Consider the following 49,104-nt stretch of genomic DNA (forward strand, 5'->3'; position numbering starts at 1 on the left):
CCAGGATCAAACTCTTCATTGATTTCTATAGTCTTGGTCCCGTTAATCACGTTCGTATTGACTCCAAGAATTGCTCTTGGTCCGTCACTAAGCACATCTCCGATTCCTTCAATCTTCCCGGGAACCTCTCGGGTTCCCGTCCCTCCCGGCCGTTCCCGGCGTTCCGCCGTTCCCGTTCGAGGGTGAGGCCAATTATAGAATTTTCAGCCGGAATGTCAAGGGTTTTTCTAAAAAAATTTCAATTTTTTTTGATTTTTTTTTAAAAACCCGCCTAAATCCGGAGAGCGCACCATTTTATCAACATATTATAAACATACTGTTTTCTGACGACAGGAAAAACCCATCGGCACGCACCGTTTTTCAGAAATTGAAATGTCTATAAATCGCCAAAAAACTAGCGACTTTCGCGCAAGCGGAATGCAACGCAGGCGATATCTACAATACGGGGCAGGCTCATCTCGCGGCTCATGCCCTGTGGCAGGTTGCGGAAGCCTACATTGCGGATTTTTTCGTACAGGTTCCGGATAGTGTCAGAAATCGACACGTCCGATTCTCCGTCGGTATTGCTCGCGGCATTCTGCAAGAGGTTCAGGAGCACAAAGCCGGCACCGAACCGCTGCTGCCTATCGACAAGCGTATTGAGGCGCGACGTGTCGGAGACCAGGAAACCGATTTGCAACAAAGTATCGCCCGCAAGCTTCACTTTCACCTGGCGTTCCACGGCAGAAACCGGGCGCACCGACTTCTGCAGGGGCTGCATGTAGGCAGCGAAGGCGCGGGGCTCCGGCAGGGCGAACGGAGCAAGGTTCGCAACGGCACGGCTAGCCGCAGCATCGCTTGGGCTAGGCTTAGCGCACTCCGCCTTGTAATTCGCCATGATAATTATGTTGTCTGCAATATCGAGATAGTCACCGCAGGCTCCTGCCACAAGGATAAAGCTATAGCCCGCGGCCGCAAGTTCACGGATGCGGTCGGTCAACGGGATAAGCGGCTCGCGGTCGTCGCCCAGAAGCTTGCGCACGCGCACGTCGCGGATAAGGAAGTTCACCGCCGACGAATCCTCGTCTATCAGGAATACGCGCGAGCCCGCCTCCATCGCCTCTAGCAGGTTCGCCGCCTCGCTTGTAGAGCCAGATGCAGACAACGTAACAAAGCTCTTTGTGCTCACGCCGCCCGGCAAGTCGCGCACGAACGTTGAGAGGTCCGTCCCGCGAACGCTGCGGCCGTCTTCGACGCCCACACGGAGGGCGGATTCGTCCACGACAACGCCCTCCCGTCCGTCTCCCGGGACATGCGGATACACCGCACGGGTCAACGCCTGCAGTAGCGTAGACTTCCCGTGGAAAGCCCCGCCCGTAATCACGGTAATCCCGCGCGGGATTCCCATACCGCGGATTTCACGTCCGCTCACGCTCAGCGTAACGGCCATCTCCTCGGGCGCAGTAAACGGTACCGCACCTTCGAGCGGCATCTCGCTCAGGCCCGAAGCCCTCGGCAGCACAGCGCCGTCGGGAACAAACGCGGCCAATCCGCGCGCATCCAGTTCCGCAAGAATCGCCTTGCGTTCGGCAAGTACGCGATAATGTTCCTGCAGCGCGGAATCGTCGTCCCCGCTATGACAAAGTCCAGCCGAAACCAGGTCGGGCAGGACCATCGTCAAGATTTCCGCAGCGTCTTCCGCCTGAATCTTGCGGCCTTCGCCCGGGAGCCTCACCTGCAGGCACGCGCGCAGCTCGCCGTTATCGACCCACAGGGAATTCCGCACCAGCATCTCGGGTCCAGCCATGTCGAATACGACCGCCGCATTCTTTTCGGGATAGCGTTCCTGCACCAGCCGCGAAAGACGGCGGAACAGGAAATCGCTCAGGGCGAGCCTGCGTTCAAAATCGACACCCCATTCCGGGGCATAGCCCAGCACCGAAAGATTCGCCTTGACAACCACCCTGGAAGGCGGGGCAAACGGGTCTCCCTGTATATGGATAAAATCCAGAACAAAGTCACCGAAATCCCAGGGCTTGTCTGCAAGGGACTTGTAAAGGCCGTAGTTCCTGCCATTCAGGGAGCGAATTTTCTGGTAAAGGGCTTTCATGTTGAGAAATATAGGTATAAGAACTTAAGGCATCAGTTACTCGTTACTAGTTATTAGTTCTAAGTAATGCATCTAGAAACATTTTAAGCATTGTACATCTAGGTTATTTACATTTCCTACCGCGAAAAAAAATTCCGTTTTCACTTTTCTAGTAACTAGTAACTCTGAACTTTCTACTCTTTTTTCTACTAATTCCCCACTAAGTACACAAACTTTTTCATAAAATTATTTTAAATTCCGGAAAAACATTATATTTTATGTACAAACAAAAGGAGTAATCCATGAAGAAACTCTATATCTTTGCCCTTATGGTGGCATTTCTCTTTACTTCCGCCGTCGCCGACGACGATCCGCCTCCCCGTGGCAAGGCCGCTACCGTGAACATCATCACCGAACCGCCTAACAGCGAAGTGTACCTGGGCGGCGAACTGCTCGGCAAGAGCCCCATCGAACATATGCAGGTCAAGTCCGGTCGTCAGACCCTCGTGGTCATCGACCAGGGTTACGAACTCGTGAACCAGCGCGTCAACATCTGGCCGGGCCAGGACAAGCGCAACAACTTCGACTTCGGCACCAAGATCCCGAAGGGCCACATCAAGGTTTCCACCAAGCCGGGCAAGTGCCTCATCTTCGTCGACGGTGAAAACTCCGACAAGACCGACGGCGCCCCGCTCACCATCCACAACCTGGATGCAGGCGACCACGTGGTGCGTGCCGAATGCTCTAACCGCAAGTCTGCCGAAGCTCTCGTGACCGTCAAGGGCGAAGAAACCGTCGAACTCGAGCTCGACGCCACCTCCGGCAAGAAGAAAAAGTAATCCAGGCCCGTCTTGGAATAAAAGAACAGGAGCTCCCGTCGGGGGGCTCTGTTTTTTTATATTTATCCACGTAAAACTCAACCAGGAGATAAATATGTCTAAGATTTGGACTATCTGCCTTTGTGCCTCTCTCGCCTTCCTCGTCGGCTGCTCCAGCGGCGGCAAGAAGGTTTCCCGCATCGACTCCAACTCCGTGACCGACCTGTCCGGCGCATGGAACGACACCGATTCCCGTCTCGTGGCAGACGAAATGATTACCGACTGCCTCAACCGCCCGTGGTACCAGACCATGATCCAGCAGAAGAACGGCCAGGTCCCGACCGTCGTGATTGGCCAGGTCCGTAACAAGAGTCACGAGCACATCAACGTCGAGACCTTCATCAAGGACATCGAACGCGCCCTCATCAACAGCGGCAAGGCCGACTTCGTCGCCAACGCCGAAGAACGCACCGAACTCCGCAACGAGCTCGCCAGCCAGGCCGGCAACGCCACCGAAGAAACCCGCAAAGACGCGGGCCAGGAAATCGGCGCCGACCTCATGCTCACCGGCACGCTCAACTCCATCGTGGACCAGGAAGGTGGCGAACAGGTCATCTACTACCAGGTCGACATGGAACTCACCGACATCCAGAGCCACAAGAAGGTCTGGATTGGCGACAAGAAAATCAAGAAGTACGTCTCCCAGTCCAGCGTGAAAATGTAATGCACCTGCACTGCAATGTGTAGTGTGAAATGTGTAATGTGTAGCGTGGGCAAAGGGGAAGGCCTTCCCCTCGCCCCGGACCCATTCCGGGGCTACCCCTTCTCCTAGGGGCTCCGCCCCTAACACCCCACCTCCGCAATCTAGGACAACGCTATGAAACGGATATTCCTGTTGCTTGCCGCATTCCTGTTGGCGTCCTGCGCGAACAAGTCCATGACGCGGTACGAAGAACTGGCCCCGACTCTCGAGAAGAAGGGCTTCGAGGCGACTATCGCCCAAGTAAAGAAAAAGCAGAAGGACCTGTACGGTTCCAACAGCGAATTCCTGTACTACTACGACCTGGGCGTACTGCACCACTACAACCGCAACTTCGACGAGAGCATCAAGAATTTCGAGAAGGCCGAAAAAATCAACGACGACCTCTATACGAAATCCGTAACGAACGAGGCAGCGGCCATCCTCACGAACGACAACATTCGCCCCTACCGGGCGAGGCCCTTCGAAATCTTGACCATGTACGAGTTCCAGATTTTGAACTACCTGGCCAAAATGGACCTCGACGGGGCACTTGTCGAGGTAAAACGCTCCCAGATAGCGATGAACAGGCTCTACCAGAAGGATGCAGACAAAGTAAACGACAACGGGTTCCTGCGTTACCTTTCCGCCCTGGTGTACGACCTGGAAGGCGAACAGGACGATGCGGCTATCGCCTACTACAAAACCGTCAAGGCCTATGACGAAAGCAAGATGGGACTACCGAACGAAGTGTTCGAGTTCGTCACCGAGAGCCTGCGGCGCATGGACCGCGAAGACGACATCCGCGCCCTCAAGAAGAAGGAACTCGCGAGCACGCCCAAGGCGACGGCCGTCCAGGAAATGGGCCAGGAAATCATCGTCATCGGCTACGCCGGCCACAGCCCCATCCTGGGCGAGATGTACCTCTCCGGCACGTTCGTGAGCGGCGGCGTGATGAACCTCTACTACAAGGACGGCGAAACCGGGCAGCGCAATTCCTTTACGCTAGTGGCCCCGCCGGTCGCAGGCGCAGGCAGCGGCACGTTCCATATCGGGTTCGCGCTCCCCGAGGTACGCAAGCACCCGAGCCGCGTGAACCGCTTCGAGGTCTCGCTGGACGGCAAGACGCGTATAAAGCCCGAGAAGGTGATGGACGTCGACGGCGAACTCCGCCAGAACATGGAAGACGAGAAGACCTCCACCATCACGCGCACCGCGGTGAGAGTCACGCTCCGCACCATCGCGGCCCAAAAAGCCAAATCCGCCACCAACACAGGCAACGGCCTCTTCGACCTCGTCAAGAACATCGGCATGGACGTCGCGCAGGGCCAGCTCGAGCAGGCGGACCTCCGCGTCGGGCTCTTTCTGCCGAATTCCTTCTACATGACCCGCCTCCCCGTAGAACCGGGCAGCCACAGCGTGAGCGTCGCCGCCCAGGGCAGCCACGGCGAGACCGTCGGGGTTTACAATTTCGACAAAATCCCGGTCAAGAAGGGCCAGAAGGTGCTGCTCATCGTGCCGGCCATCAAGTAACGGCCCGCGACAGCCATAAGTGCCTAATCCGCAAATATTTATAAACAACGGCCACTTTTGGCCGTTTTTTCTGTTAAAATGCCCTTTTTGAAAAAAATGGGTGTCCTTTTCCGCTTTTTTTATGTAATTTCAAATCACGAGTTTAAACAGGAGCATCCTATGAATTGTAAAATCATTCTTGCCGCAGCGGCCATGCTTGCCACGCAGTCTTTTGCCATTATCGGCATCGGTGCACATTATAACCCCGGCTTCGGCACAACCATGAAAGCCGGCGAAAAAGCCCCTGTTTCTGACGGAATCAACTTTAGCCACGAAGGTTCCGATGGAATGATGCAGGGCTTCGGTTTCAAACTGTGGGTAGATATCCTCCCGATCATCGACATCGAAGGTACCTTCAACATCCGCTTCGGCTCGTACGACGCAAGCCTCTATGTCACGAATCCCGTCGACCAGACCGAATCCGTAATCCCCCTCGAAATTGAACTGGGCGGAACCCCGTTCGGCAAGGCAAACCCGAAGTTTGTCACCATGAACGGCGATATCTCCATCACCTACCCCATCACGACCATTCCTATCATCCGCCCCTATATCGGCGGCGGTCTCACCGTTTTCGCGAACAGCTTCGTCCTGAACCAGCCGTTCGTAGCCAGCCTCATCGACGACCCGACCATCGCCAGCATGATCCAGCAGGTAGCCGCATCCGGCCTCGACCCGAACGCAGTGCAGCAGCAGGCCGAAGAACTCAGCCAGCTGGGTGAAACCCTCAAGCAGCGCGTGCAGGACAAGGCCCTGAACGAAGGCGTCAAGACCAGCATCGGCGGACACGCCCTTATCGGCGTACGCGCCAAGCTTCCGGTTATCCCGATAGCCGCCTACTTCAACACCAAGTTCTACTTCGGTGGCGACTATCCCGAAGAAATCGATCCGGGCATCATAGCGCTGGAACTCGGTCTCGGCCTCGCGATTTAATAAAGTTTCAAAGGAACAGGAATAAAATGTCTCAAAATTCTAGCAGCACCAGCATTCTCATTATCGAAGACGAAATTGCAATTGCCGAAGGCCTCGTGGACCTCTGTGAACTGAACGGCTACTCCGTAAAGCACGTAGCCGACGGCGAGAGCGGCCTCACCGAAGCCCTGTCCGGCCAGTACGGTCTCGTCCTCCTCGACCTGATGCTTCCCGGTATGGACGGTTTCACTGTTTGCGACAAGATTCGCGAAAAGGACAGGAGCCTCCCCATCATCATCCTCTCGGCCAAGAACGCCGACGAAGACATCATCAACGGCCTCAAGTTCGGTGCCGACGACTACATCCCGAAGCCCTTCTCCGTGCCCATGCTCCTCGCACGAATCGAGGCAGTGCTCCGCCGTAGCCGCCAGTCTCTCGAGAACGAAGGCAAGCTCGCCGCAGGCAACCTCCGCGTGAACTTCCGCGAATACACCGGAACCCGCGGCAAGGAAGAACTCGCGTTCACCCGCAAGGAAATCGAAATCCTCGAATACCTGTGGAACAACCGCGACCACGCCGTACCGCGCGCCGAACTGCTCCGCAAGGTCTGGGGATACGAGAATGCCGAATCCGTCGATACCCGTACGGTCGACATCCATATCACCAAGCTCCGCAAGAAAATCGAGGACGACCCGGCACATCCGAAGCTCCTCGTGACCTTCCGTGGAGAAGGGTACCAGATGCGTTCGGCTCCTGAATGCGCAAAATCCACGTAATATTCGCGGCGATATTCTTCGTCATCACGTTACCCCTGGTAGTGCTCCTCTACCAGGCGTATTCGCAGTTGGAAATCGGTACGAACTCGCTGTACCAGGGCCACGCGATGTTCGTCGCGAACACGCTGAACCAGCAGATCGCCAAGGACCTCGCCATCGAGGACAAGCGGTCTTACTCGGAATACGGGTTCATCAGGACCGTCCAGGTGATTGGCGGCGAAGAAAACACGCTTTCCGAACTGGTGGACTACCCGATTACCAGCCAGTACGAAGGACTCGTCGGGCACTTCCAGCTCGCCCCGGACAACTCCCTGCGCACGCCGTTCTTGCCCGAAGGGCGTTTCGGCGAAATCCTCCTGGAACAGATTTCCCCGGCAGAACGCACCAAGCGCGAAGAAGTCCGATTCCGCATCAACAACATCCTCAACGAACTCGGAGTCCGTAACGAAGGCATCGGCGCTATCGCCCAGCCCAGGGACTCCGTCGAGACCGTAATCGACCGCCTGTACAAGCACGACCTGAAGCTCACCGGCAAAAAGAAGAAAGGCTCCCGCAGCGAACGCACCAACCGTTTCGAACAAACTTCCGAAAAGGAAGCTTTCGCCTTCAACGCGGAATCCGCAAACTTCGACACCCTGGACGTCTTGCCGGAATACGCCCGTACGCAGGAAGTCGAAATCGAGCCCTTCCAGGCCGTATTCAACAAGAACTACATCGTGTTCCACCGCAACGTGCGCCGCGGCAGCGAACTCTTTGTACAGGGATTCGTCGTAGACCTGCGCACCTACCTGAGCAGCCTCGTAAAGAACGAGACCCAGTTCTACCCGCTAGAGAAGGATCTCGTGCTCGCCTTCTCGACCGAAAACATCGACCTGCTCCGTTTCGGCACCTCCAACGCCACCACGCAGATTCTCTCTGTCCCGCTGCTCCCGCCGCTCAACAACATTTCGCTCTCCATGTACATGAAAAAGAGCGAGAACTTCAACAGCAGCGGAATCCTGCTGTTCCTCGGCTTTGTCGTCTTGTTCGTGCTGGCGGCGGGCCTTATCGCCGTCTACAGGCTTACGCAGAGCGAAGTGTCTCTCGCCAAGAAGCGCCAGGATTTCATTTCGGCAGTGAGTCACGAACTCAAGACGCCGCTTACCGCCATCAAGGTGAGCGCGGAACTCCTGCAGCAGTACGACAGCAAGATGAGCGAAGACAAGCGCCTGCAGAAATACAGCCAGATCGCCCGCGAATCGGACCGCCTCACGCGACTTATCCAGAACGTGCTGAACCTCTCCAAGCTCGACGGCAACCGCTGGGTGGCAAACATCAAGAAAGACCGACCCAAGGCCGTGCTCGACGATTTCGTCACCATGTACACGAAGAACATCGAGGACCACGGATTCGAACTCACCGTATCTTGCGACACCGAGGTCGACAGCGTGCAGCTCATGATGGACCGCGACGCCGTAATGCAGATTCTGACGAACCTCGTGGACAACTCGCTCAAGTTCTCCGTCAAGGCGGACTACAAGATGATCGTCATCGAGCTCCGCATGGCCGTGGACCACGTGTACCTCGCCGTTCGCGACTACGGCCCGGGCATCCCGCAATCCGAAATGAAAAAGGTGTTCCAAGAATTCTACCGTGTCGAAAACGAAATGACCCGCACCACCCAGGGAACGGGTATCGGACTTTCGATGGTCAAGAAACTCTGCGCCCTTTCGAACATGAGGATCGAAATCGAGAACGCGAACCCCGGACTGCGAACCAAAATCCATTTCCCGCCGTTGTCCATCTAGCGGGTTTTATGTATCTTATAAAACGCAGAAAAGACAAAGAAATCCGCCCCATCAATCAGGATTTTAAACTATGACGCAAGAAGACATCCTAAAGAACCCGGAAAAGTACGACCTTTCTATCGAAACCGTCGGTAAGGGCACTCTCAAGTCCCCGATGAAGGGAATCCAGTTCGTATCCGAAGAAGACCGTATCGGCCTCACGACCGACGTCAAGCGCATTCGCGAATTCTTTGACAAGGGTGTCACGGCCCCGTCGCTCGAAGCGGCCGGTCCGCGCGAAACCATATTCCACGACCCGGCATGGACCCGTGCGGGCATCGTGACCTGCGGCGGGCTCTGCCCCGGCCTCAACAACGTCATCAAGGGCCTTGTACAGGTGCTGTGGTTCGATTACGGCGTCCGCAATATCTTCGGCATCCCTTACGGCTATCGCGGCCTGAATCCGCAATACGGATACCCGCCCATCACGCTCAACCCCGACGTGGTCGATTCCATCCAGGAAGACGGCGGCACCATCCTCGGCAGCTCCCGCGGCATACAGGAGCCTTCCGTGATGGTCGATACCCTGATGCGCCTCAACATCAACGTGCTGTTCTGCATCGGCGGTGACGGCACGCTCCGCGGCGCCCACGCCATCGCCGAAGAAGTCAAGAAGCGCCGCCAGCCCATATCGATTATCGGCATCCCGAAAACCATCGACAACGACCTGAACCTCATCGACAAGACATTCGGTTTCGAGACGGCCGTGCTTAGCGCCACCGACGTGATTACCAGCGCCCACAACGAGGCGAACGGAGCTTTCAACGGGCTCGGCCTCGTGAAGCTCATGGGCCGCGACTCCGGCTTTATCGCCGCCTACGCAGCCCTTGCCACCACCGTCGTGAATTTCTGCCTCGTGCCCGAAGTCCCCTTCACGCTCGAAGGACTTTTCAAGGCTCTCGAAAGCCGCTACGCCAGCGGCAAGACCCACGCCGTCATCGCCGTCGCCGAAGGCGCCGGGCAAGAGCTGTTCAAGGACCAGAAAGAACGCCGTGACGCGAGCGGGAACATCCTGAAGAACGACATCGGCGAATTCCTCACCGAAAAGATCAAGGAACATTTTGACAAGGTCGGCAAGGAAATCAACATCAAGTACTTCGACCCGAGCTACATGGTGAGGAGCATCCCCGCCAAGGGAACCGACGCCATTTTCTGCTTCCAGCTCGCCGAAAGCGCCGTGCACGCCGGCATGGCAGGCAAGACAGACATGGTCGTCGGCAGCATGAACGGGGAATTCACGCACGTGCCTATCGAATATGCCGTGAACGAAAGAAAGAAAATCAACCCCAACGGGACGCTGTGGCACGCCGTGCTCGGCGCCACACGCCAGCAGGACTACTTCTCCGGGAAGGGGAAAGGTTCCAAGTAGGTCTGAATGGTAAAAACCCTGTGCGTACTGCTTTTCGGCGTAACGATGGCCCTGGCTAACAGCGACCTCGCGTTTGCCGATTCCTGCTATGCGGCCAGGGCGGAACGTTCCAGCGGCGACAAGGCCGACCCGAAAAACGCGGCGCTCATGAAGGACGCCTACCGCCGTGCCATGCAAGACCAGTCCGTGCTGGAGAAGGCGATGGAAGGTTACGTCAAGAGCTACTACTACTCCTTCCGTTTCGTACCCTTCGACAAGAAAAAGCGCAAGCTGCACCTGGATTCCTTGAAGACGATTACCGAGAGCGCCTACGGCAAGTTCCCCGGAAACAAGGAAATCGCCCACATATACGCCACGACGCTTTCAATGTGGGGCGCCGAGAAGAACCCGCTTACCGCCGTCAAGGAAGGCGTGGCGAACCGGGTCCGCGACATCGCCACGGCGAGCAACGACTACCAGGTGCTGGGGCGCGCCCACCAGCTGCTGCCCTACATCCCGATTATCCTTTCGTGGCCCGACAAGGCGCTTGCCGACAAGTACCTGACCATGGCGCTCGAGAAAGACCCGAAGGACCTCTACAACTACTTTTTCTTGGCAGAACTGCGCTTTGACCAGAAGCGCTACGCCGATGCGCTGAACCTGATTGACCGCGGCCTTTCGCGCGGAATACGAACAAGCTATTTCCTCGAGGACAAGCGTGGCCGCTGGCAACTCAAGGAACTCCAGAAGAAAATCAACGCCAAACTCGACAAGAAAAAATAAGGGGAACCCATGCTAAAGAAAATCGTTTCCATCTGCGCCATCGTGGCGTCCGCGTCATTTGCAATATGGGATTACTTCCCTATCCTGCCTTCCGGTTCTGGCCAGGTTTCCGCCGAACTGCAATACAGCGACCAGGATCCCGTGACCGCCATGGGGGCGGTAGCCGGCGTACGCTACTCCCTCACCAACTGGTTCGAGCTATACACAAAGCTCAACTACAGGTTCTTCACGCACTTTGACGGCGAAGACATGGAAATGGACGGCATCGGGAACATCCCGGTCGGGCTCCGCTTCCAGCTGACTCCGGGATTCGGCATCTTTGCCGACGTATCCATCCCCGTGGGTGACGATTCCTATTCCAGCGACTACCTCAGCTACGCCTTCGGCCTGCAGCATACGAGCCTGATCGGCATCGTGGCATGGGGTTCCGTATTCGGCGCCGAACTGAATACCGACAACTCCCTCGTCCTCTTCCTGCTGGGGAACGAGCTCGACATCTTGCTGGGGCAGTTCATTCCCTATGTGGGATTCAACCTCTACATGGGCGAAGATTTCGGCCCGCAGGGCGAAGGCTCCAACGGATTCGAAGTCTATCCCGGCATAAAGTTCGGCGTGACCCCGAGCCTGAGCCTCGACTTCTCCGTGCATTTCTTCGGCGGCGACCTGTTCACCGTGTCGGGTGACGACGACCTCGACGACCCCATGGCATTCCGCTTCGCCGTATTCTACACGTTCTAGCCCATACCGGCAATCCGCATTTTTCGACAAAGAAAAAGTCCATCGGCAATGCTGATGGACTTTTAAATTTCCTTTGATGTTCGGGGGATTCCCCGGTTCCGGCTTAACCCGCCTGGACGGCAGTCAGGGCAATCGTGTACACGATGTCTTCGACGAGGGCGCCGCGGCTAAGGTCGTTCACCGGCTTGGCGAGACCCTGGAGCATCGGGCCGATAGAAATCGTGCCCTGGGCGCTGCGCTGCACGGCCTTGTAGCCGATGTTACCGGCGGAGAGGCTCGGGAACACGAACACGGTAGCCTTGCCGGCGACGGTGCTGCCGGGAGCCTTGAGGGAACCGACGCTGGGCACGGTCGCCGCGTCGTACTGCAGCGGGCCATCCACGAGCATTTCGGGGCGGGCCTCCTTCACAATCCTTGTCGCTTCGCGCACGAGGTCCGCATCCGGGCCCTTGCCGCTGTTCATGGTGCTGTAGCTGAGCATCGCCACGCGGCTCGGCAGACCGAAGGCCTTGGCCGTGTCGTCGCACTGCATCGCGATTCCGGCGAGTTCTTCGGCGGTCGGGTTCAGGTTGATGGCGCAGTCACCGTAGATAAGCGTCTGACCGGGCATGCACATGAAGAACACGGAACTCACGGACTTCACGCCCGGAGCGCACTTGATAATCTGCAGGGCCGGACGCAGCGTGTCGGCAGTGGAATGGATGGCGCCAGAGACGAGGCCGTCCACTTCGCCCATCTTGAGCATCATGGTGCCGAGCATCACGTTGTCGGCGAGAGCCGCACGCGCCTGCTCTTCGGTCATGCCCTTCGACTTGCGGAGTTCCACGAGAGTCGGCACGTACTTTTCGGCGAGTTCCGCGCTCGGTTCAATGATTTCGATATCGGCGGGGAGTTGAACGCCCTGTTCCTTCGCGACGGCGAAAATTTCGTCCTTCTTGCCGATAAGCACGGGAACGGCAATCTTCCTGTCAATCACGAGCTTCGCGGCCTGCACGGTACGCGGTTCGCTACCTTCGGGGAGCACTATCCTCTTCTTGGACTTGGAAGCCTTGAGCAGGAGGCCTGCACGGAACATGGCCTGGCTGGTCTTGCGTTCGGCGGGCTCGGCGGCCAAATCCTTCGCCAGGCACTTGGGGCACTGGAGCAGGCGGCACGGGCAGAACAGTTCGGCATCGTCTCCGTCGCAATAGACCTTCGCATCGAGCGCGGTGGCAAGCGACTCGTTGAACTTCTGGGCGACAACGTCGCTCATTCCCTGGGCGCCTTCCACGACAACGGCATCGACGGAATTGAAATCGTGCAGCAAGAAGTCGGCGGCAATCGTCTCCATAAGCACGGCGGTATTGCCCGACTTAATTTGTTCGGCAGCGGCGGCGCCGTTTACGTTCAGTTCGTACGTGGCGCTGGTGAGGCCGGCGGCGGCGATGGCGTCCACGACATCCTTGACTGTCGCATGCATGTTCTTGGAAGCAACCAGATAAACACGGTTCATGAGAAATCTCCATTTTTGTTGTTTTTACGAAATAAAATTAGGTTTTTTGCCTTTTCAATAAAATCCGCAGCCCTGTAAACTTTTGTTTTACATTAAGAAAGTTTTACCTCGTCTGTTAAGAAAAAAATACGCTTCGTATTAAAAAAAATTATCTTTAAGTCAGTTTAGGATAACAGGATACGTTAGGGAACTGGAGATTCGGATGAGGTTGAAAAGCCTATTCCGGGGCTTGGCATTATGCTTAGCTCCGTTTGTTGTTTGCTCTTTTGCTGCCGACTACGTGGCAGTGGCGCACGTCATTTATGACGGCAATAGCCTCTATTACGCAGACAACGAATCAAATTTCAAGTACCAGTCCGTCGAAAAGGACGAAGAAGGTATCTTCAACATCTATTTCAAGCAGGAACGCCTCGAAGGTTCCGACAGGCAGGGCCGCGAAGACGTGCGCCAGTTGCGCTTCGGCCTAAGCTGTAGCGGAAGCACCTGCCGCAAGAACCTGAACGAAGGCCACGAGCCGTATCTTTCCGAACTTTTCCCCGACTACAAGAACGGAGTCGACAGCCAGGCCGTCGACGAAGTCTGGATCATCATCAACGAAGACAGCACCCTGACGATTTCCAAGACAAAGCCCGAAGTCATCCCCACCCCCGAAAAGAAGGTTATCCGTTTCTTTGCGCCCTGGACCAACACGAACGCCATCATGTACCTTAACGGTGCCGACGAGAACTTCATGTCGACCGTGCCCAATTACTGCGGCTGGTACGAAGCCAAGGTGACTCCGCCCAAGAACGACCCGTTCACGGTATTCTTCAAGCAGACCATAGGCGGTACGTTTGTCGGCAACGAAGGGCCGACCAAGGATTCCATCTCCATCGAAAACGAAATCGACCTCGATTCCGTGGTAAAGATTTCGGATACCGTATGGGTTTACGCCTACCAGTTCGGCGCTCCCGACATCACCACGAAGTTCCCGGAAGTCCTCGGCGACTGCCCCATCAAGAACCTGCCCGTCATGATGTTCGACTGGTACGACGGCTCCGTCAACTCCGACGGCACCGAAGACGGCCTGTACGACCGCAAGAAGGGTGCCGGCCGCAACGGATTCGACAAGCGCGGCGTCCCCATGTTCGGCGAGGGCACCAACCTGGACTTCGGCCAGGGCGGCTGCGAAGGCGATCCGATGACCGGCATGGTCGAGAAGGAACTCGGCGCGAACGGCGTTCCCGTACGCAAGTCCTCGGACTTCCCGAGCAACTGCAAGAACTCCGAACATATCGACAGCTGGTTCCTGCCGCAGGTTATCGCGACCGACGATGCCGGCAACGAGTACACGAACGTCACCTGCCGCGAAATCAGCCTCTCGCTCACCGACGACGGCTTCTGGTACGCGCAGGTAGACGACGAAAGCCCCGAAGGCGGCCTTTTCTTGCTCGACGACTTCCGCTACCTCGACAGTGCGAAAACCGTCGAGAACGTCCATTACGACTCCATCGTGGGCCTCGAGGTGAACGGCAAGCGCGAATACCACAACTACAGTTTCGCCATGAAAATCCAGGCGACCTTCCAGTACGTGAAGGGCCAGTACTTCGAATTCAACGGCGACGATGACGTGTGGGTGTTCATCGACAACAAGCTCGTCGTGGACATCGGCGGCCAGCACAAGAAGGTCAAGAAATCCGTCGACCTCGACAAGCTCGGCCTCAAAGAAGATTCCACGTACAACTTCCACATCTTCTATGCCGAACGCAAGCGCGAAGCCTCGAACTTCATGATGCGCACCTCCATCGACTTGCATGTGGAATCGAGCATGTTCCTCACCGACGTTTCGGACAACCCGGATGTCATCCAGAAAGAGGTCTGGCAGAAAATCCGCGAACGCGTGCTCGCCTGCGACTTCTCGTCGGAACCCGAGAAGGAATCCACGGAACGCGGGCCATCGAACTTCGTACTGTTCGGCAGGAGTCTCGATTCGAAGGGCATTCCGCTCAACATCCTGGATTCGCTCTACTACAGCGGAATCACCGTCGGCAACGACTACACGATGCTCACCATAAAGCCGAAGGATATCGCCAAGGCACAGGCGCTCCCGCCGGGCACCTACTTTGTCCGCGTCTCGCTCAAGTCCAACCCGGCCGACTACAAGGACGTCTACTTCACTGTCGAACCTTACGAAATGCCGAACATCGCCTTCGCCGAAATCATCGACTCGAGCTACTGCGTCCTGGATATCGAATCCGAAGAAGGCGACTCCCTTTGCTATAGCCAGTACTGGAACCCGTTCGGCACCGATTCCAGCAGGAACGTCTCCAGCGATACGCTCCCGCTCAGCCTGATTCCTGGCGAAAAGATGTGGGCAGGCAGGCTCTACCCGGTGAACGTCATGTACGCCGAGGACTGGGCCGTAATGTACAGCGGCATCAGCGTCAAGATTTCGATGTCCGACACGCTGCTCATCGCATGTGATTCCATGGGCAACGAAATCAAGGAAGTCGTACTGGATTCCGGCCGCGCGATATTCTACGTGAAGGGCCTCGGCGAAGTCGTCAACGCGACCATGACCCTTACCACCTCGGCTTCCAAGAACCACAGTATCGACTGGCTCAAGATCAACATGAAGGAACCGCCCGTACCGCAGGTAGAAAGCGCCTTCATCTACGACCGCAACGGCGACGGACGCGCCGACAGCGTATGGATACACTTCAACAAGCCGCTCGGCGGCCAGAGCGTCCTTGACTCCATCCACTTCACCTTCGGCACCACCGACAGCGCCTACCACGACACGTCCGCCAACGTGCACAGGATCAGCTACAAGGACGGCGAAGACTTCGCGACCATCACTTCTGCAGGCAACAGCTTCGGCACGGCCATCTTTACCGGCGGGAACGGCGAGCCCTATTCCGGCAAGCTGAACATCTTCTACACCTATACCGACGAAGAAGACGGCAAGGAAGCGATATTCCCCGTAGACGGGCGCCTTACAGACAAAGTCGGCCCGGTCATCACCGCCGCCGAAATCGAGATTTCTTCGGAAGGCAATACCGAACTCAAGCTCACGTTCAGCGAAGGCATTGTCGATGACGGCAAGAACGTGAACCTGTTCATGTTCCGCAGCCGCAACGCCGACGGACAGTATTCCAACCTCATCGCTCCCGCTCACATGTCCACTTCGCCCGCACACCAGTGGACGCTCGTGTTCATCAAGGGCAACATCAACGATGTCGTGCCGACCGTGGGCGACTCCGTAAGGTTCGCGCCGCCGTCCCTGGGAGGCCTCGCGCTCGACCTGGTAGAAGTTTCCCCGCACGAGCTCAACCCGTGGGTACGCATTACCGGCGAACAGAGCGTGCGCATCACGAGCCCGGCGCTCGTGAACCTCGACAAGAATTCCCCGGCATTCGACAGCGCCCGCGTCATCATGCGTAGCGATTCCGCCACGATACCGAAACTCGTCGTAAGCGACGTCGCGCTCAGCGCCAAGCAGGTGGCCGCCATCTACGGCACGCAGGGGCATTACCTGGGCGACCTCGACATGGGCGAACTCGTGAAGAACGAAATTGCCGAAATCGTGAAGGCGGTGCAGTCCACGGCATCTTACAAGGACAAGAACGCCGAAGAGTCCGGCGACACCAAGACGTACACCATCGAAGAAATCCTTACGCTGGTCAGCACGGGCAAGATGACCATCGACGACGCACAGGAAAAATTCGACCTGAGCGACATTATCGTGGACGCCTACGAACACGGCCTGCTGACCGTAGAAAACCTCCACTACTACGCAAGCGGCACCGAAGCCGACGTCGAGATGATCGCGCAGACGGTCGCCGCCAACGCCGAACTGCTCTACGAGGCGACATACTACACGAGCCTCGGGCATTTCGTGAACAGGCAGAGCGGCTCGATCAAGTGTAACGACGAAATCTTCCAGCAGGGCGACGCCAAGAGCTGCCTCGACAGCGACGGCAGGTTCTTCCTCGCCTGGAACATGCGCGCCACCAGCGGGCGCCTCGCGGCCACGGGCGTCTACATCGCCCGCATAGAAATCAAGGTGACCGTGAACGACAAGAAAATCAGCCACCAGACGCGCGATTTCCTCTGGGGCGTGCGCCGCGGAAAGCTGAACATCGCAGATTTGGGCCTTTAAGGGACTTTAAGATACGGCAAAACGTCAATTTGCCGTATTTTTTTTACACATATTTTTGCATTTCTAAAAAATTTACAAAGCTTTTTTGTAAATAAAAATTCTATTTTTACACAAATTTCAAAATATTGTAAACTTTTCTAAACACTTGGTATAAATGATAAGTAAATTTTGGTTGACTTTTGCCTTATAAAAAGTGATATTTAACACAGATAAACCTGTTTTGGATAAACATTTAAGGAGCGATGGGAATGTGGTATAAATCGCTAACAAGGGGACTGGTTCTGTGCCTGGTCCTCATAATGTCGACGCAAGCGCAAATCGGCCCCGGCGGTGGCGGAGGACGTTCGTCATCCTCGTCGGAAAAAATCAACGGGACGGGCAACACCGTCATCCGCTTTATGCCCAGCTGGACAAACACGAATGCCATCCTTATCCAGGACGGCAAGGAAACCCTCATGACCGCAGTCAAGAACTACTGCGGATGGTTCCAGGCCAAGGCGACCGCGCCGGCATCCGGTTTCAAGGTCCGCTTCAAGCAGACCATAGGCTACATATACGTGGGCAACGAGGGCGAAGAAACCGTTCCTACCGGTGCGCTCCCCACGACCGAAGAGATTACGCTCGATACGGTTGCCGCGAAGACGGACACCATCTGGATTGTCGGAAACCCGGGCCAAATGGCCCCCGAAGTATACGCCGCCTATCCGCAGCGCCTGGGCGAATGCCCGATCCGCACCATCTCCGTGATGATGTTCGACTGGTATCACGGCAAGAACGGCGACGGAGCCGTCACCACGACAACGAACCGCAGGGACTCTAGCGTTACGACAAAGTACGGCAACGGCGCCAAGGACCAGGATCCGGAATTCATGACTTCACCCTGGCTGCCGGCATACATGGTCAGTAACGACTTCGGCAGTGGCGGCTGCGGTGGCAGCAACGCCCAGGACAAGAACAGGAGAGGCTACATGCGCGGCATGGTGGAAGACCTGCTCGGCCCGCAGGGCGTTCCCGTACGCAAGCAAGCCGACTTCCCCGAAAACTGCAAGCTTACCGATTGGCTTGACGCCTGGTTCCTGCCGCAATACGTAGGCCAGGATGCCGCCGGCAACAAGTACACGAACGCGGCCTGCCGCGACGTGCAGCTCGACATGACCGACGACGGCTTCTGGCTCGGCCAGAAAGACGGCAACAGCCCCGAAGGCGGTTTCTTCCTGCTCGACGACTTCGAATTCCTCGATCCGGCAAAGAGCGTAAAGAACCCCATGTTCGACCAGCAGAAAGGCGGTGGCGACAACAAGAACCACAACTTCGGATTCACCATGAAGTTCCAGGCGAAGTTCGTCTACGTGAAGGGACAGTACTTCGAATTCTTCGGCGACGACGACGTGTGGGTGTTCATCAACAACAGGCTCGTCGTGGATATCGGTGGCCAGCACGGCCAGGTGGCGGGCTCCGTCGATCTCGACACCCTCGGCCTTACCGAAGGCACGGAATACCCGTTCCACATCTTCTACGTGGAACGCCACATCAGTTCTTCGAACTTCATGATGCGCACGTCCATGGACCTGCATACCGACGCGAGCATCTTCCTTACCGGCACCTACGAAAAGGGCGTGCAGGATTACGACATCTGGGAAATCGTCAAGAGGGACGCGCTCTCCTGCGACTTCTCGAACAACGACCTCGCCAAGACCGATACGGTCGCCGGCCCCTCCAACTTCCTCCTTCTCGGCGGAAACCTCGGAGAAAGCGGCGAGCCGCTTGGACCGGGAACCTGGTACGAAGGCATCACCATCAACGCCAATGGCACTCACCTTACCATTGACTCTACAAAAATCGCAGAGAACTACGCTCTCGGTCCCGGCCACTACACTTTGAGAGTGACCCTGAAAGACAAGCCGAGTCAGTCCTACGACGTGCACTTCACCGTGCCGCAGTACAACGTCCCGACCATCGTCTTCGTCGATTCCGAAAAGAAGAAGACCCTCGGCAAGGAAGTCAGCGGCGATACGCTGCAGCTCGGCCGCTGGGCATACGAGATGTACAAGGTGACGGTCAAGTTCGACGAAGACTGGGCCGAGGTCACCACCTATAACAAGATGCTGAACCTTTCTACCAACAACCAGCTGGTCGGCATCTTCGACGCAGACGGCAACCCCATCAGCAAGGTGGCCCTCGATTCCAACACCAAGAGCGCGACGTTCTACGTGATGGCAAACGGCCCCGTGACAGACGCCTTGCTGCAAGTCAAGGGAGCCGCATCGTCTACGGCACTCTGGACCAAGCTCGTATTCGACGAACCGCCTATCCCGCACGTGCAGCTCGCTACGCTCTACGACCGTAACGGTGACGGACGCGGCGACAGCCTCTTCATCACATGGGACAAGGCATTCGACTCGCAGAACATCCTCACATCGCTCCAGGTGAACTTCGGTGAAGAACATCCGGAACAGACCGTGAAGCCCTTCAACGGCAAGACGCTGTCCCTCACCTCTGGCAGCTGCAAGCAAGACAAGCCCTGCGGATTCGGAAGCCTCGTGTTTACCGGCAGCAACTCCGGCGTATTTACCGGATACATGACGACGCACATCACCTACAAGGAAGGCGGAAAGGACTACCACTTCACTATCCGCAACGAACCGGTGAGCGACGGCGTGAATCCGATCATCAAGTCCGCAGTCAAGAAGATTTCCGACGGTACGAACCATATCCTCACCATCACCTTCAGCGAAGCCATCACGGACTCCGTCAAGAAGTACTACATGGATATGTTCCAGTACACCTGCATCCGTTCCGAAGTGAAGGCCGATCCCATCAAGCCGAATTCCCAGACTGCCGAGGCAGCCAACATGATGAGCATCATCTTTGTCGGTTCCTCCATAAGCCAGGTGATTCCTTCCGTGGGCGACCTCATCCGCTTCACTCCGGGTTCCGGCGCTACCGCACAGGACCTCTCGCTGAACAGGCCGCACGAAAACAACCCGTGGGTAAGCATCACGGGTGAACAGGAAATGACCATTTCGAGTGCCGGCCTCGTAAGCCTCGACCCGGACAATCCCATCGTACGTAGCGACTCCTCGACGGTTCCCAAGCTCGTGACCGAAGAGAACAAGGGCGTCGAACAGGTGGCTGCCGATTTCGGCGTGCAGGGACACCTTGTCAGCTTCGATGTCGGTACGCTTATCAGCGACCAGACGAAGGAAGAAGTCGCCACGCTCGACAACTTCATCAACACGCTCATGAACAGCGGAACCTTCGACACGACCATTACCAAGATGAGCGTGGCCGAAGCGACCCAGAAGCTTATCGACGATATCGTGAACGATAGGCTCGGCGGTTCCTACGGCATCAGCGAAGCAGTTCTCGACGCCATCAAGGCCGGCGAAATTACCGCGGCGACGCTCACCAGCAGCCCGCTCCTCACTACCGAAGACAAGCAGGCATTCAACGAACTGGTGAACGCAAGCATCGCGAACAGCGCCGACACGGTCATCACTTCGAGCCTTGCCAAGTACGCGACAGCGGAGGCCGTCTTCGACGCCATCAAGAACGGCACCATACCGGTAGAAAAGCTGAAAGATGCCGGCGTGAGCGACCGCGTCATCAACGCCATCAAGGAAAACAAGCTTACGGCATCGAACATCGACGCCTACCGCAATGGCGACGAGACGCTTATCGAACCCTCGCAGGTCCACCTGAGCTACAAGACGCATTACTACTCGCACCTCGGCCACTTCGTGGGCGGACAGTCCGGCATGATCGGCTGTGAAGACCCCGTCTACAAGGAAGACGACCCCGATGCGAACTGCATTACCAACAGCGGAAAGATATTCCTCGCCTGGAACATGCGCAGCAACAAGGGCGGCCTCGTGGCTACCGGCGTGTACATCGCCCGTCTCGAGTTCAAGATTACCATCGACGACGAGGTCATCAAGCACACGACCCGCGACTTCCTCTGGGGCGTACGCCGCGGAAGATCGAACGGCATAACGCTCGACCCGACCAAGTAGAGTTTCTCTCTCTAAACATTATTCCAAAAAAAACGTCCCGGATTGCCGGGACGTTTTTCAATTTGCTGTAACAGGGAACGGCAGCGGGACTACACGTTGTTGTAGAGGTCCGTAATGTCTTCCTTGTTCTTGTCGTACATCCAGAACTGGTTCTCGTGGGCGTATTCGTCCTCGACAATGTTGATTTTCATATTGTGCTTCGCTTCGAGATAGCGGTAGATATTCAAATCGTTCTTGCAGAGTTCGTCCACGAGCGGAGTGCTTACAACCAAAGTAACTTCACGCATGCGGCCCTTGGTACTGGCGCGGGCCATCCAACGGTCAATCATGCCGAGCGTGGATTCCAGCGTGGCGATACGGCCACCGCCACGGCATATCGGGCAGAGTTCCGTCTTTTCGGTCATCAGGTTCACGCGGACGCGCTTGCGGGTCACTTCCATCACGCCGAACTGGCCTATCTGCGCCGGGCTGATAGGCGCCTTGTCGCGGCGAATCGCCTTGCGGAATTCCTGGAACACGGCCTCGCGGTCGGCATCCGAATTCATGACAAGGAACTTGATGATGATAAGGCCGCCCACATCGCGCAGGCGCAACTGCTTCGCGATTTCGCGACAGGCGTACAGGTTCGTCTCGAGTACGAACTTGCCCATGTCCTTGCCGCGGTTCTTGCCCATGTTCACGTCGATAGACACGAGAGCTTCGGTCTGCTCGATTACCAGGTTGCCGCCGTTGTAGAGCGGGATACGGCGCTGCAGGGAGCGGGCGTAGTCGTTTTCGATCTTGAAATGCTCGAACAGGCTTTCGTTCTTGTTCCAGAGCTTCACCTTGTTCAGCTTGTCCGGAGAAAGCACCTTCAGGTAATCGCGGAGGGCGAGATATTCCTCGCGGTTGTCGATGTACACGAAGTCGGTATTTTCGCCGAAGTATTCGCGCACGGTCTGTTCGATGGAATCGGATTCCTCGTAGATGCAGGTCTCGGCAGGCTGGTTCGCGAAGTTGAACTTCGTCTGTTCCCACTTGCTTTCGAGTTCGCGCATCTGCTTCTGGATTTCGAATTCGGATTCGATAAGGCCGTTGGTACGCACGATGTAGCCCACGTCGCGGGCCTTGAGGCGGCGCACCACCTTCTTGAACTCGCGGCGCTTGGCCGGGTCGCGTTCGCGCTTCGAGACGCCGATGAAGTTTGTCCCGGGCATGCACACCAGGAATCGTCCGGCAAAGCTCAGGTGGGTCGTAAGGCGGGCACCCTTGGTGCTTATCGGTTCCTTCACCACCTGCACCATGATTTCCTGGCCTTCCCTGAGGATATTGTCGATAGAGATTTCCTTGGACGGGCCGCCTTCGTCATCGTCGTCGCCGTATTCGCGGCGCAGCAGCTCGTTGCGGTCCATGGCATCGTCCTGGTGCAGGAACCCGGCCTTCTCCATGCCGATATCGATAAAGGCGGCCTTGAGCGCGGGCAGCACCTTCTGCACCACGCCCTTGTAAATGTTGCCGAGCACGCGCGTCGAAGACACGCTCTCTACGACCAGTTCCGCCAGTTCGCCGTCTTCCATGATGGCGATACGCTTTTCGTACGGGGTCTTGCTGATGAGGATTTCGCGCTTCACCTTGTTGCGGCCGCGTTCGTTGCGGCGTTTCGGCGGGCGCGAAGGCATGTCGGCCTTGTCCATCTCGGCAAAGTTGTAGAGGTCGGTAATGTCTTCCTTCTCGGAATTGAACATCCAGAACTGGTTCACCTGCGCATGGTCGTCTTCGATGAGTTCGACCTTCATGCTGTGCTTGAACTCCAGGTAGTGGAGCATGCGGGCGCGGTCTCGCACCAGGACTTCTACCAGAGGAGCGCTCACCACGAGAGTCACGTTCTTCAGGTTGCCCTTGGCATGGGCGCGGGCCATCCAGCGGTCGATCATGCCGAGCGCGGATTCCAGCGTGGCGATGCGTCCGCCGCCGTAGCATACTGGACAGAAATGCGTCTTGCCGGCCATTTCGCGGATGCGGTGGCGGGTCACTTCCATCAGGCCGAACTGGCTGATGGGCGACGGGATGACATCCGCCTTGTCGCGGCGGGCCACCTTGCAGAATTCCTGGTACACGGTCTCGCGGTCGGCATCGGTTTCCATGTCGATAAAGTCGATAATGACAATGCCGTCCACGTCACGCAGGCGCAGCTGCTTCGCGATTTCGCGGCAGGCGTCGACATTCGTTTCGAGGATGATCTTGCCCTGGTCCTTGCCGTGCACCTTCGGACCCGTATTCACGTCGATGGACATGAGGGCCTCGGTCTGCTCGATTACCAGGTTGCCCCCGCGCGGGAGCGGGACCTGTCGCTGCAGGGAACGGGCGTAGTCGTTCTCTATCTTGAAGTATTCAAAAAGGCTTTCGTTGCTGCTCCAGAGCTTGACCTTGTCCAGCATGTCCGGAGCGACCTCCCTCAGGTGGTCGCGCAACGTGAAATACTCGTCGCGGTTGTCTATGTAGACATAGTCCGTGTTCTCGTTGAAATATTCCCCGACGGCGCGTTGCGTGGAATCGGATTCCTCGTAGATGCAGGTTCCGACAGTCCCGTCCTCGAAATTGTCCTTGGTCCTCGCCCACTTTTCTTCCAGGCAGCGCATCTGCTGCTGCAAGTCGGCTTCGGAGGCGTTCATGCCCTCGGTGCGGACGATATAGCCTACGTCGCGGGCCTTGAGGCGGTTGATGAGCCTCTTCAGCTCGCTGCGTTTCGCCTGGTCGCGTTCGCGCTTCGAAACGCCGATAAAGTTGGTCCCGGGCATGCAGACAAGAAGGCTGCCCGCAAACAGCAGGCGCATCGTCAGCACGGCGCCCTTGTTGCCGGCAGGTTCCTTTGTCACCTGCACCATGATTTCGTCGCCTTCGCGCAAGACCTTCTCGATGGCGGCATTGTCGAACGCCTTGTCATCGTCATCGTTGAAGTTGCGGTTCAACGATGTCTTGCGGTCCACCACGTCGTCCTGGTACAGCACGCCGTCCACCCCGAGCCCGATATCGACATAGGCGAGCTTCGAACCCGGAACGACCTTCTTTACAACACCCTTATATATATTGCCAAGAATCTGGTCAGTAGACATCCCTTCGACGACGAGCTCGGCGAGTTCACCATCCTCCATGATGGCGAAACGCTTCTCGTAGGGAGTCTTGCTGATCAAAATCCCGCGTTTACACTTGTTCGTCATTAAGAACCTTAAAAGTAAAGCAAAACTCGATCATTAAATAGCTCCAAAAGGGCCCTCCACGAACATGGAACGCCCCCTTCAAAGCGGTATAAATATAATAAGATTGTAAGAACGGCAAAAAGAAACCGACCAAAATAGGGGGATATTCCCCCGGCAGGGCTTAGGACAAATGCGTCGGCGGGGCGCCCACATTGCTGCGGATAGCCGCCTTCTTGCGTTCCACTATGGAATCGGCAATGGCACGCGCCTTTTCGGTAAGCCACAGCCACGACTGGGATCCCTGTACGTAATCGGCCTCCCCGAACATTTGCACCCGCCTGTCGCTGCGGAGCGAATCGACCTGGCGAAAGGCCTTCACGTCGCCCTTCGGGTAGACGGCAAAGGTGCTGCCGCCGTTATAGTTGAGAATGCTGAACGCCGGGACATCGCTCGGGCCGTCGGCCACGTAGACCATGTTCTCGAACGGGACGCGGCGGCTTTCACGCGCAATGGAAGAATTCACGTCGATGGTATCGGGATACTTGTTGCTGCCCTTGTTGATCTCGAAAAGGTAGCGCGTTTTCGACGTGTTGTCGAGAGCACAGGCGACCTGGGCAATCTCGTTCCCGTGCACCGCAGGCTCTGTGTACGCAGAATCCAAAAATCCCGGCGGCAGTACGTCTTCGATAAACTCGCAACCGAATATGCCGTCTACATAGGGAGCAATCGCGCTGCCGCGAATCGTCTCGGCGAATCCAGTACTAACAACGTAATGTTCCAGGCGGATGTCGAAGGCCTTGTACTTGGGATCTTCTTCGACAAGCTTCTTCACCTCGCCAAAGAATTGCGGAAGCCCCGGATAGAATTCCAGCTCCTTCCCGAACTCGCGCAGCATCGCGTTGTTCAGGCCCTTGAAAATCCCGGCCTTCACGTAGGTCAGGATATGGTTCAGGTAGACCGTGTCTGCGTTCACGGAAATTCCCTGCGCCCTGTACTGCGGTACAAGCGCATTGACTTCTCTCCAGAATTTCTTGCCGTCTATACCGTAGCGGCGGAACAGGGGATCTTGCATGTAAGAGCTGATAAGCGTCTTGTCGCAATCCCACACCATCGCGATGACATTCTGTTCAAACGGAGCCTGTTTCATAGTAAACCTCCCTCCAATCATCAACCACATCCCAAGCGCCTGTTTAGAACCGGATGGATCCCCCTCGTTTCTCTCGGGGGATGACCTCTAAGCTCCAAGTTCTAACCCCACACAATCACTTCGTAATAAAGTAGTCTTCGGGATTCACGGGGACTCCGTCTACGCGAATCTCGTAATGCAGCGCCACGCTCGATTCGCGGCCGCTCTCGCCGATAACCGCTATCGGCTGGCCGCGGCGCACCTTGTCGCCCACCTTCACCAGCGGTTTGCCCAGGTGCGCGTAGAACGTACGTATCTTGGGCATGTGCTCCACCTTCATCGAAAGACCGAACCCGCGATGCGAACGGATTTCGCTCACGGTGCCGCCTCCGGTAGCCACCACCGTATCGCCCACTTCTGCCACGTAGTCGATTCCGCGGTGCGGCAAGTCCTGTTCGGTGAACGGGTCGTATATCATCTCGAAGCGGTTCTTTATCGCGTGCCCGTTCTTGAACGGATGGATTACGGGGACTTTCGCGGCGAGCGCCGAATCCTGCAAAAGACGGTGTTCCAGCCTGCGGAAAGTGGCCTCGACCTCGTTCAGGCTCTTGCGGGCCTTGCCGTCGGGCGCACCCTCGACACCGGATTCACCGAGCACGAACCCGAGACCGCCCTTGTAGAGCGTGCTGTCGCGCAGGACCCTGGTTTCTTCGGCCTTCAAGATGGACTCGTCCACAGACTCGCGGATTTCCTTGATTTCCTTCTTGATAGTCTTGTTCTGGCGGAACACGGCGAGCACGTTTCCGTTCGACAGGTTGTCGAGAATGTGGTCGGGCGAAAACATGATAAAGCCCGCGGCCGCGAAGATGACGCATGCGATGGAGACGACGAACGTCGCCATGGAGACCCTGTAGCTCTTGCTTCCCGAGGTCTTGTCCGGGAACACATGTATCTCTACCTTCCTCACGTGGATTCCTTGCCCGCTATCTTCGATTCCAGTTCGGCAATTTTCCTCTTGGTCTCCTCGATTTCGCCCAGCAGGGCCACCACAAGAGGATCATCCTTCATGGCGTTCAGCAGGTCGCCCTGCACGGCAAGGTAGACTTTCTGGCCCAACGCCTGGAATTTTGTCTTGAGGCGGTTTTCCTCCGTCACGAGCTCCACTCGCGAAAGAGCGCCCGAGGCAATCCCCGTAGCTTTATTTTTTAGCTTATTTAGCGTCGTTTCTTTCATAAAAGACCTCGTTCGCCCTAAAAAATAGTAGTTTTAATGCGTAAAAACAATGGAGACCCAAAATGAGCCGAAGTGAACGCAGGCGCGCCAAACAGAACGCCAAAAATTTTGTGCCGAAAAAGACCAATTCCATGAACAAGTGGATCATCGTGGCCTTGGCGGTCATCGCAGTTGTATTCTTCGTAGGAACGACTTTAATCCAAAGAGGTGCATAACGTATGAAGTTCCAGATTGAAAAGAACATGTTCCTCGACGTATTGCAGTCCGCAATCAACGCCGTCCCCAACAAGTCGACCATTCAGATTCTCAACAACTTCGCCCTTCGCCTGGAAGGCAACTTCCTCGAAGTGAGCGCGACCGACTTGGACCTCGGTATCAGGGTCAAGGTCGAAGTCCAGGGCGAACGTGACGGCTCGGTTGTCATCAACGCCCGCAAGCTGCTCGACCTCGTGAAAAGCCTCGTCGACCCGAGCATCACGATGGTGAGCGTCGACGTGCAGGACTACCTCGCCAAGATCCAGTGGAGCGAACACGGCAAGGCCTCCATCACCGGCTTTGACGCCAGCGACTTCCCGCCGCTCCCCGAAGTGGACGACGGCGAATCCCTCTCCTTCTCTACGACCGAGCTCGCATTCCTCGCCGAAAAGACGATGTTCGCCTGCTCCACGGACTCCATCCGCCTCAGCCTGAACGGCGTGTTCCTCGAGGCGAAGGACGGCATTATTTCCATGATCGCCACCGACGGCCACCGTCTCGGCCGTGCCACCCTCGAACGCGAAGGCGCCACGCTCACGAACGGAGCCATCATCCCGAAGAAGGCGCTGCAGTACATTTTGCACATGGCCAAGAGCGACTCCACCATCGAAGTCCGCACCTCCGCCACGCATATCCTCTTCAGCACCGGCGACACGCAGGTCATCTCCAAGCTGTTCGAAGGCCCGTATCCCAACTACCGCGCCGTTATCCCACAGTCGTTCGAACGCACCGTGCAGCTCAACACTGTCGAGTTCCAGAACAAGATGCGCAGCGTGATTTCTATGGCGAACGCACGTACGCACAAGGTCCGCCTGCAGATCGACGGCAACACCATGGAACTCAGCGCCAGCGACCCGGATGTCGGCGGTGATTCCCGCGAAGCGCTCGCAGTGACGCACAACGGCGAAGGTTCCTTCAGCATCGGTTTCGACGGACGCTACATCACCGAAATCTTCGGCATGTGCAAGAGCGAAGAAACTATCATGAAGATGAACAACCCCATCGGCGCCTGCATCATCGAACCCGTGGGCGACGACATGGGCTTCAGCTTCTTGCTGATGCCGACGCACCTCACCGACGACTAGCCCCGGGAGTACAGTCCAATTAAACAAACGGCTTCGCGAAAGCGGAGCCTTTTTCTAAATTGTCTTACATGTTGAAGCAAATCATCGCACCCAGCGTCTTGAACGCGAATTTCCTCGAACTCGGAAACGGCCTCAAGGCCATAGAAAAAGGCGGCGCCGGCCTGGTCCACCTCGACATCATGGACGGGCACTTCGTACCGAACATCAGTTTCGGCCCGGGCATTTCCGCTTGCGTCAAGAAGGGCACGAGTCTCCCGCTGGACTGCCACCTGATGATTTCGAATCCCGAAAACTATGTCGCCGACTTCGCGAAGGCCGGGGCGTCCATCATCAGCGTCCACGCCGAAACCACGAACCACCTGGACCGCCTGCTGCACCAGATCGGCGAACTCGGTGTCAAGCCCGCAGTCGCCATCAACCCGGCGACACCGCTCGAAAGCATCAAGCACGTGCTGGGCATCGTGGACATGGTCCTCATCATGTCGGTGAACCCGGGATTCGGCGGCCAGAGCCTGATTCCGTACTGCCTCGACAAGATTCGCGAACTGCGCCAGATGAAACCGGAACTGGACATCCAGATAGACGGCGGCGTAAAGCTCGACAACATCTTGCAGTGCAAGGAAGCCGGCGCGAACGTGTTCGTGGTCGGTTCCGCCATATTCGGCAAGCCCGATCCTGAATCGGTCTGCCGTGAATTTGTAGACAAAGTTTGTCAGTAACGCCGTAACGCAGCGTTACTTTTTCGAGACATTCCCGGCGTCGTTTTTCGCGGGGCCCTTCGTATCGTTTTTGACGTCGCGTTCGGTTTCCGGCGTGGGCTTGGTATCTTCGAGCAGGCGGTCGGCCCATTCGTCCCAGAAGCGGCAGCGTTCGCCCTCGAGCTTCATCTTCGCGAACTTCACCGGTTCCGTCTCTACGGCGAGCGTCACCACCGATTCCTTGTAAGCCTGCGGGAGCCCCGCCACGTGCGACATGCGCTGCTTGAGTTCGGCGACAGTCGCGTCCAGGATATCGGTCTCGAAACGGCGTTCTATGTAACGGCGGGTGATGAACCCGAGAGCCATGAAGTAGTCGCCCTGGTTCCCTTCGGCAAGGTAATTCTTGGCGCGCAGTTCCTTGAGCGCGAGCACAGCCTCTTCGTACGGCGGCAGGCGCGGGGCAGCCCCCTGCTTCGCGAACTTTTTATGCAGGAACCAGCCGAGGAACACCAGCAGTGCAACGCCCAAGACAATCAGCAAAACATAAAGCCACTGAGGCAGGCGCGGGTCGTCGAGCGGGTCTTCCACTTCCAAAATATCCGTCTCTTCGCCGGTCGTACGGGTAGCGACCTTCACCGCCACGGGGTCGGTATTCGTCTTGACCGTATCGGTTCCGACGACTGCGCTCACCTGCTGCGGCGCGATGAGGAAGTCGCCGCTCACGAACGTGTTGAGCGTCGCGAGCCACACGAACTTCGCGGTGCCCTTGGGCATACCCTCGGTCACCTTCTCGTTCTTCATTTCCTTGACCTCGAAACTCCCGAGGTTGCCCACGAAACTCGGCAGGTCCACGATGGCGTTTTCGGGCGCAGTCACCTGGATTTCGTAATTGAACATGTCGCCCACGAACACCTGGGCGTTATCGACGTTCGCCTTGACCGAGACATCGAAGGCGAGAACGGGAACAGCAAGGAAAACGCAAAGGATAGCAGCCAGGCGGCAATAAAAAATGCACGAAAAACGGTACATAAAAACCTCTTCGTGGGAGAATATACAAAATTGGGGACTAAAGAGGCAAATGCAAGCGCCAGGGCATCAACTACCTGAACGTCGAATATTATTTGAAATCGCTTCAAGTTTCTATCTTTGGCACGAAATGACTATCGCACTTGTCTTATACCTCGTCATCCTGCTGCTTATCGCAGGGCACAGCGCGCGGAGCGTCAAGGACGTTCCCGACTTTTTCGTTGCGCGCAAGCGGGCAAGCGTACGCGCGGTGGCGGGGAGCCTGGTGGCGACAATCCTCGGCGGGTCGGCCGTCATCGGGGCGGTAGATAGCGGCGCAAGGCTCGGCGGGGCGACAAGCTGGTTCATGCTCGTGGGGGCGCTCGGGCTACTCGCGCTCATTCCATTCGCGGGCAAGGCGTACTCGCTCGGCAAATACACGTTGCCCGACCTGGTGGAGTCCTTGTACGGGAAGGGCCCGAAGTTCGTGGCGTCCATCGTGATTCCCGTCGCGTGGACAGGTATCGTGGCGGCGCAGATTATCGCGGCGGCAAAGCTCCTGATGACTTTCACGGCGTTCGACTACACGACGGCCGCAATTGTCTCGGCGGTAGTGTTCACGGGATACACGCTCGCGGGCGGCCAGCAGTCCATCTTGCGTACGGACTTTCTGCAGGCGTGCCTGATAATCTTCGGGCTTGTAGTGCTCGCGGGTTTCGCGATGTTTAGCGGGGCCGGCGCATCGGCTGCTGCGGGAACCGGGACCGCGCTGGCCATGTTGCAGAACGCGCCCGCCTTCCCCTTCAACGCGAACTTCTCGCCACTCGACCTTTTCTTGCTTATCCTTACCTACGGCACCACTTACACGGCGGGGCCCGACATTTTCAGCCGCATGTTCTGCGCAAAAGACGTGGCCACCGCGAAAAGGGCCATCGGGCTTGCCGCCTGCACGCTCGTCCCGGTCGCGTTCATCATCGGGTTCCTCGCGGTATCCGGTACGGGCATCGAGGGCGTGCAGGGCGCGCGCATCACGGCGATTGCAGACAAAGTACTACCGCAGCCGCTGATTCCGCTTTTTGCGCTCGCGCTTTTGAGCGTGGTGCTGAGTAGCGCCGATACCACCCTCCTCAGCAGTTCCGTTATCCTTTGCGGACTGTTCGGCGTGGGGCACAGCAGGCAGCTCGCGAAGGCGCGCCTCGTCATTTTCGTGAACGGCATCGTGGCGCTGTTGCTCGCGCTCGTGTTCACCGACATCATCGGCACGCTATTGCTTGCGCTCGCCATTTACGCGGGTGCATTTACCGTTCCTATTCTGTGGGGCCTGCTCGGGCTCAGGGCCAAGCCGAAGTTCGTGGCGGCGGCCATAATCGCGGGCGGAACCTTCGCCCTCGCGGGCAAGCTCTGCCCGCCGCTCTCCTTCTTGCCTGCAGGACTCGGCGCCCATACGGGCGACATCCTGATGATCGCCGCATTCGTCGTGAACGCAGCATGCCTCGCCCTGGGCAAGGTCCGCAACATCTAACTCTTCCTAGATTCAGGCCTTAATCTCTTTGTGCAGGAGCCTGTAGCTGCGCGAAGACGCCGTAGGGTGTTCCCGGTACAGCACCGCGAAAAGCTTGGTATAGGGAATCTCGGTTTCGGCAAGGGCGCGCATGGCATGCTTCGCGACCTTCCTGTCGGTTTTGTCGAACGCGTACCTGTCCGCCTCGTATTCCTGGTTCCAGCAATACAGATGGAATATCACGCGGAACGGCACCGCCGCCAGGTGCAGCCAGAGAACCGCCTGCCACAGGGGCATTCCCGTGCGTACCGGCAAGCCTACCAAAAGCCACACCGCCAAAAGCAGCAGGATAATCTTGAACAAGTTGCGCAGTATGGCATGGTGGTGGAACTTGTGGCCCTGCTCGTGCATCTTCTCAAAAGCGTTTCCCGTGCTTCCCGCCGTTTCGGTACTTCCCGCACCCTCCGCGACGGCCCTGCTCTCCGGCAACGGGACAATATCGTTTACGAGCGGAATCAGCCGCAGTACGGCAAAGACGCCGCCACGCAACTGCGTAATACGGCGCTCGCGAATTTCGACGCAAAGGCGCAATACGAATTCTATGCCGAGAAGCGCGTAAAGCATTTCAACAGGCCCCGCCCCGCAAGCCTACGCCCTGGGCGAATTCTTGAGGACGGCGTTCAGGCGCTTTACCGATTCCTCGAACCGGGTCTTTTCCCAATCCAGGAATCCCTTGTCTATCGGGTGCGCGTCGTCGTAGTCGTCAAAGATTTCGCGGCCGCGCTTGATATCGCGATCCAGGCCGTGGACCACGCTGTCGAACCATTCCTTCTCGAGCTGGCGATAGCGTTTCAGCAGGTCGTCGAACGTATCGGGCAAGTTCAACACGCGGGAAACTTCGCGGTTCATGTCGCCCTGCAGCAGGCGGCGCAGTTCCCTGGGGGATTGCGATGCGAGCTGGGAATCGTTTTCTACAAGCGCGATAATCAAGTCGAGCACGTAGCGTTCCAGGTATTCCAGGTAGGCGCGCAGGGCATCCTGGCGGACGCGTTCACGCATAAAGTTTTCGCCGAGCCCGTCTATGTGTTCCTTGGTATACACGTCGCGCACCTGCGACACCTGCAAGCGGTTATAGGCATCGAACACCTGCCGCACGGTATCGGCATTGAAAATGCTGCAGAACGCCGCAGAGACAACTCCCTTGCCGCGCACGGAATACTTGTACATGTTGCGGTCGAGCGCATAGGCGTTGCGCGCATAGTTCCAGCCGGGCACAATCTCGTTCAGGCGCGCGGGCACTCCCATCAGCTGCGGGTCGCCCGGACGGATAAGCGAGAACGGGAACTTGAGACGCTGCGGAAGCGTGGTCACGCCGCTCGCAATGAGCGTGAACGGGGATTCGCGGTAATTGGCGGGGAACTTGACATTCACGCCGAGGCCGAAGAACATCCCCTGACCCGGCATAATCTCCTGGTCGGGCATGCGGCCCGTGTGGTTGCTGCCGACATTCGCGCCGTAGCCCAGGTTGCCGCAGCCCGTAGGCCAGAGCGCGGCAATCAATAGAGAATGGTGGTGCATCTGCGAAAGCGGGCCCATGTACGTGCTGTTCACTTCGCCTTCTTCGATATGGCAGCAGGGAGCGATAATGGACGACTTCACGATGGCCTTGGAACCTATCTTGGTGCGCGTCATCAGCACGGAGCCCTGCACCTCGGCACCGGTATGCACGGTAACGCCCGTCTGCACGTTGGAGTTTTCGAGAATCACGGAATCGTATATATGCGACGATTCCTCGAGGGAACTGAGAATCACGGAATTGCGGATCTTGGCCGCGCCCTCGATACGGGCATGCGAGCCTATCCAGCTGTTGCGAACGATATTCGTATTGCTCACGACGGCGCCCTTGCCCACGACGCCGAACGGCAGCGCGACATCTTCGCGGAACTGCGAGAGCATCTCGTCAAATGACTTCTGCACGTCGGCTTCGGCCTTGTGGAACAGCTGCATGTCGACGAGGTCGGTAGAAATGTCGGGGAACACCTTCACCGAACGCCCGCCCATTTCGTTACCCACCGTCATGGACGTACCGATCATGTAGTTGATCTTGCCGCTGCTCACCAGCGAACCCACGTTCTGCACAACCGCGCTGCTGCGCACAAGGACGTTGCTCAACAGGGCCACCTTGTACACTAGCGCATTCTCGACAATGCAGTTGTGCACCATGCAGTCATAAATACCCGTCGGGAACGAAACGTCGCCCGGCAAGAGAAGCGTCCCGTAAAAGGCGGACAAGCGCACATCGCCCATAAACACGGAATTGTGAATGCGGTCAGGCGTGAAATTGTTTTCGACCAGGACTCGGGACCAGTCCTCGCAGCGGTTCCCGTTCTTTTCGAGCGCCGCGATTTCGTCGGCGGTCAGGGCACGGAACTTGCCGGTCGTAGCCTTCGCCGCCTTGAATCCTTCTGCCAAAGACAGCAAAAAACTATTCTTCAGCACTTTTTTTAATTTCAACAATCTCTGCATACTCTAAAAATAGACTAAATTAAGGTCGATGATGAAGGAAACTCTCTTCAATTTGATTAGAAAACACCATTACAATATTTCCATCTACACGGAGGAAATATTCGAGAGGCGCTGCCAGGAAGAAATTATCCGCAGCGACGAAGAAAAGAGTTCCTTCGTTTATATCGAACTGGATTTCAACACCATCTCGTCTATCCTGAAAGACGAGGACCTCATCCTGAAGTTTTGGGAAACCGTTTTCAAGGCGCTGTCCAAGAACAACCGCGGCAGCGACATTATCGGCTTCCTGGACGGCACAAGCGGCATAGGCATGCTCCTGCTGGACTCCATGCTCCCCGGCTGGGACCGCATCAAGGGCCGTATCGAGCAGACCGCCAGGGAAGAGGGCTACAACGAATTCGCCCCCGTCCTGGACAACGCCATCAAGCCTATCGTCTACCCGGCATGTATCCTGGAAAAATGAAAGTCCTAGTCATCGGTTCCGTATACCCCAGATTCGACAAAGATGCAGAAGTCCCATGGCTCCGCATGTCCGTCGCGCACCTCAAGAAGGCCGGCGCCGAAATCCAGGTGCTCGCCCCGGCATACAGGGGACTCAGGAGCCACGCCATCGACGGCACCCCCGTCAACCGGTTCCGCTACGCCCCCGCCGACTGGGAAATCCTCACGCACGAAGAAGGCGCCCCCAGCAAGATGGCAAGCAGGCCCTGGCTGCAGCTCCTCGCCATCCCCTACATCATCAGCGGGTTCTTCAAGTGCATTTCCGTCTGCCGCAAGTGGAAACCCGACATCATCCACGCCCACTGGCCCTTCCCGCACGCCTACATCGCGCTCGGCGCCGCCAAGCTTTTCCATATCCCGCTCGTACTCAACTTCCACGGCGCAGAACTCCTGCTCATCCGCAAGCACAAGTGGGTCCGCCCCTTGATCAAGTTCGCCATAGGCCAGGCGCAGTCCGTCTTCGCGAACTCGAGCTTCACCGCCGGCAAGATCAAGGCCATCCGCGACGTAGATGTCGAATGGAGCCCGTACGGTACGACTTTAGATGGGGACGGGGGACACCCCCGTAACGCCCCCGAGGCCCATGCGGTAAACGGCAAGTTCAAGGTGCTGTTCGTGGGCCGCCATATCGAGCGCAAGGGAATCTGCTACCTCATCGAGGCAGCGAAATACCTCCCGACAGACAAGTTCGAAATCCGCATCGTCGGCGAAGGCGACCTCACGGGGAAGCTCAAGCAGCAAGCCGCGCAGTACCCGCACGTCCTGTTCACCGGCAAGCTCATCGCACCGGAACTCGCCCGCGAGTACCGTGAAGCGAACGTCTTCGTGCTGCCCGCCATCGTCGACCACAAGGGCGACACCGAAGGACTCGGCGTCGTGCTCATCGAGGCCATGGAAAGCGGGCTGCCCGTCGTGGCAAGCAATGTCGGCGGCATTCCCGACGTCGTCGTAGACAACGTAAGCGGGCTGCTAGTGCCCGAAAAAGACCCGAAGGCCCTTGCCGAAGCCATCAAGCGCCTCGCAGAAAACCCGCAACTCACGGCGCAGCTCCTGCAAGGCGCACGCAACCGCATCGCAGAACACTTTACCTGGGACAACATCACCAGGCGCCAGCTCGAAATTTACGAACAGCTCGTAAGCAACCGCAAATAAGAAAGGCTAGAAACAACATAGAAGGAGGCCCTATGCGAATCTTCTCCAGAGTACTATCTTCTGCGCTGGCCGTGTGCACGGCGTTCACGCTTTCCGCCTGTTCCGGCGACAGCGGCGACGATGGCATCGCCGGGACCGACGGCAGGGACGGCGTCAGCGGAATCGACGGCAAGGACGGTGCCAGCGGCAAAGATGGCAAGGACGGAAAAGACGGCAGGGACGGCAAGGACGCCGCCGAAGTCAACGTCGACTCCCTCGCCCAGGTGCTGCGCGACGAAATCACGGGCACCCTGTGGGACAGCCTGTACGCGGAACCCTACGTCGATACCGTCTACAAGATTCTTTTCGACAACGCCTACAGTGCGGCGTGGATGGATTCCACGCGCCAGGCGCTGCTCGACAGCCTCAAGCTCGCCGACTACGACTCGCTCTACCAGAAACTTGTCGACAGCGTCTATAACGACATCTACTACCAGAACGCCATCCGCACGATGGACGCCTTCATATGGACGTACAAGGAACAAATCTACGGGGCGTTCGCAAACCAATACCCGCTGATGTACAAGGACTATCTCGGAACCGACGGCAAGCCCTTCCCCATGCCGCTTTCCGTCAAGGTCCGTAACACCTGCGACAAGAACAATTCCAACGTTCCCTGCCGCTGGAAAAAGGTGATGCTCAAGACATGGATTACGGGATTCACCGACACGGCCACGGTAACGGGCATCGCCAATCCCGACACGTCCGTCATACTCGCCCCCAGCTACAAGTTCAACAATGCGGCACTGTTGGCTGTGACCTCGCCGATAGCGACACAGTTCCAGGTACGGGTATATGCGCTCGAGAACGATCGCGAAATCCTTTTCTACTCGGCATCGCAGCCCACGACCGTCCACCCGATGCAAGTCAACGGCGGTGAACTCGTCGGGCTCAAGAATCGCGAATTGTGGAAAACGGTATGGGTGACTCCCGCCATGGATTCCATCGACAACATCCTGAACGACCTGAAACAGAAATTGCCCGGCGGCACCGTCAAGGTCTACCAGCAATATTCCGCCGACACCTCCATTGCCCAAAGCTCCAGGCGCGTCGGGAAGGCCGTTTTCGAAATCCTGCAAGCCCGCGGCATCGCCTACGTGCAGAACAACGGAGTCGGCAGTCCCAGTCAAAAAGTGAACTACCCCATCGAAGTGCTGCGCAGCCGTGACGGACTCTGCATCGAAACGACGCACCTGTTCGCCTCGATTTTCGAAGCGCTCGGAATGCAACCGATAATCATTGAAATCCCCGGCCACGCCTTTGTGGGATGGCGCCAAGACCTCAATTCCAATATCATAGACTTCCTGGAAACGACCATGATTGCCAACAAGAATGCCACGTTCTCCGAAGCCCTCAACAAAGGCAACCGGACATTCGATGCGGAAAAAGCAGCCGGCAACTTCGATACGGGCGTATCTTCGTTTGTCGACGTCGAGCAAACCCGCATATACGGAGTCAGGCCGAACAACATCCCGTAATTTACGTCCCGTAAAAAATGGCATCTTATAAGAACGGCCCCTTGAAGGGGCCTGTTTTTTATACTTCGATGGTCACGCGACTGATTTTATTCTCGTCTTTCTTTACGCGGACAATCTTTTCAATCTTGCGCTCGAGCTCGTTCACGTGGCTGATGATACCCACCAGGCGGTTGTCGCCCGCGAGCGTCTGCAGCGTATTGATGGCGAGTCGCAGGCTTTCTTCGTCGAGCGAACCGAAACCTTCGTCCACGAACATCGTGTCGAGCTGGATACCGCCCGCGGAACTCTGCACCTCGTCAGCAAGGCCAAGCGCCAGTGAGAGCGACGCCAAGAAGCTTTCGCCGCCGCTAAGCGTCTTCACCTCGCGCTGCCTGCCGCTCGCATGGTCGAGCACATTCAAGTCGAGCCCGCTCTGGCTCCTGTTATTGGAAGCCTCCACGCGGCGCACCAGTTCGTACTGCCCGTTCGAAAGAATCCGGAAGCGCATATTCGCGCGATGCACGATGCGGTCGAAGTACGACGCCTGCACATAGGTCTCGAGCATCACCTTGCTCGTTCCCGAAAGCCCGCCGTTCGCCGTATCGGAAAGGTTCCTTATCCAGCCGCGCCTGCGGAAAAGTTCCCCAAGGGAATCCACCGTCTTGCGGATTTGCGAAAGGGCATTCCTGTTCTGCGACTGTCGCGATGCGACCCGGTTCATTTTTTCGTTCAAGGCGTTGCGAGCGTCCGAAACGCCGTCGCGTTCTGCCCTCAGGGCCTCAAGATCATATTCCTTGGCTCCCTCGAGCTGCGACGAGAACGACTTGATCTGGCCTTCCAAATCCGCCATCTCCGTCTTACGCTTGTCAAATTCTTCGGTAGCGTTCTTGCGGGCAACCCGCAATTCCGAAAGCGCGGCGGACTTCTCGCGGATATCCTTGTCGGCATCCGCCTTGCTTATAAACGGAAGCTTGTCGAGCGATTCCTTAAGATTCTTCTTTTGTGTCTGGAGTTCTGCCTCTGCCGCAGAAATCTTGTTAGAAAGGGTGTCGTTTTCTTCGCGGCTCTTGTCCAGAAGCTTCCTGAGTTCCGGAATGTCCGCATCCAGTTTCTTCTTGCGCTCTTCCCTCTTGATTTCGTCGCTGAGCCTGTTGTCGGTTTCGCGCAGCGATTCCTTCACCGCATCGAATTCCGTGCGGATTCTTTCCTTGGCGCTATCAATAGGGCAGTCGCCAAAGAGTTCCGCCAGCTTTTTATCGAGTTCGACTTGCTTGGCGTCGCGCGAGGCCTTCGCGCGGGCCGCACCGTCCGCCTTCTTGTTGCGGTCATCAAGCAGGCCATCGCGCGTATTCTTGAGTTGCTCGATTTCCGCCTGCGTCGGAGCCTCTGCCGATTTGCACGCCTTGTGCGGATGGTCCTTGGAACCGCATACCGGGCAGGCGCACCCTTCTTCGAGAGTTTCCGCGAGGATTCCCGCCTGCTCGTTCAAAAACGCGCGGTTCTTCGCTTCGTAAGAATCGTTACCTTGTCTATACTTCTTGTCAGCATCGAGGTATTCTTCCTGCGCGTCGCGGAAGGCCTTTCCAGCATCGTCAAGTTCCTTTACCAGCGTGCCCGTGCGCAAGAGTTGCTCCTTGCGCATATTGAGATTTTCTCTCTGCGCCTCGAATTTCGCCCTGTTCTCCCCGGCGTCCGAAAGCCCGTTGAATTCCTCCTCCAGTTTCTGGAGTTCATCGCTCTGCTTCTTGAAAACTTCCTTGCGCGTAATGAGCATGTCCCTGTTTCGGTCAAGCTCCCTTTCCTTGTTGCTTATTTCGGTACGGACGTTTTCGAGCCTGGCGTATTCCGGGAGCAAGTTGTTCAGGGTCGTAATGGCTTCTTGCAACTTGTCGCATTCAGGGACTTTCGCTTCGGCTTCATCGACAGCCTTTTTCAACGGCTCCATTTGCGGCACGAGCTTCTTGAGTTTGTCCTTCGCATCGCCAAGCCCCTTGCGTGCCTTTTCCACGCCTTCGGCGCGACCGATTTCCGTATTCAGCACGCCGAGTTTCTTGTCGGCCAAATCAAGTTCATTCTTCATGCCGGCTTGTGCCTGTTCATCTTCGGCAATTACCGATTCGGTGACGGCGCAAACACCCTGCCAGTCGGCAACCTGCCTTGCTGCGGCCAGGTTCTTCGCCTGTTCCAGATTCTGCGCGTGCGCCGATTCTTCGCCACACTGCAACTGCGCCACCATCAAGCATGCCGCATTCTCGCTATCGCCGCACTGCTTCTCGATTTCCGAGGCGCGCCTCTTGAGTTCATCCTGCAAGGCGCCAAACTTGTCCGTCTTGAAGATCTTACGGAAAATCTTTTTGCGCTCATCCGTCGTCGAAAGCAGGAGCTTCATAAAGTCGCCCTGCGCAATCATCGCGATTTGCGTAAACTGATCGCGGTCTATGCCGATTACCGCCTGCACGGCGGCAGCAACATCCTTGTCCTTGGTCACCGGGCGGCTTGCGGGGCCCTGCCTGCCGCTAGCTTCGGGATAGTAGAACGTAACCGCGGCGGCTTCTTTCGTGAGCCCTTCGCCGCGCGCCTTGGGGCGCATGTACTCGGGATTGCGTACGATGCGGTATTCCTTGCCCGCGTATTCAAATGTCAAGTCCACTTCGGTCTTTGTCTCGGGAGTCGCATTCGTACAGCGGAACAACTTCGCATCGTCGCGGTTGTCGCCGCTCGCACGCCCGAACAACGCATACGTAATCGCATCGAAAATCGTCGTCTTGCCGGCGCCCGTATCGCCCGAAATCAAGTAGAGCCCGCTCTTGCCGAGCTTATCCAAATCAATGACGGTACGCTCCGCGTACGGCCCGAATGCAGAAATAATCAGCCTGGTCGGTCTCATCTTTCGCCCTCCCAGATTCCATCGACAACGCCCTGAACAAACTCGAGTTCTTCGGGGTTCATTTCGCGACGTGTCATTTCTTCAAAGAATTCACCGAACAACTGCATCGGCGATTTTTTCTCGACAGCTTCCACACCCACCGCAATCTGCTGGTTGCGCGTGCGCTCGTTGTCGTAATCGAGCATCATCAGGTTCGGGTAAATGCCGCGCAGCTTCTGCGCTGCGTCGGGAACGTCGTTCTCGTCGGTGAGCTTCACGTACACAAAATCGTCAAGCTTATTGCCTGCCGCCACCTGCGCCGTGCGGAATTCCGGCGACACAAGCTCCGCGAACGTCCCGCGAATCTCGCGCACATCGTGCAACGGTTTCAGCGGAACCTCGCGCACCTGCAAGGCCGCGCCCAGTTCTACGACGGTCACGGACTTCGCATGCGCTGCTTCCGAAAGCGAATACTTGAGCGGCGTGCCGCTATAGCGCGCTCTCACCGTGCCGTCAGCATCTTTCGCCACGTTCTGCGGCTTGTGTATATGCCCGAGCGCCACATAGTCAAACTTCTCGAACACCGAGGCATCCACATTGTCGAGGCCGCCCACGTTCTCTTCGGATTCACTGCGTTCCGCACCCGTCACGAACTGGTGCGCCACGAGCACATTCCTGCGGCCTTCCGTAAATTTCATTTGCGCAATCGCCATGCGCATGGCAGAGGTATAGTCCGTCACCGCGTCGCGATCCTCGTCACTCTCGAGATGGGCACGCACGTCGGCAGGGCGCACGAACGGGAGCATCCACAAATCCACCTCGCCCATTTCATCCTTGAGCGTCACTGGCGCAAATTCGCCGTTGTACACGGGCGACATGTACACGCCCATGCCCTTCATCAGGCGCCCGCCAAACGCAATGCGTTCCGCGGAATCGTGGTTCCCGCTCAGCACGAACACCTTGGTACCCGTCGCAGAAAGTTTCACCAGAAAATCGTCGAGCACGGCCACCGCCTCGGCGCTAGGCACCGACTTGTCGTAAACATCGCCCGCAATCAGCACCGCGTCCGGATGCTCCTCGCACACGATTCCCAGAATTTCACGCAGTATATACACCTGTTCGTCGAGCATACTGTGCTCGCACACGCGCTTGCCTATATGTAAATCGGCCAGATGCAGGAACTTCATTCAATAACCTCTCACCCTAAATATAGCATCACGCAGGTGTCAAAATTTGACTATTTAAAATCAAGAATCCACATCTCGGCGTCGCTGCCCACGCGCACCGGAGGGCCCCAGCTGTGCACGCCGCTCGTCACGAGCCACTTGATTCCATCCAGCTCGCCAAAACCGTAGGCGATTTTCCAAACCCAGTTGATGATGACCGTCCCCGGGAAAAACTGCCCATCGTGCGTGTGTCCCGAAAGCGCAAAGTCTGGCTTGCGCGTATCGAGCGAATCGAGACCGCGGGGCTGGTGGTCCAGCACAATCCACGGCACACGTGAATCCTTCGCGGGCGCGATAAAGTCGAGCGGCAAACGTTCCACACCACGCACTCGCGCCACCTGGTGGTCAACGCGGCCCGTAATGCAAACAAGTTCTGTACATGCCGTAGAATCTTCCAGCACAGTCCATCCGTTGCGCCGCAGCCAACCATGCGGGTCGCTGCCGCTACGTTCCATGTAGGCTTCGTGGTTCCCGTCCACGGCAAAAGCGTACACGCGGGCCTTCCCCGCAAGCTCCCTGAAAATCTTGTCGTAACCCTCGAGGGTCATCAGCGAATCGTGTTCGTCCGAAAGGTCGCCGCCAAAAAAGATGAAGTCGGGCCGCACGCTGTCGGCATCGTGCAGAATGTGCAAGGCCTTGTCGCGGTCAAAGAGCGGGTCGATATGCAAGTCGCTAAAGAAGAGCGCGGTAAAATGCGAATCGCCCGGCAAGTCCACATCCGTGCGGCGCAGGTAATAATCTGCATTGTGGAAATATCCGGCAACGCACATCACCGCCGACACCAAGACCGAGAGCGCAAGCAGGCTGCGCGCAACCATAATGTTCATCCGGTGTGAAAGCGGACGGCGTAGCGCGAGCCTGCGGATACCGCGGAACAGCCACCAGAAAATATAGAGGAGCAGCGCCTCGCAAAGCCACACCGCCAAAAAAGCCTGGCCCACGCACGCCCACAAGTGCCCGCGAAAAATAAAGCAGACAGGCAGCGCAATAACGGCAAGCCCCGCCGCAATGCTTCCCCTGTTACCAGGAGCCACCTGCCGTATATTCACGAACAGGAACAAGACGCCGAACAGAAGGATAAAAAGAAAAATCATAGGCCCTAAACGAGATTAAAAACTTTAATACTCTCTTTCTTCCCTAATCCTTTTAGCTCTTTAGTTTTTTATACAACGAATGGAATAGCGACCAGGCGAAGGTCCATACACTAATTCTTTATCCAAAGCTACAAGATTATTCATATCTTCGAATTCTGCCGTCGCCGTAAGAAACAATGCTGAATTTCCTTCACTTGAACTTTCATACGAAAAAAATCCCCCTGGTAAAACAGAAAATGCACAAGCATCTATTCCCGCCCCCCAATTACTCTTTTCCCACCCATCAACACTCTTCAATCTCAAGGCAGCTTTTTCCGTATTCATTCCCCCAACAAAAGACCCTAATTTCTTCCATTCCGCTAATGAGGGCAAGTGCCAGCCATTTGGGCAAACAGAATCGATAAAATTCCAGTTGATGGTATCAATTGTACGATCTGGAACGTGACCAACGTAACTATAAAGTCTCCCATATATTTCACACTTGGATGGATCACGACCCTGGCAAATACTTCCTTGAGCATCATAGTTTAAGTTTTCCGCCATCCAAACCTGGTCACCGATAGTCGTGTACCTGTATTCCTGCCCATCACGTTCGTCAACAAACGTTCCGCGATTCGGCATGCCATAGGCGTTCGTCCCCTCTGCCGGGCATACGACGCTCGCATCAAAGCTGTCGTCATCGGAATCATCAGGTTCTGTTGAACATGATGTCAAAAGCATTAAAAAACATAACGCAACCAGTTTTAATTTATTCATCTTCGCAACAATAGAAAAAGCAACGATTAAACAAATCTTTAATGTTCTCATTACATCCCCAATCCCTTAGGTCTTTTAATTTCTTATGCATCGGATAGAATAACGACCCGCTCCCAAACCATATCCCATAATTCCATCAAATGATATGTTATAGTTCAGACTTTCGAATCCCGATGTCGATGAAAGAAATGCGCCAGCAACACCCTCACTTGTACTTTCATATGAAAATCCTCCTCCTGGTAAAACAGAAAACGCACACGCATCTATTCCTGCGCCCCATTTACTCTTTTCCCACCCAGAAACAGATTTCAAACGTGATGCGGCGATTTCTGTCTCAATTCCTCCTACGACCGAACCCAGTTGTTTCCATTCCGTCAATGTCGGTAAATGCCAGCCATTTGGACATACCGAATCTATAAAATTCCAGTTGATGGTATCAATTGTACGATCTGGAACGCGACCAACGTAACTATAAAGCCGGCCATACAATGCGCACTTGGATGTATCTCGACCCTGGCAAATACTTCCTTGAGCATCATAGTTTAAGTTTTCCGCCATCCAAACCTGGTCACCGATGGTCGTGTACTTGTATTCCTGACCGTCACGTTCATCGACAAACGTTCCGCGGTTCGGCATGCCATAGGCATTCTCTCCCGCAGCAGGACATACGATACTGGCGTCAAAATCATCCTCTTCGTCTGAATTATTCGTATTTGTGGTACATGCCATTAACGCAAATATGGCGCTAGTATACCCCAGTAAAACTTTCAACAATCTCATTCTTCTTTATCCTTTTAGTTCCTTTAATTTTTTACACATCGGATTGAGTAATATTGCCAATCTGTATCATAATCGACTCTCACAAATGATTTATTTGAGTAGAAATACTCCGTTATAGGATTACCGTTCAATTCCTCTAATGAGGCAGACCATAGTTCGGCCGCATATCCATCTCGGTTCATACCAGAGGCTAATGCCGGTTTAAGGGAGAACCCGCAATCATCCGTCCCTCCTTGAGGATCCTCCCGATTGAGTGGGGACCACCCGTCAACAGCCTTTAAACGCTCTCCTGCAACATCAATTCCACCCATTTTGTCATATAGTTCGTCCCATTCCTTTTGCTTTGGCAAGTGCCAACCTGCAGGACATGCGCTTTTTATATAACTAAAAGGATATAATAGGCCGCGACCATCACAATTATCTTTATATGAGCTACAAGATGATGGATACATATCTTTTATTTCCGAACCCACAGCATAATTCAAGTTTTCTGCCATCCATATCTGGTCACCGATAGTCGTGTACTTGTATTCCTGGCCGTCACGTTCATCGACGAAAGTTCCCCGCTGAGTTTCCGGGCATACCTTGCTGGCATCAAACGGCTCCGCTTCTGTTGATTTTTCAGAGCAGGCTACAACCAGCATGCAAACAAAAAACAATGCCACATATTTCATGATATAATCCTGTCTTAAATATAAATTAATCTATATTATACAAGATAAACTTACCTAAGCCGGCCCTTACAGTCTCGACTTCACGAGCTTAATCAAGTCGGCGGAGACTTCTTCGAAAGGACGGTCCACATCGATAGCCGCCACGCAATCCGGGTAGTCACGGGCCGCGGCCAGGTACCCCTGGCGCACCCTCTCGAAAAAGTCGGCCTTTTCCTGCTCCAATCGATCGGGTGCCCCGCCCCGCTTCGCGGTGCGCGCGCGGCTCTGTTCCACGGTCAGGTCAAGCACTACCGTCAGTTCCGGGAAGCAGTCCCCGCACGTAATCTCGGTCAGCTTCTGCACGTATTCGGCACCGAGTCCGCGTGCATAGCCCTGGTAGGCAAACGTGCTCCACGCGAAACGGTCGGCAATCACAATCTTGCCCGCATCGAGCGCCGGCTGGATAATCTCGGCAATCACCTGGGCACGCGCCGCATTGTACAAAAGCAGTTCCGTCTTGTCGGCCATGACGCCCTTGAACGAAGCGTCCAGAAGAATCTCGCGGATGCGTTCCGAAATCTTCGCACCGCCCGGCTCGCGGAGCCTCACAACGGAATAGCCTTCCGCCTCGAGGGCGGCGGCGAGCTTCTCGATATGGGTCGACTTTCCCGACCCGTCAATGCCTTCCAGGCTAAAAAAATGCCTTGATGTTCTCATCAAGGCTAAATCTAATATTTTTTTAGGAAACTGCTTATTGGGCCATGGTAAAAACCAAAGCAACAACCAGCGCTACTCCCAATATTACAGAAAATACAATTCCCGCATGATTTTTACTTTGTAGCTCATAGGAGCCGTCTTTTTTTAAAACGGCCGTAGTCTCGTCATCCCCTTTAGCACCAAAATCCACATTGACTAAAGGCCCACTCTTATTTTCAGGTTTCTTATCTAAGCTTTCAGGTTCACTTTTTGCAACTGGTTCCGGCTCGCTAGAATCGGAGCTGCTTTCAATTTCATACTCCGTTTCCGGAGAACTGGCAGAACAATTGCAATTCTGTTCTATGGAAGAACATACTTCAGAAGACTCACCTTCACACTTCTTGCAAAAATCCCTGCACATTTCATCCTGGGCAAATAACGCCACAGAAAAGACAAGAAGCATCCATACAATGGCACGCATTTTCACCCCACTCCTATTCAGTTAACACAATCAAAGTTATAAGACCACCGAGCGCGGCAAGAGCTATAAATATCCAATACGGGAACGGCGTTGCAGAATCAACCTGCTGCGTTTCCGCATAATCAGGACGCGGCCTTACCTGAATGATACGATCCTGGTAAATGACGAATCCCACATATTCGGTGCGGTCATTCCATAAATCCAAACGATCTTTGTCATTGGGTTTGAACATTCGACCATTATCTCTTGATTTATAGAGATGAGGCTTGTAATTATAAATGAATTCTACCGTGTCCTGTCTAATTTCCGTAAAGACCGGAGTTCCAAATCTTTTGGACCAGGAGCTAATTTGAGGATCGCTGACTACAGCCATCAAGTCATCGTCATCAACCCAGTTTTCCTTCAACGCATACTGATGTGCGCAACCGGTAAGAGACATAACGATTAATGCGATAAGCGCAAGAACCATATTTCTTTTATTCATAGGGAATGCTTCTCCGTTTGGGGAATGACAGAAGGACCTTGATTGTAAATATAAGCAAACAATTTTTCGGAAAGAAGTATTATTTTATGATAATCGTTAAAATTGACCAAAATCACGCCCGTTAAGCAACTTTTTTGAAGGCGACCCCTTGCCATTCAAAAAGGACATTCCTAAATTAGGCGGCATGATGAACAATTCTGCAATCCGTTTCAACCGTTGGTGGTGGGGCTCTAGAACATAGAGTCCGGTTTTGCCGTTTTCATCAAGAGATTTGTAAAAGGCTTTCGGACTCCCCGAAGGCCTTTAATTTTTACCCCGAGAATTTAAACCCTTAACCTTGAATTTCACCCCTAACACCTAATACCTACGACCTATGACCTATTCTAACAACGGTTTCTTTGACAAGTTCGGCGGCAAGTACGTTGCCGAAATCATCCGCCGCCCGCTCGACGACCTCGAAGAGGCTTTCAACAAGTACATCCGCGATCCGGAATTCCTCGAGGAGTTGCGCGTTATCCAGCGCGACTACATTGGCCGCGAGACTCCGCTGTACTTTGCCCCGACGGCGACCGAACTCCTGGGCGGTGCGCAGATTTACATCAAGCTCGAAGGCCTTGCCAACACGGGCGCCCACAAGATCAACAACGCCATCGGTCAGTGCTTGCTCGCAAAGAAGATGGGCAAGACCCGCATCATCGCGGAGACGGGTGCCGGCCAGCACGGGCTCGCCACTGCCGCCGCTTGCGCCAAACTCGGGCTCGAATGTGTGGTGTATATGGGCGAAGTCGACGTGCGCCGTCAGCAGCCGAACGTGGCGACCATGGAAATGTACGGCGCGAAGGTCGTGCCGGTCACGAGCGGCAGCCGCACCCTGAAGGATGCCGTGAACGAGGCCATGCGCGACTGGGCAACGAATTTCAAGAACACGCATTATGTGCTCGGTTCCGCCCTCGGCCCAGCACCGTTCCCGGATATTGTCCGTACGTTCCAGTCCATCATCGGCGAAGAAGTCAAGCGCCAGGCCGCAGAACGCAACATCGATATTGCTGCGGTTGTCGCATGCGTGGGTGGCGGAAGCAATTCCATCGGCGTGTTCACCCCGTTCATTAACGATGCGAACGTGCGCCTGATCGGTGCCGAAGCCGGCGGTATCGGCCCGAACGTGGGCGAGAACGCTTCCCGCATGACGGGCAACGCGAGCCGCGAAGGTATTGTGCAGGGTTACAAGAGCCGCTTCCTCATCGACGAAGACGGACAGTCGCTACCGACGCGTTCCATTTCGGCAGGCCTCGACTACATGGGCATCGGCCCGCAGCTCGCCGCCCTCGGCGAATCGGGCCGCGTGGAATTCACGAGCATCCTCGACAAGGAAGCCCTGGAAGCGGTGAAGTTCTTCGCCCGCAACGAAGGCATTCTCTTTGCTCTCGAAAGCGCCCACGCGGGTGCTGCCGCCATGAAGATTGCGAAGGAACTCCCGAAGGACAAGGCGCTCGTCATCAACATGAGTGGCCGCGGCGACAAGGACATCTTTATTACGAGTCCGGTGTTCCGACCCGAAAAGTGGAAGGAATTCCTGAAGGCCGAACTCAAGCGCCTCGACAACAACGAAGACATCCACGACGCGGAGATAATGAATAAGAAATAAAGACGTCATTCCGGCCTCCGAGCCGGAAACTTGAGCAAGGCGAGAGATGCAGAATTACTTGTAATTCTATATCCGAACCGAAGCCAAGGATGCCAAAGGCATCAATCTAGATGGCGGATCAAGTCCGCCATGACGTAGCTAGAACATTATAAAGAGAGTTATCACTATGAACTTAATGTCTCATCTCATTGCCGGATTCCCGGACGAAGAAACATCCATCGCCATCGCCGACGCCCTCGTGAAGGGTGGCGCCAACATCCTTGAAATCCAACTCGCATTCAGCGATCCAAGTGCCGACGGTCCGGCCATCCAGACCGCCTCCACCATCGCTCTCGAAAAAGGCTATTCCACCAAGCAGGGGCTCGAAGTCGTGAAGAAGATTCACGAACGCCACCCCGAAACTCCGATTTACATCATGACCTACGGCTCGCTCGCTTTTACGCCTGGCATCGAGAACTTCGTCAAGATGTGCAAGGACGCGGGTGTTTCGGCCTGCATCATTCCCGACCTGCCGTTTGACTGCGACGAAGGTCTCACCGAAGCCTGCAAAAAACATGGCCTCGAGAATATCCCGGTGGCGGCCCCGAGCATGACGAAGGAACGCCTCGAGACGATGGCTTCCAAGGGCTTCAAGTACATCTACGCGGCCCTCCGCGCAGGTACGACCGGCAGCGAAACGACGATTGACCAGGCGACACTCGACTTCATCGATACCGTCGGCAAGGGTGGCGCCAAGGTGCTCGGCGGCTTCGGCATCCGTAACGGCGAACAGTCCAAGGTATTGAGCAAGCACGTGTACGCGGTGGTCGCGGGTTCCGTGTTCGTGAACATCGTGCTCGCCAACGAAAATACAGATAAAGGAAAGGCCCTGGCAATCGAACAGATTGAAGCCAAGGCCAAGGAACTTACGGGGCTGCAGTGATCAGTTGATCGGCTTTACGCCGGCGGCCTCGAACACGGCCCTGTTCTGCGCATTCGGAAGCGCGACTGTCGTAATCCAGTTGTATTCCGCAATGCCGGCAAGGCCTACGCGGGCGCACAACTGGTCACGGGCCACGTTGTATGCATTCAAGATCTGGACCTTTTCGCCATCGGTAGCTTTATCGATGCGTTCGCTCCACTTTACGCCGAGTTCCACGAGCGCGGCGCTCGCCTTCGCGTAGCGCTTGGCCTGGTCCTCGGTCACCACCGGATTGGCAGGAGCCACAAATTCTTCGACAGTGACAATGGGAAGCGACTTGGGTGCGGTCGACTGGGACTTGATCATTTCGGGAGTGACTTCGTCACTTTCGGAACAGGCAACAAAAAAAGAGGCGATTGCCAAAATTGAAATTACAAGAATTCGTTTCGACATATGCGCCTCTTTTTTTAATAGCGGTTCAGGGATTTGAACCCCGGACCAATGGATTATGATTCCAGTGCTCTACCGCTGAGCTAAACCGCCAT

39 protein-coding genes and 1 tRNA gene are annotated in these 49,104 nt (G+C 56.0%); 20 read left to right on the forward strand and 20 right to left on the reverse strand.

Going from position 1 to position 49,104, the window contains the following annotated elements; genetic code table 11:
* Positions 1-394 precede the first annotated feature (394 nt).
* Complete coding sequence (locus B3M32_RS09615; RefSeq protein ID WP_290745973.1) at positions 395-2,089, reverse strand: ABC-ATPase domain-containing protein; 1,695 nt, start codon at positions 2,087-2,089, stop codon at positions 395-397.
* Positions 2,090-2,370: 281 nt separating this feature from the next.
* On the opposite strand from B3M32_RS09615, the gene B3M32_RS09620 reads away from it, so the two are divergent.
* The 9 genes from B3M32_RS09620 (at position 2,371) to B3M32_RS09660 (ending at position 11,577) form a co-directional block, all read left to right on the forward strand.
* Complete coding sequence (locus tag B3M32_RS09620) at positions 2,371-2,907, forward strand: PEGA domain-containing protein (RefSeq protein ID WP_290745976.1); 537 nt, start codon at positions 2,371-2,373, stop codon at positions 2,905-2,907.
* 94 nt (positions 2,908-3,001) lie between these two features.
* Positions 3,002-3,610 (forward strand): penicillin-binding protein activator LpoB, encoded by a 609-nt coding sequence (locus B3M32_RS09625; RefSeq protein WP_290745979.1) that lies wholly within the window; start codon positions 3,002-3,004, stop codon positions 3,608-3,610.
* Positions 3,611-3,763: 153 nt separating this feature from the next.
* Positions 3,764-5,158, forward strand: coding sequence for a hypothetical protein (locus tag B3M32_RS09630; RefSeq protein WP_290745982.1), 1,395 nt, complete (start codon positions 3,764-3,766; stop codon positions 5,156-5,158).
* A gap of 159 nt (positions 5,159-5,317) precedes the next feature.
* Positions 5,318-6,127 (forward strand): hypothetical protein, encoded by an 810-nt coding sequence (locus tag B3M32_RS09635; RefSeq protein ID WP_290745985.1) that lies wholly within the window; start codon positions 5,318-5,320, stop codon positions 6,125-6,127.
* A 26-nt stretch (positions 6,128-6,153) separates the two neighbouring features.
* On the forward strand, positions 6,154-6,882 hold the full coding sequence (locus tag B3M32_RS09640; RefSeq protein WP_290745988.1) for a response regulator transcription factor: 729 nt from the start codon (positions 6,154-6,156) through the stop codon (positions 6,880-6,882).
* Entirely contained in the window at positions 6,864-8,669 is a 1,806-nt protein-coding gene (locus B3M32_RS09645; protein ID WP_290745991.1) for a sensor histidine kinase, read from the forward strand. The genes B3M32_RS09640 and B3M32_RS09645 overlap by 19 nt, the downstream gene beginning before the upstream one ends.
* A gap of 70 nt (positions 8,670-8,739) precedes the next feature.
* Positions 8,740-10,077, forward strand: a complete 1,338-nt coding sequence (locus B3M32_RS09650) for an ATP-dependent 6-phosphofructokinase (protein ID WP_290745994.1) — start codon at positions 8,740-8,742, stop codon at positions 10,075-10,077.
* A 6-nt stretch (positions 10,078-10,083) separates the two neighbouring features.
* Entirely contained in the window at positions 10,084-10,839 is a 756-nt protein-coding gene (locus B3M32_RS09655) for a hypothetical protein (protein WP_290745997.1), read from the forward strand.
* Positions 10,840-10,848: 9 nt separating this feature from the next.
* Complete coding sequence (locus B3M32_RS09660; RefSeq protein WP_290746000.1) at positions 10,849-11,577, forward strand: hypothetical protein; 729 nt, start codon at positions 10,849-10,851, stop codon at positions 11,575-11,577.
* Between the two features lie 103 nt (positions 11,578-11,680).
* Here the strand turns inward: B3M32_RS09660 and pta are convergent, their stop codons facing one another.
* Positions 11,681-13,069: a phosphate acetyltransferase gene (pta, locus tag B3M32_RS09665; RefSeq protein ID WP_290746003.1), complete on the reverse strand. Its 1,389-nt coding sequence runs from the start codon at positions 13,067-13,069 to the stop codon at positions 11,681-11,683.
* Between the two features lie 229 nt (positions 13,070-13,298).
* Here pta and B3M32_RS09670 point away from each other — a divergent pair, with 229 nt between their 5' ends.
* Together B3M32_RS09670 and B3M32_RS09675 are read left to right on the forward strand one after the other, a co-directional pair.
* On the forward strand, positions 13,299-17,210 hold the full coding sequence (locus B3M32_RS09670) for a fibro-slime domain-containing protein (RefSeq protein WP_290746006.1): 3,912 nt from the start codon (positions 13,299-13,301) through the stop codon (positions 17,208-17,210).
* Between the two features lie 299 nt (positions 17,211-17,509).
* Positions 17,510-21,223 carry a fibro-slime domain-containing protein gene (locus B3M32_RS09675; RefSeq protein ID WP_290746009.1) on the forward strand — a complete coding sequence of 1,238 codons (3,714 nt, stop codon included), beginning with the start codon at positions 17,510-17,512 and terminating at the stop codon, positions 21,221-21,223.
* Between the two features lie 89 nt (positions 21,224-21,312).
* Here the strand turns inward: B3M32_RS09675 and B3M32_RS09680 are convergent, their stop codons facing one another.
* The 4 genes from B3M32_RS09680 to B3M32_RS09695 all read right to left on the reverse strand — a co-directional run bounded on the left by B3M32_RS09680 (position 21,313) and on the right by B3M32_RS09695 (position 26,758).
* Complete coding sequence (locus B3M32_RS09680) at positions 21,313-24,420, reverse strand: Rne/Rng family ribonuclease (RefSeq protein ID WP_290746012.1); 3,108 nt, start codon at positions 24,418-24,420, stop codon at positions 21,313-21,315.
* Positions 24,421-24,580: 160 nt separating this feature from the next.
* Positions 24,581-25,546: a hypothetical protein gene (locus B3M32_RS09685; protein WP_290746015.1), complete on the reverse strand. Its 966-nt coding sequence runs from the start codon at positions 25,544-25,546 to the stop codon at positions 24,581-24,583.
* Between the two features lie 115 nt (positions 25,547-25,661).
* The gene (locus B3M32_RS09690; RefSeq protein ID WP_290746018.1) at positions 25,662-26,492 is read right to left on the reverse strand and encodes a M23 family metallopeptidase; all 831 of its coding nucleotides are present in this window, start codon (positions 26,490-26,492) and stop codon (positions 25,662-25,664) included.
* Positions 26,489-26,758, reverse strand: coding sequence for a hypothetical protein (locus B3M32_RS09695; RefSeq protein ID WP_290746021.1), 270 nt, complete (start codon positions 26,756-26,758; stop codon positions 26,489-26,491). Before B3M32_RS09695 ends, B3M32_RS09690 begins: the two co-directional genes overlap by 4 nt.
* Positions 26,759-26,820: 62 nt before the next feature.
* On the opposite strand from B3M32_RS09695, the gene B3M32_RS09700 reads away from it, so the two are divergent.
* The 3 genes from B3M32_RS09700 to rpe all read left to right on the forward strand — a co-directional run bounded on the left by B3M32_RS09700 (position 26,821) and on the right by rpe (position 28,817).
* The gene (locus B3M32_RS09700; RefSeq protein ID WP_290746024.1) at positions 26,821-26,973 is read left to right on the forward strand and encodes a hypothetical protein; all 153 of its coding nucleotides are present in this window, start codon (positions 26,821-26,823) and stop codon (positions 26,971-26,973) included.
* Positions 26,974-26,976: 3 nt separating this feature from the next.
* Positions 26,977-28,098: a DNA polymerase III subunit beta gene (dnaN, locus tag B3M32_RS09705; RefSeq protein WP_290746027.1), complete on the forward strand. Its 1,122-nt coding sequence runs from the start codon at positions 26,977-26,979 to the stop codon at positions 28,096-28,098.
* 68 nt (positions 28,099-28,166) lie between these two features.
* Complete coding sequence (gene rpe, locus B3M32_RS09710) at positions 28,167-28,817, forward strand: ribulose-phosphate 3-epimerase (RefSeq protein ID WP_290746030.1); 651 nt, start codon at positions 28,167-28,169, stop codon at positions 28,815-28,817.
* Positions 28,818-28,832: 15 nt separating this feature from the next.
* Here rpe and B3M32_RS09715 read toward each other — a convergent pair whose 3' ends face one another.
* Positions 28,833-29,825: a hypothetical protein gene (locus tag B3M32_RS09715; protein ID WP_290746033.1), complete on the reverse strand. Its 993-nt coding sequence runs from the start codon at positions 29,823-29,825 to the stop codon at positions 28,833-28,835.
* Between the two features lie 127 nt (positions 29,826-29,952).
* Between B3M32_RS09715 and B3M32_RS09720 the strand changes: the two genes are divergently transcribed.
* Positions 29,953-31,323, forward strand: a complete 1,371-nt coding sequence (locus B3M32_RS09720) for a sodium:solute symporter family protein (RefSeq protein ID WP_290746036.1) — start codon at positions 29,953-29,955, stop codon at positions 31,321-31,323.
* A gap of 12 nt (positions 31,324-31,335) precedes the next feature.
* Here the strand turns inward: B3M32_RS09720 and B3M32_RS09725 are convergent, their stop codons facing one another.
* Both B3M32_RS09725 and B3M32_RS09730 read right to left on the reverse strand, forming a co-directional pair.
* Complete coding sequence (locus B3M32_RS09725; RefSeq protein WP_290746039.1) at positions 31,336-31,926, reverse strand: M48 family metalloprotease; 591 nt, start codon at positions 31,924-31,926, stop codon at positions 31,336-31,338.
* Between the two features lie 24 nt (positions 31,927-31,950).
* Positions 31,951-33,801 (reverse strand): DUF4954 family protein, encoded by a 1,851-nt coding sequence (locus B3M32_RS09730; protein WP_290746042.1) that lies wholly within the window; start codon positions 33,799-33,801, stop codon positions 31,951-31,953.
* 55 nt (positions 33,802-33,856) lie between these two features.
* Here B3M32_RS09730 and B3M32_RS09735 point away from each other — a divergent pair, with 55 nt between their 5' ends.
* From B3M32_RS09735 to B3M32_RS09745, 3 genes are read left to right on the forward strand one after another with little or no spacing between them, the layout of a single operon-like run.
* Complete coding sequence (locus B3M32_RS09735; RefSeq protein ID WP_290746045.1) at positions 33,857-34,291, forward strand: hypothetical protein; 435 nt, start codon at positions 33,857-33,859, stop codon at positions 34,289-34,291.
* Positions 34,288-35,481 (forward strand): glycosyltransferase, encoded by a 1,194-nt coding sequence (locus tag B3M32_RS09740; protein WP_290746048.1) that lies wholly within the window; start codon positions 34,288-34,290, stop codon positions 35,479-35,481. Before B3M32_RS09735 ends, B3M32_RS09740 begins: the two co-directional genes overlap by 4 nt.
* A gap of 32 nt (positions 35,482-35,513) precedes the next feature.
* Positions 35,514-36,998: a hypothetical protein gene (locus tag B3M32_RS09745; protein WP_290746051.1), complete on the forward strand. Its 1,485-nt coding sequence runs from the start codon at positions 35,514-35,516 to the stop codon at positions 36,996-36,998.
* Between the two features lie 58 nt (positions 36,999-37,056).
* On the opposite strand, the gene B3M32_RS09750 is transcribed toward B3M32_RS09745, so the two are convergent.
* The 9 genes from B3M32_RS09750 to B3M32_RS09790 all read right to left on the reverse strand — a co-directional run bounded on the left by B3M32_RS09750 (position 37,057) and on the right by B3M32_RS09790 (position 46,013).
* Entirely contained in the window at positions 37,057-39,864 is a 2,808-nt protein-coding gene (locus B3M32_RS09750) for an AAA family ATPase (protein WP_290746053.1), read from the reverse strand.
* A complete protein-coding gene (locus B3M32_RS09755; protein ID WP_290746056.1) occupies positions 39,861-41,030 on the reverse strand; it encodes an exonuclease SbcCD subunit D in 1,170 nt (389 codons plus the stop codon). Before B3M32_RS09755 ends, B3M32_RS09750 begins: the two co-directional genes overlap by 4 nt.
* 50 nt (positions 41,031-41,080) lie before the next feature.
* Positions 41,081-42,163, reverse strand: a complete 1,083-nt coding sequence (locus B3M32_RS09760; RefSeq protein ID WP_290746059.1) for a metallophosphoesterase — start codon at positions 42,161-42,163, stop codon at positions 41,081-41,083.
* A 60-nt stretch (positions 42,164-42,223) separates the two neighbouring features.
* Entirely contained in the window at positions 42,224-42,970 is a 747-nt protein-coding gene (locus B3M32_RS09765) for an FISUMP domain-containing protein (RefSeq protein WP_290746062.1), read from the reverse strand.
* Positions 42,971-42,994: 24 nt separating this feature from the next.
* Positions 42,995-43,699: an FISUMP domain-containing protein gene (locus B3M32_RS09770; protein ID WP_290746065.1), complete on the reverse strand. Its 705-nt coding sequence runs from the start codon at positions 43,697-43,699 to the stop codon at positions 42,995-42,997.
* A gap of 23 nt (positions 43,700-43,722) precedes the next feature.
* Positions 43,723-44,373, reverse strand: a complete 651-nt coding sequence (locus B3M32_RS09775; protein ID WP_290746068.1) for an FISUMP domain-containing protein — start codon at positions 44,371-44,373, stop codon at positions 43,723-43,725.
* Between the two features lie 66 nt (positions 44,374-44,439).
* Positions 44,440-45,069 (reverse strand): dTMP kinase, encoded by a 630-nt coding sequence (gene tmk, locus B3M32_RS09780; RefSeq protein WP_290746071.1) that lies wholly within the window; start codon positions 45,067-45,069, stop codon positions 44,440-44,442.
* 34 nt (positions 45,070-45,103) lie between these two features.
* Entirely contained in the window at positions 45,104-45,529 is a 426-nt protein-coding gene (locus B3M32_RS09785; protein WP_290746074.1) for a hypothetical protein, read from the reverse strand.
* Positions 45,530-45,542: 13 nt separating this feature from the next.
* Positions 45,543-46,013 (reverse strand): hypothetical protein, encoded by a 471-nt coding sequence (locus B3M32_RS09790; RefSeq protein WP_290746078.1) that lies wholly within the window; start codon positions 46,011-46,013, stop codon positions 45,543-45,545.
* A 373-nt stretch (positions 46,014-46,386) separates the two neighbouring features.
* On the opposite strand from B3M32_RS09790, the gene trpB reads away from it, so the two are divergent.
* Both trpB and trpA read left to right on the forward strand, forming a co-directional pair.
* Positions 46,387-47,658: a tryptophan synthase subunit beta gene (gene trpB / locus B3M32_RS09795; RefSeq protein WP_290746081.1), complete on the forward strand. Its 1,272-nt coding sequence runs from the start codon at positions 46,387-46,389 to the stop codon at positions 47,656-47,658.
* 160 nt (positions 47,659-47,818) lie between these two features.
* Entirely contained in the window at positions 47,819-48,580 is a 762-nt protein-coding gene (trpA, locus tag B3M32_RS09800) for a tryptophan synthase subunit alpha (RefSeq protein ID WP_290746087.1), read from the forward strand.
* Here trpA and B3M32_RS09805 read toward each other — a convergent pair whose 3' ends face one another.
* The gene (locus tag B3M32_RS09805) at positions 48,581-49,012 is read right to left on the reverse strand and encodes a hypothetical protein (protein ID WP_290746084.1); all 432 of its coding nucleotides are present in this window, start codon (positions 49,010-49,012) and stop codon (positions 48,581-48,583) included. It abuts the gene before it with no gap.
* An 18-nt stretch (positions 49,013-49,030) separates the two neighbouring features.
* A tRNA-Met gene (locus B3M32_RS09810) sits at positions 49,031-49,102 on the reverse strand.
* Positions 49,103-49,104: the final 2 nt, after the last annotated feature.

Origin of the sequence: Fibrobacter sp. UBA4309 (assembly GCF_002395745.1) — a bacterium.
In the GTDB taxonomy this organism is placed as follows: Bacteria; Fibrobacterota; Fibrobacteria; order Fibrobacterales; family Fibrobacteraceae; genus Fibrobacter.

Excerpts from the sequence above, each read along its gene's own strand:
- B3M32_RS09615 (WP_290745973.1), bottom strand. The coding sequence starts at position 2,089 with ATGAAAGCCCTTTACCAGAAAATTCGCTCCCTGAATGGCAGGAACTAC.
- B3M32_RS09620 (WP_290745976.1), top strand. The coding sequence starts at position 2,371 with ATGAAGAAACTCTATATCTTTGCCCTTATGGTGGCATTTCTCTTTACT.
- B3M32_RS09625 (WP_290745979.1), top strand. The coding sequence starts at position 3,002 with ATGTCTAAGATTTGGACTATCTGCCTTTGTGCCTCTCTCGCCTTCCTC.
- B3M32_RS09630 (WP_290745982.1), top strand. The coding sequence starts at position 3,764 with ATGAAACGGATATTCCTGTTGCTTGCCGCATTCCTGTTGGCGTCCTGC.
- B3M32_RS09635 (WP_290745985.1), top strand. The coding sequence starts at position 5,318 with ATGAATTGTAAAATCATTCTTGCCGCAGCGGCCATGCTTGCCACGCAG.
- B3M32_RS09640 (WP_290745988.1), top strand. The coding sequence starts at position 6,154 with ATGTCTCAAAATTCTAGCAGCACCAGCATTCTCATTATCGAAGACGAA.
- B3M32_RS09645 (WP_290745991.1), top strand. The coding sequence starts at position 6,864 with ATGCGCAAAATCCACGTAATATTCGCGGCGATATTCTTCGTCATCACG.
- B3M32_RS09650 (WP_290745994.1), top strand. The coding sequence starts at position 8,740 with ATGACGCAAGAAGACATCCTAAAGAACCCGGAAAAGTACGACCTTTCT.
- B3M32_RS09655 (WP_290745997.1), top strand. The coding sequence starts at position 10,084 with ATGGTAAAAACCCTGTGCGTACTGCTTTTCGGCGTAACGATGGCCCTG.
- B3M32_RS09660 (WP_290746000.1), top strand. The coding sequence starts at position 10,849 with ATGCTAAAGAAAATCGTTTCCATCTGCGCCATCGTGGCGTCCGCGTCA.
- pta (WP_290746003.1), bottom strand. The coding sequence starts at position 13,069 with ATGAACCGTGTTTATCTGGTTGCTTCCAAGAACATGCATGCGACAGTC.
- B3M32_RS09675 (WP_290746009.1), top strand. The coding sequence starts at position 17,510 with ATGTCGACGCAAGCGCAAATCGGCCCCGGCGGTGGCGGAGGACGTTCG.
- B3M32_RS09680 (WP_290746012.1), bottom strand. The coding sequence starts at position 24,420 with ATGACGAACAAGTGTAAACGCGGGATTTTGATCAGCAAGACTCCCTAC.
- B3M32_RS09685 (WP_290746015.1), bottom strand. The coding sequence starts at position 25,546 with ATGAAACAGGCTCCGTTTGAACAGAATGTCATCGCGATGGTGTGGGAT.
- B3M32_RS09695 (WP_290746021.1), bottom strand. The coding sequence starts at position 26,758 with ATGAAAGAAACGACGCTAAATAAGCTAAAAAATAAAGCTACGGGGATT.
- B3M32_RS09700 (WP_290746024.1), top strand. The coding sequence starts at position 26,821 with ATGAGCCGAAGTGAACGCAGGCGCGCCAAACAGAACGCCAAAAATTTT.
- dnaN (WP_290746027.1), top strand. The coding sequence starts at position 26,977 with ATGAAGTTCCAGATTGAAAAGAACATGTTCCTCGACGTATTGCAGTCC.
- rpe (WP_290746030.1), top strand. The coding sequence starts at position 28,167 with ATGTTGAAGCAAATCATCGCACCCAGCGTCTTGAACGCGAATTTCCTC.
- B3M32_RS09715 (WP_290746033.1), bottom strand. The coding sequence starts at position 29,825 with ATGTACCGTTTTTCGTGCATTTTTTATTGCCGCCTGGCTGCTATCCTT.
- B3M32_RS09720 (WP_290746036.1), top strand. The coding sequence starts at position 29,953 with ATGACTATCGCACTTGTCTTATACCTCGTCATCCTGCTGCTTATCGCA.
- B3M32_RS09725 (WP_290746039.1), bottom strand. The coding sequence starts at position 31,926 with ATGCTTTACGCGCTTCTCGGCATAGAATTCGTATTGCGCCTTTGCGTC.
- B3M32_RS09735 (WP_290746045.1), top strand. The coding sequence starts at position 33,857 with ATGATGAAGGAAACTCTCTTCAATTTGATTAGAAAACACCATTACAAT.
- B3M32_RS09740 (WP_290746048.1), top strand. The coding sequence starts at position 34,288 with ATGAAAGTCCTAGTCATCGGTTCCGTATACCCCAGATTCGACAAAGAT.
- B3M32_RS09745 (WP_290746051.1), top strand. The coding sequence starts at position 35,514 with ATGCGAATCTTCTCCAGAGTACTATCTTCTGCGCTGGCCGTGTGCACG.
- B3M32_RS09750 (WP_290746053.1), bottom strand. The coding sequence starts at position 39,864 with ATGAGACCGACCAGGCTGATTATTTCTGCATTCGGGCCGTACGCGGAG.
- B3M32_RS09755 (WP_290746056.1), bottom strand. The coding sequence starts at position 41,030 with ATGAAGTTCCTGCATCTGGCCGATTTACATATAGGCAAGCGCGTGTGC.
- B3M32_RS09760 (WP_290746059.1), bottom strand. The coding sequence starts at position 42,163 with ATGATTTTTCTTTTTATCCTTCTGTTCGGCGTCTTGTTCCTGTTCGTG.
- B3M32_RS09765 (WP_290746062.1), bottom strand. The coding sequence starts at position 42,970 with ATGAGAACATTAAAGATTTGTTTAATCGTTGCTTTTTCTATTGTTGCG.
- B3M32_RS09770 (WP_290746065.1), bottom strand. The coding sequence starts at position 43,699 with ATGAGATTGTTGAAAGTTTTACTGGGGTATACTAGCGCCATATTTGCG.
- B3M32_RS09775 (WP_290746068.1), bottom strand. The coding sequence starts at position 44,373 with ATGAAATATGTGGCATTGTTTTTTGTTTGCATGCTGGTTGTAGCCTGC.
- tmk (WP_290746071.1), bottom strand. The coding sequence starts at position 45,069 with ATGAGAACATCAAGGCATTTTTTTAGCCTGGAAGGCATTGACGGGTCG.
- B3M32_RS09785 (WP_290746074.1), bottom strand. The coding sequence starts at position 45,529 with ATGCGTGCCATTGTATGGATGCTTCTTGTCTTTTCTGTGGCGTTATTT.
- B3M32_RS09790 (WP_290746078.1), bottom strand. The coding sequence starts at position 46,013 with ATGAATAAAAGAAATATGGTTCTTGCGCTTATCGCATTAATCGTTATG.
- trpB (WP_290746081.1), top strand. The coding sequence starts at position 46,387 with ATGACCTATTCTAACAACGGTTTCTTTGACAAGTTCGGCGGCAAGTAC.
- B3M32_RS09805 (WP_290746084.1), bottom strand. The coding sequence starts at position 49,012 with ATGTCGAAACGAATTCTTGTAATTTCAATTTTGGCAATCGCCTCTTTT.